Raw genomic sequence first — 56534 nt, forward strand, 5'->3', positions numbered from 1 at the left:
TCACCGGTGGCAAGGACTTGATTGGCGAACGCATGGCGGCGCGAGAACACGAGTTCATGCCGAGCTCCCTGTTGATCAGCCAGCTGGCTACGCTTGAAGAACCAGGCAGCGATGAGCATGTGCTCCTCGGGGATATTGCACACACTCCAGAGCAAATCGTCAATGATCTGCTCCAGCAGCTCCAACTCCAGCACTAGACCCGAAGCGCTAATAACCTCCATTGATCAAGGAAGACAATGACATCTGAGCTCGAAATGAACTGGACGCTGGGAACCGCCGGCCTCCTTGGAGTAGCCGTGGCGGCCGTCGCGTTGCTGCTGCTGCTCATTATCCGATTCCGCGTCCACGCCTTCGTGGCGCTGGTGCTGACCAGCCTACTTACGGCCGTTGCCGCCGGTATTCCGGCAGGTTCGATCATCTCCACGATGACCAGCGGTTTCGGAAGCACCTTGGCCAGCGTGGCTCTCCTCGTGGGTCTGGGTGCAATGCTCGGACGGATGCTCGAAACCAGCGGTGGCGCCGAGGTGCTGACGAATTGGCTGATCGATAAATTCGGCGAGGACCGTGCGCCGCTGGCGCTCTCCGTCGCCTCGCTGCTGTTCGGCTTCCCGATCTTCTTCGACGCGGGCCTCGTGGTCATGCTGCCGATCATCTTCACCGTGGCTCGCCGCCTCGGCGGATCGCTGCTGTTCTACGGTATTCCCGCCGCGGCCGCATTCTCTGCCATGCACATCTTCGTACCCCCGCACCCGGGTCCGGTGGCAGCCTCCGGCCTGCTGGGCGCCAACGTGGGTCTTGTGCTGATCATGGGTCTGATTGTTGCGATTCCCGCCTGGTACATTGCCGGGCACCTGTTCGCCAAGTTCGTCGGCCGCAAGTTCGACATCCCGGTTCCCGATATCTTGGGTGCCGCGTTGGGCAACGGCCAGGACAAGAACCACTTCAAATCCTCCCCATCGGTCGGAACCGTTTTCAGCTTGCTGCTGCTCCCGCTGGGCTTGATCTTCCTGAACACCGGGCTGAACATGCTCGGTTCCGCAGGCGTGGTTGATCCGGAAGCAACCTGGGTTCAATGGTTGCGGCTCCTGGGTGAAACTCCAGTCGCGCTGATCATCACCGTCTTGCTCGGGATGTACCTGCTGGGTTTCCGCAAGGGCAAGGACAAGACCCTGATCGAGACGATCGTCGATTCGGCGCTCGGCCCGGTATGCTCAATCATCTTGATCACCGGTGCCGGTGGCATGTTCGGTGGCGTCCTGCGCGCCAGCGGAATCGGCGACGCCATTGCGTCCTCGCTGGAGAATGTCGGACTGCCGCTGATCGTTGCGGCCTTCCTGATTGCCGCCGTCGTCCGCGTGGCGCAGGGCTCGGCAACCGTTGCCTTGACCACCGCGGCTGCTATCGTCCAGCCCGCGGTGCTGGCCGACGCCTCGCTCAGCGCGCTGCAGGTAGTGTTGATGGTCCTTGCGCTGGCGGCCGGCTCGGTCATTGCCAGCCACGTCAACGACTCGGGCTTCTGGCTGATCTCCCGCTTCTTCCAAATGGACGTTCCCACCACCTTGCGGGTGTGGACCGTGAGCCAGACCCTGATCTCGCTCGTCGGTTTCGCCGTGGTCATGGTGCTCTATGCGATTGCCAGCATGTTCGCCTAGCCTCTTGGATATGTGGCGACAGCTTGCCTCCCGGAATCTGTGGATTCCGGGAGGCAAGCTGTTTAAGAATGCCGGGTAGTAGGTCGCCTGTCATCGGGCAGCTAAGTCCACCGCAGCCGTTACTTGCCGACTTTCGAGTACAGGGCGCGCACCGCGGCCCGTACTCCGGTGCTCAAGGTCGGTTCGAGCACCGGTGCGAAAAACGGTGAGTGGTTCGCCGGTGGGGTTCCGGCGGCCAGAGTTTTGGCGTCGTTTCCACCGAAATACCAGAACACGCTTGGCACGCCGATCGCCGAGCCAAGGGCTCCGAAATCCTCGCTTCCCATCACCGCTTGGCCCGGCAGGACCCGCTCCGCGCCGAATTCGGCACGGAATGCTTCGGTGAGCCTCGCGGTTTCCGCCGGATCGTTGTAAAGCGGCGGGAAGTGCGAGATGTCCTCGATCAGTGGTTCCGGGGCACCGGAGGCGCCGGCTTCCATGGTGATTATGCGCCGGATCGAGCCAAGGACCGTCTCGCGGACCTTCGGGTCGAAGGTGCGCACGTTGAGGGTGAAGATCGCCCGGTCCGGAATCACGTTTTCCTTCAGCCCCGCATGGAATGACCCGACGGTCACCACTGCGGCGGACTGCGGGGCCACCTGCCGCGAGACAATGGTCTGCAAGCGCATCACCATCGCCGCGCCGAGCACGATGGGGTCGATGGAATGCTCGGGCATCGAACCGTGCGAACCCTGGCCAAACACGGTGACCCGGAAGGAATCGGCGGTGGTCATCGCGGCGCCCTCCATGATGGTAATCGTTCCGGCCAGCCCGTTCATCACATGCTGCCCGTAGATCACCTCGGGCTTTGGGGCCTTGTCCCACAGGCCGTCGTCCACCATGGCCTTGGCTCCGGCGGCCGTTTCCTCACCGGGCTGCAGAATGAAAACGATGCTACCGGCCCAATGCTCCGTTCCCTGCGCGTAAAGCTCGGCGGTCTTGAGCGCGGTGGCCATGTGGGTGTCGTGCCCGCAGGCATGCATCACCGGAACTTCGGTTCCGTCCTCCAAAACCCCGCTGGCCCGGCTGGCATAATCCAAACCGGTGTCCTCCAGGACGGGCAGCCCATCGGTGTCAGCGCGCAGCCCGATCACCGGCCCGGCCCCATTGCGCAGCACCCCCACCACCCCGGTGCCCCCGCAGCGGAACACCTCAAGACCAAGCGCCTCCAAACGCGCCGCGAGATACGCGGCGGTCTGCTGTTCCTGCATTGAAAGTTCGGGGCTGCCATGCAAATGCTTGTAGGTGTCGAGCAGATCGGCCGCCATGGCCTCGGTCATTTTCAGTGGCTGCGGGATGTTGCTCATCGGAGTTCCTGGTCCTTTGACAAGTAGGTGCGGCGGAACCACGCAGAACCGCCGCAGTGAATCGGCTCGTTGCTAATACACCGGACCCTCCGGCGGCACCTCGCCCTCGGAGTCTTCCGTGGACGGCAGGCTCTTGCGGTCGCGTAGCACCCAGGCCAGCACGGCCGTGGAGATCACGGCGATCGCGGTGGAGAACAGCGCCATCTTGGGGGAGAGCGGCGACAGCACGAAGACCACGATCAGCGAGACCACCAACGCGATCACCGCGGCGCGCGGGGACTTCTGGCTGACGATTGCCTGGATGAGAACCGCACCCATCACCGTGGGCAGGATGTAGACCTGGACGGTGTTCACGATATCGGCGGGAATCACGCTGACCAGCCAGGTGCCGAGCAGCCCGACGAAAATGAACAATGAGGTCAGGTGAACCGCGGCCGCACCACAGATGGCAGCGACCGAGGACAGCTCACCCTTGCGGGTTCCGGGCCTCACCCCGATGGTCGACTGGGCGATCATGGCCGCGGGAAGCAGCTTATTGGAGATGTTGCCAATCATGAACGCCTGGTACATGGACGAGGCGCCGAGGATCGGGTAATAGGTCAGCGGTTCAACGACCCAGATCACGCCAAAAACCGCCGCTAGGGCGGCGAAGGCGGCGAGGACACCGGCGAGTTCAATATCGAGCCCGGAGAAGAAGACCAGATAGGTCGGGGCCGCGAGAGAGAAAAAGAGGCCAATGATCATGGTAATCCGGCCCCAGCGCGAGGTGGTCTTGTCGAAGGTTCCGAGCGCCTCGTGGATTTCGGTGGAATTGCTCATGATGTGCTCCTTGAATCCAGTGTGGGCTAGGCACGCGTAGCGAGGTGCGTGATGGCCAATGACAAGATGATGGTGATGCCCAGTGCCCATTCTTTGATCCAGGGCCGGTCCACGCGTTTGGCGAGGAGCATCAGCAGGGTCATGATCACCGCCGAGGAACCGAAGGCGACCACATGGATCCAGGATTTGGGAAGCTCGCCGATGCCGAGCACCATAAAGGCGGCGACCATCGCGGCCCCCGGAACGATCATCATGATGGCGGGGTTGACCTTGCGCAGCGCCGAATCACCGCGTTTGAGCAGCGGGGTGAGCACCAGCGTGGCGATCATCCACATGGCACCGCCAAGGCTCATGGCCGCAAGCGCCAGGCCGAAGACCGCTTGGGTATAGGTGGGGCCACCGAGTTCGGCGCCGGTGGAATTCACCGCGATGGCCGCGGCCGCGGTTTCATAGGATACCGATCCGATCAGACCAATGCGGACCAGCACGGCCGGGGTTCCGAAGACCGTGAGCAAGGCGACCGCCACCATGACTACTGCCAGCGACGGGCCCAAAGCGGAGATGGCGCCTGCATTAAAGCTTCTCTTGATCTCCGCCTGGCTCATTCCTATATGAGGCGCCGCGATTTTGGCGGCCTTCATGTAGATGATGCTCTGGAGCACGATGACCAAGAAAACGCCGACGGCGCAGGCCCAAAGCACCGGCGAATTGGCTACTGCGAGAATATCGGTGGAATTGTTGTCCACCACGGCTGGGAAGTGCATCAGCGGTCTACCCTTCAGCGCATGGTTCACGGCGGAAAGCGAGCGCCGTGTTGAACCAGTTTCATGCCCGATGCACAACTCAGGCACTTCTCGTCGGGGAACCGTTATGCCCGGTAACTGCGCCCCAAGGTTTCCGTACGCGGCGGGGCTCGGGGGTGAATGAGGCTGGCCGAAGTGAGCCCCACCGGTGTCCGAGCGTGCTCCGGGATTCACCGGCCACGAGTGTTCGGAAGACTATGCAATTGTTCGTGGCCTGTCGCCGCGTGCCACTAACCATACTTGACTTACGTCACATCGAAAACAGTTTTTTCGGGTGTTCTGCCACAGCTCGCAAGCGCAGAATAAATCTCTGACCAGCGATTAAAGGTGTCGGGCTCACTCGGGGGCGGGTCGTGGTCCGTGGTCGCGCGGCGCTATTTTTTCGTATTCGGATCGACGAATACGCGCGGTGCGCCGTCCCACAGGCTGCAGATTTCGTTGTGCGTGCGGCGCATAATGCTTTCCATATTGCGCCTTGCGCCGAGCGCATCCACATGGGAGATGCTTTCGGCAACCGACTGGTGCCAGGCCAGGGCCTCCTCATGCGGGCGTTCGGGCATCAGGCCCAGTTCGGTGCGTCCGCGCAGGATCGCGGCAATGGGGGTGGCCAGATTCGCGAACATTTCATTGCCCGAGGCGGCGAGCACCAGGCAATGAAAGCGAATATCCAGTTCGAGGAAGCGACGCAAATCGCCCTGGCGTCCGTAATGATTCATCTGGGCCGAGATCAGCAGAAGCTCTTTGCGCATCGCTTCGGGGGCAAACTCTGCGGCTAATTCTGCGGCCATCGGCTCCACCGAGATGCGCAGTTCGGTCAGCGAGCGCAGCTGGGCGCCGCGTTGCTCGCTCGCCAGGCGCCAGCGGATGACCTGAGTGTCGTAAGGATTCCACTCTTCGGGCCCCAGAACCCTGATGCCTACGCGTTTGGTGCTGGTGACTAGGCCGCACTGCGCTAGAACGCGCACCGCTTCACGGATCACGGAACGGGAAACCTGGAGCTTTGCCTCCAGCTCGGCGGCCAGGATGATCGATCCGCGCGGGATCTGCCCGTTGACGATTCGGGAGCCGAGGTGCTCAACCACATGAGCGTGCAGACTAGTTGCCATGGCGTCAGTTTAGCCAATATCTGCTGGTCAAGATGCGCTGGCACAGCCGAGGCGAAAAATAAATATGCTTTAAAAAGCGTTCAGGTCTGGGAATCGATGGGTGCGCACGCGTAGAATAGAACCCGTCACATGGCCGTGATGGAGGCCGTGAGTTCCCGGTTTCCAAAAAACGGTACAACTCCCCGGTAACTGATGGAGACTTATTTTTATGCCTGCACAGATTGGTGTCACAGGTCTGGCCGTGATGGGCGCGAACCTCGCCCGCAACTTCGCCCGCAACGGATACACTGTCGCCCTGCACAACCGCTCGGTCGCCAAGACCGATGCCCTGCTAGAGGCGCACGGCGATGAAGGTGACTTCATCCGCACCGAATCGCTCAAAGAGCTGGTCGCGAATCTCGAGACCCCGCGCCGCGTGCTGATCATGGTGAAGGCCGGCGGTCCGGTTGATTCGGTCATCGATCAGCTGGTGCCCTTGCTCGAAGAAGGCGACATCGTCATCGACGCCGGCAACTCGCACTACACCGACACCCGCCGCCGCGAAGCGGCACTGACCGAAAAGGGTCTGCACTTCGTTGGCGTTGGCGTCTCCGGTGGCGAAGAGGGTGCACTGCTCGGCCCATCGATCATGCCAGGCGGGTCGGCCCAGTCCTACAAGGCTCTGGGCCCGATGCTCGAGAAGATTGCGGCCAAGGCCGACGATGGCGCTCCATGCTGCGCATGGATCTCCACCGACGGTGCCGGCCACTTCGTGAAGATGGTGCACAACGGCATCGAGTATGCCGACATGCAGGTCATCGGCGAAGCCTACGACCTGATGCGCAATGCCGCTGGCATCGAGCCGGCGAAGCAGGCAGAGATCTTCGCCGACTGGAACAAGGGCGAGCTCTCCAGCTTCCTGATCGAGATCACCGCGGAGGTCCTCGGCCACACCGACGCTGCCACCGGCAAGCCACTGGTCGATGTCATCCAAGACTCAGCAGGCCAGAAGGGCACCGGTCGCTGGACCGTGCAGTCCGGCCTGGATATGGGGTCGCCGGTTTCGGCCATCGCCGAATCGGTCTTCGCTCGGTCATTGTCCTCGCAGCGCGAGATCCGCGCGGTGGGCCAGAAAGTCCTGGCGGCCAACACCACCGAGGTCACCCTGCCGGAGAACTTCATCGAGGATGTGCGCCAGGCGCTGTTCGCCTCGAAGCTGGTCTCCTACGCGCAGGGCCTGGACATGCTCACCTCGGCTGCCGATGAGTACAACTGGGAACTGAAGATGGACGAGATCGCCGGGCTCTGGCGCGAAGGCTGCATCATCCGTGCCGCCCTGCTCAAGGACATCACCGCCGCCTACTCGGCAGATGAGAAGCCGGTCAACCTGCTCTTCGCTCCGGCCTTCGCCGAGGCAATCGCCAAGGCCGTGCCGGCTTGGCGCCGCGTGGTCTCGGTTGCAGTGCAGCTGGGTATCCCAGCGCCGCTGTTCTCCTCCTCGCTTGCCTACTACGATGGCCTGCGCCGCGACCGTTTGCCGGCAGCGCTGACCCAGGGGCTGCGCGACTACTTCGGCGCGCACACCTACCGACGCGTCGACAAGGAAGGCACCTTCCACACGCAGTGGAGCGGTGACCGCACCGAGGTCGAGGCAGTGGACACCCACTAGTCTTCACGCATCACGAGCACACCCGCAGATTCTTCTTAGAATCTGCGGGTGTGCTCGTTTAATCGGAGGTCAGTCGGCGAGCAGCAGTTCTGCCGTGGCCAGCAGCCGCACGGCCTCCTGGGGCGCTATGCGCACCAGGGCGAAAGATGCGACCACAAGGCCGGTGATCGCGGTGCTCAGCATGCCCGCGCGCTCCGCACTCGCCTCGGGCAGCGCGCTGGCCACGCCACGGAGTATCGCGGCCTGCAACTCGGCGCGGTATTCGCCGATGATGCGCGAAATCTTCGAGTCCTGGGCCAAAGGTGCGCTGGCGGTATTGATCAACAGGCAGCCATGCGCGGCGGGCAGGGATTCTGGGCGGGCAAAAACGGCGGCGAGCCCCTGCAGGTAGTCGGTGAGCGCCGAGGCCGGAACCTGGTCTGCGAGCAGCGGGAGCAGCCGAGGCCGCACGATTTCTTCGAGGTAGCTGACGACAGCCGCATCGAACAGGCCACGCTTGGAACCGAAGGAATTGTAGATACTCGAGCGGCTGAGTCCCGTGGCGGCTTCGAGCTCGGGCACCGAGGTAGCCTCGAAGCCCTTCGACCAGAAAACCGAGCGAGCATTTTCGATGACTTCCGCGCGGTCGAAAGCTAGTGTTCTTGCCATCACATACCTTTCCACTTTCGGTAACGACCATTCCAGTATATATTGAAATGGTCATTACAAAATAACTTGGGCCACTAAGCCCGTAGGGAGCCCTCCATCATGGTTATTACCGGACTCGTGCTTGGCGCGTTGGCAGCAATCATTCACGTCTACATCTTCTTGATGGAATCCGTGTGGTGGACCACCCCGCGAGCGCGCGCAATTTTTGGAACCAGCGAGGCGGAAGCGAAGGCCACCAAGGAACTGGCCTTCAATCAAGGCTTCTACAACCTGTTCCTCGGAATCGCGGTTTTGCTCGGTGTGGTGCTTTTCCTCATGGGCCAGCCGGTGATCGCAGCCACCTTGGTGCTCACCGGTGCCGGTTCCATGGTGCTTGCCGCCACGGTACTGCTGACCTCCAGCCCGGACAAGGCCTCCGCGGCGCTGAAGCAGGGAGTGCTGCCGCTCCTCGCGGTGATCTTCATGATCCTCGGTCTGGCCCTCTAGGTTATTTCCGTACCCGACAACCACCCCCAGAAAGGTACTCATCAGGATGAGCGAATTTACCAGTACGCAGATCCAGCTAGCTAGCCGTCCCACCGGCTGGCCAACTGCCGAAAACTTCAACGTCACCACCAGCGCCTTCGGGCCGCTGCGTGCCGGCCAGGTGCGAGTACGCAACGAATTCCTATCCGTTGACCCATATATGCGCGGACGAATGAGCAATGCGCGTTCCTACGTTGCGCCCTACGGGATTGGCGAACGGATCACGGGAGGCGCGATCGGCCGCGTCGTCGAGTCCGCAGCCGAAGAGCTGCCGGTCGGAACGGTGGTGCTCCACCAGCACGGCTGGTCCGATACCGTCCAGGAAGAAGCCTCCAGCTTCAGCCAGGTTCCCGAGATTCCGGGCATGCCCCTGTCATTGCGCCTGCATATCCTTGGGATGACCGGGTTGACCGCCTATGTTGGCCTGACCGAGATTGCCTCGTTGAAGGCCGGGGAGACGGTCTTCATTTCCGGCGCCGCAGGTGCCGTGGGTACCGCGGCCGGACAGATCGCCAAGCTGCTCGGAGCCAAGCGGGTCATCGGTTCTGCCGGCAGCGCCGAGAAGGTCGAATTGCTCACCAGCAAGTACGGCTACGACGCGGCGTTCAACTACAAGGACGGCGATGTGCGCGGCCAGCTGGCCGCCGCCGCTCCCGAGGGAATCGACGTGTTCTTCGACAACGTCGGAGGCGAGCATCTCGAAGCGGCGCTAGCTTCCTTCAACGACGGTGGACGCGCCGCACTGTGCGGGGCGATCTCCGGATACAACACCACCGAAAAAGCCGCCGGCCCGGACAATATGGCCAACCTGATCACCCGCGGGCTCAAGCTGCAGGGCTTCACCCTCTCCAGCTACCTGCACCTGTCCGGAGAATTCGGGCAGCAAATGGGGGATTGGTTCGCCGCGGGCAAGATCGCCTACGACGAGACCATCGTCGACGGCATCGAGCACACCGTGGATGCGTTCCTGGACATGATGCGCGGCGCCAACACCGGCAAGATGCTGGTGCGGATCTAGCCGCCAGCACCATGAAGTGAGTGCCACTGGGCTCTGCAATGACTTTGCAGAGCCCAGTTGCGCTCCTGCTGTCTCCCGTCGCTGCCAGAGTGCATTGAGAATTTTGCCGACCAAGACCATGCGTGATTCGGTGAGCCAATCCGCGGGCCTGGGGATTCAACCATGCTTGGCGAGGCGAAATTCGCAGGCTTCGGAACTTGGCCGGTCACCGCTCGCCCCGATCGGTGCAAATTGCGGGCGTGCATAAAAACTCGATTCCCGCAGGCCACCTTGCGGTTCCCGGTGCGCATCGCAACGGCGGCCGCGGAAAGCCGAGAAAGTATCTGGCTCCTACCCCTAGGAGAGCGCCGGAGTGAAGCGTAGAGTAGAAATAGACCGACCGGTCTAATTTGATGCAGTATTTCTTCAAGGGAGAAGAATCATGCGTGTGGCAAGGGGCGATGTCGAAGTCAGGATGGAAATTCCCGGCGCGGTAATCCGTCAGCGCAAGGGATTCGGCGACGGGAGCGGATTCGAGTCCATCAGCGGTGAATACTTCACCCTCGCCGCGGGCGTGGACACCACCGCGTTGTTCGAGGGACTGGAAGGCGATCTGTGCCAATGCCCGCATTGGGGCTACGTGCTGCAAGGCCGGATCACCACCACAGATTCCCTGGGCGCTCAGGAAACGGTCGCCGCCCATGATCTCTTCTACTGGCCGTCGGGCCACAACGTGCGCGTCGATGCAGATGCCCAAATCGTCATGTTCAGTCCGGAGCAGCCGCACAGCGAGGTTATCGACCATATGATCAAGAAAGTCGGTGGCTAACCCCTCGTGGACGCACCGTCTGGTCAAATGCACCATCCGACCAAGCAGCTCCTGCTCGATGCGGGGATGCCGATGCTGCTGAAGCAGGGCTACAACGATCTTGGTATCCAGGCATTGCTCGCGGCCACCGGCACCCCGAAGGGCTCCTTCTACCATCATTTCCGGGACAAGGAAGATTTTGCGCTCCAAGTCATCGGGCAGTACATGCGCGGGGTGCACGACGGTCTCGATACATGCCTGACCGATGAGCATCTTGCTCCGCTGGACCGGGTGCGGGCATTCTTCGAGCTGACCCAGCAGAGCTACCGCGAGGAGGGCTATCTGGGCTGTCTCCTGGGAGGCCTGGGCCAGGAACTCTCTGGGGTCAGCGAGGTGTTCCGGCGCAAGATCGATGGGTGCCTGACCCAGATTGCCGAACGCATCGCGGCCTGCCTCCAGCTGGCTATCGAACGCGGCGAGGTTGCGGCCGGGGCCGACCCCCGAATCATGGCGACCCTCTTGGTGGATTGCTGGGAAGGCGCCGCGCTTCGCAGCCGGCTTCGGGGGAATGCCCAGCCGCTGAACGAAATGCTGGACTTCTACTTCACCTCGGCCGTCGGCCGCGGTACGCCGAATCCCTGAAATGAACAGCGCCTGAGCACCGTGCTCCAAGCCTCGCCGGTCTGATGGGCCCTGGCGGATCATGATCCGCATTTAATCGACCTGGCCAGCCACAAGAAGTGCCCACCGGGTTAGGATCGGATCATGTATGGATTGGATTCGACCTCCGGGCCGGTCGCGGGACTGCTGCTGCTCGCCCCGCTGCTCACCGTCCTGGTCGCCGCGGCGGGTGCTTTTGTGGCGCTCAGGGCCCTGCGCTTCCGGACTAAAATCAAAAGCGCCGAGCAATGGTGGGTGCGCGTGGAAAACGCCGTCAACCATTGCCTGGCCGACAGCACGGTTGAGCAGAATTTGGGCACCACCATGCTCGCGCACCTCCAGGGCCAGGGCGAGATGCCCGAGGGCCTGGACGAGGAGCAGCGCCGCGAATGGGAACGGCTGAGCAAATTGCGCTGGAAGGTGCAGCCCGAGGATCTGGCGATGATCCACGACATGGTCAAGGATCTGGCGCTGAGCAAGTCGCGGCGCTTTAGCTCGATGGGAATACGCTTGAATCCGGAGCTGCGCCCCGAGCACGAGACCATGATGCGCCAAGCGCAGCTGGCGCTCCGGATCGACCAGAAGCTGGGGCGCGACAGCGACCCGGAGATCTTGAAGATCTTCACCAGCGAATAGCTAGGGCCGAAGGCTCAGCTGCCGGGCATGGAATGCGAAATGCCGGCTGGGGTAGGCGTAGATCTCGGATAGCGTCATCGATCGGGAGAACAACGGGTCCCAGCGCTCCGGGAAATCCGCCCGCCGCAAGAGCGCGGCGGGGCTCACCCGATCCAGCTTCCGCTCCAGGGCATTGATGGTCAGCCACAGCCGGCGCTCCATGCGCCGGTGGTTGAACACCAGCGCCGCCGCGCAGGAGCCGGCGTAGTTGACGGGATGAAACAGCGGGGTTGTGGCGTTCAGCAGCCGGGAGAATCCGGACTGCACCCCGGCCGGGCAGCGCACCAGGACGTGGACCAGCGGGATCAGCGCGCGGACTACCATGTAGCCGAAGACCATGTGGAAGAGCAGCTGCTCATTGCTCCAGCCGGTGCCGATGCTGCTCCGGCGCAGGTCGGCCCGGCTGGCGGTGCGCAGCAGGCGGTGCAGACTTTGCGCATCCTGCCGGTAGCCCCTAACGATCCGGGACTTATTCTCCTCCATCGCAGTGCACCTCACGCAGAGAACTCGAACCGGCGGGCAACCCACCGAACTTCATTGTAGGCCCGTGCGGATTCGCTCAGCGAAGCATGCGCAACTCGATCATTTGCGGCAGCCCTGGATCTGTTTTTTCGGCCCCATCGAAGGCGAATCCGTTGCGCCGATAAAACGCCGTGGCCCGTGGATTGCCCCGGGCCACCCAGAGCACCGCCGGCTCGTCTCCCAGCACCGCGTCCAAGAGCCCCTGCCCGATGCCGCTTCCATGGCATTGGGCCAGCAAGTACAGGCTGTACAGCTGCAGCCGGTCTTCGCCATCCAGTCCCGGCCCGGCGAGCGCGAAACCCACCAGTTCTCCTTGCGACTCGGCCACGACCCGGCGCAGTGCCGGGTTCTGGTCGGCGACCAGACGCCCCCAGAGGGTGCGCCGTGACTCCAGCTGCTCCGGGGTGAAGTAATCGGCCGGCAGCTGGTTGGCGTAGCTTTGCTTCCAGCAGCGGGTATGCAGCTGGGCAAGGGCCTCGACATCGGCCGGTTCGGGGGCGCGCAGGGTGAAGTCCATGGGCTAGCCGGCGGTGTATTCGGCCAGGTGCTGGCCGGTGAGCGTGCCGGAGCCGGCCAGCTGCGCCGGGGTCCCTTCGAAGACGATGCTGCCGCCGTCGTGGCCGGCGCCCGGGCCCAGGTCGATCACCCAGTCCGCGTGGGCGACCACGGCCAGGTGGTGTTCGATCACGATCACCGTGTTGCCTTCGTCCACCATTTCATCAAGTAATCCCAGCAGCCGGTCCACGTCCGCCATGTGCAGGCCGGTGGTGGGTTCGTCCAGGATGTAGGTTCCCTGCCCCTTGCCCAGGTTGATCGCCAGCTTCAGGCGCTGGCGTTCGCCGCCGGAGAGGGTGTTCAGCGGTTGGCCGAGCTTGACGTAGCCCAGGCCCACCTGGTTCAGCCGTTCGAGCATCGCCTTGGCCTTGGGGACCTTGAGCTGTTCGAACGCTTGTTCGATGCTCAGGTTGAGCACCTCGGCGATGTTCAGCCCGTCCAAGCGGTATTCGAGGACCTTCGCGGTGTAGCGCTTGCCTTCGCAGACCTCGCAGCGCAGTTGCACTCCGGCCATGGTGGCCAGATCGGTGTAGGTGAAGCCCACCCCGTTGCAGTTCGGGCAGGCCCCTTCCGAATTGGCGCTGAACAGCGCCGGCTTGACGGAATTGGCCTTGGCGAAGGCCGCGCGGATCGGATCCAGGATCGAGGTGTAGGTTGCCGGGTTGCTGCGCCGGGAGCCGCGAATGGCGGACTGGTCCACCACCGCGACGTCCTCGCGCTTGGAGATGGTGCTGTGGATGAGCGTGGACTTTCCGGAGCCGGCCACCCCGGTGATCGCGCACAGCACGCCGCGCGGGATGTCCACGTCGATATTCTTCAGGTTGTGCGTGCTGGCCGCGCGGATCTGCAGCGGATCCTGGCCGCTGCGCACATTTTGCTTCATTGGCACCCGGGCGGAGAAGTGCCTGCCGGTCACCGTGTCGCTGGCCAGCAGGCCTGCCAGGTTGCCCGCGTAGCTGATGTTGCCGCCGTGCAGCCCGGCGCCGGGGCCGAGGTCGATCACATGGTCGGCGATCTTGATGACCTCGGGCTTGTGCTCGACGACCAGCACCGTATTGCCCTTGTCGCGCAGGTCGCGCAGCAGGTGGTTCATGCGCTGGATATCGTGCGGGTGCAAGCCCACCGTGGGTTCGTCGAAGACGTAGGTGACATCGGAAAGCGCGCTGCCCAGATGGCGGATCATCTTCACGCGCTGCGACTCGCCTCCGGAGAGGGTGCCGGCCGGGCGGTCCAGTGAGATGTAGCCCAAGCCGATCTGGATCATGGAGGCGAGAATCGCGCGCAGATTGGCCAGCAGCGGAGCGGCGTCCTCGATCACCAGCTTCACGAGCTCCGCATGCAGGTTGGTAACCTGCATGGCGGTCATCTGGGCGATGCCCAGGCCCGCAATCTTCGAGGCGCGCGCCTTCTCGCTCAATCGCGAACCGTTGCAGGCCGCGCAGGGTGCGGTGGTGGAAATCCGCTCGATCCAATCCCGGATATGCGCCTGCTTGATCTCCCGGCCGGAGTGGATGTAATTGGACTTGATCCGGGTGATCAGCCCGGAGTAGCTCATATTCGCCCCGTTGAGCTTGACCTTGCCCGGCTCCGCGTAGAGCATCCGCTCCAGCATGTCCTTGGGCATGTCCTTGAGCTTCACCTGCAGGTCCGGCTCGGTGCCCGCGGTCAACGTCTGCCAGAGCCAGGAATCCGGGGCGAAGTTCGGGGCCGTGATGGCTCCCTCGGCCAGCGTTTTATCCCAGTCGAGCAGTTCGTCCAGGTCGATGCTCGCCTCCGTGCCAAATCCCTCGCAGGTCGCGCAGGCCCCCTCGCCAAGGTTGAACGAGTACGCTCCGGCCCCACCGGCGCTCGGCGTGGAATAGCGCGAGTAGAGCACGCGCAGCAGCGAGTACGCGTCGGTGGCGGTGCCCACGGTGGAGCGCGAGTTCGCCCCCATGCGCTCTTGATCCACCACGATCGCCGCCGACAGGTTTTCCAGCACCTCGACATCGGGCCGCGGCATCGAGGGCATGAAGGACTGAACGAAGGAGGTGTAGGTTTCGTTGATCAGCCGCTGCGACTCCGCGGCAATGGTGCCGAAGACCAGCGAAGACTTGCCCGAGCCGGAGACTCCGGTAAAAGCGGTGATGCGGCGCTTGGGGATGTCCGCATCCACCCCCTGCAGATTGTTCTCCCGTGCTTGGCGGACGCGGATCAGGTCGTGGGTATCTGCAGGATGCTGGGTCATGAGCTAAATCCTACCCAGTTCCCGCAGCAGCTCCCTGGCCCGGGTGCGCAGTTCCTCGCTCAGATTGTGCAACGGGGCCGGCAGGGCGGAGTCCGAGACCATGCCGAGTTCCCGGGCCAGTCCCGCGATGGCGCGGGCGCTGCCGCCGCAGGCGGTGTAGAACTCCCACAGGCTGGCAAGCTGCCCCGATTCGGCGAGCGCACGCTCATGGTCTGACTCGCTGGCCGGCTTGGAGATCCGCAGCGCCAGCTCCGGCAGGGCTCCGGCGAGCACGCTGTACCACCCGTCGCACCCGGCGGCCAGGCCCGCGGCGGCGACGGCATCTCCCGAAATCCCCAGCGTGACGTCCGCCGGGATCACCGAACGGATGGCTGCGACGTGCTCGCGTGCCGCTTGCGGGTTAGCCGGCAGCGGCGGGATCTTGATCGACGCGACATTTGGCAGGGCGCCAATGCGCGCGTAGAGCTCCAGGCTGAAGCTGAAGTGGGTGGTGCCCGGGTTGTCATAGAGGATTACCGGCAGGGTGCTCGCCGCGCAGACCGCGGCAAACAGGGCGAACACCTCATCTTCGGTCAGCGGCTGATAACTGACCGGCGCCAGGAGCAGTCCTTGGGCCCCGGCCAGCTCGGCCGAACGCACATTCGCCAAGACCTGCGAGGTGCGCAGCGCACCGACGCCCACGTACACCGGCGTTCCGTTGGCGGCAGGCACCGCCAGCTCGGCTGCCCGGGCGCGCTCGCCGGGATCGAGATAGGCGTACATGCCGGTGGAACCGAGCACGGTGATCGAGTCGACGCCGCTGCCAGATAGCCGCTCGATGAGCGCGGTGAAGCGTGGCTCGTCGAGGCTGTCCTCGACCAGGGGAGTGAGCGGGAAGGCGCTGAGCCCGGAAAACATATCGAGGTGCTCCAAGTCATGGGCGGATAGGATGGTGTCTCTCATTAAAGCCGGGGGTAGCGCCGTGGCAGAATATGACGCGGTGCAGGTAACCTGGTGTCCCTCCACGGGCTGGAGCGCTAGCGTTTAACCGTTGTTCGGAGACGGAACGCTGCGTGGATTCGCCAAAGCGCGGGATTCTCTGGACAAAAGGCGAGAGTTGGCGGCATTGAGCCACGTCTCATCCATATGACCTGGCTCATGGTTTCTAAGAACCGAGTGCAGGCCATAACATGGTGGATGCATGTCGTGCGCCACAAAACCCGTGGTCTCGACGCCCCTCAGCTCGTCACACATCATTCGTCACCATGAAAGAAGCACATGAACCTGTTGAAAAAGATCCCACTGCTTGGGTGGATCCTTGTTGCTATCGTCCTGGGTATTCTGCTTGGGCCGGTGATGCCGGTGTGGCTGGGCAGCGCTTTCCTCACCTACAACTCGATCTTCTCGGGATTCCTGAGCTTCATCGTGCCGCTGATCATCTTGGGCCTGGTGATGCCCGCGATCGCCGAGCTGGGCAAGGGTGCCGGTAAGTGGCTCGGCGTGACGGCGCTGATCGCTTACTCCTCCACCGTTCTGGCCGGCCTGCTCGCCTACTTCGTGGGCCGCTGGCTGTTCACCGCCTCGCTCAGCGGCGGCGGCGTGGAAACCCTCGGCGAGGACTCCGGGTCCGGGTTCGAGGCCTACATCTCGCTGGTGACATCCGCCGGCGACGGGGCCACCGAGATCGTTTTGGAACCAGTCATCGGTGTGATGAGCGCGTTGATCCTCGCGTTCGTGATCGGCATCGGCCTGACCGCATTCCGCAGCACCGTGCTCTTCCGCGGTGCCGTCGAATTCCGCACCATCATCGAGATGGTAATCCGCCGCATTATCGTCCCGGCACTGCCGCTGTTCATCTTCGGAATCTTCCTTGACCTCTCGGCCAGCGGCTCGGCCGTGACCGTGGTGACCAAGTTCCTGCTCGTGGCCGTGGTCTCCTTCGCGCTGACCCTTGTGGTGCTGCTGGTCCAGTACACGGTGGCCGGTTCGATGACCGGGCAGAACCCGCTGAAGGCGCTGTGGAATATGCGTGACGCATACTTCACCGCCCTGGGTACCTCCTCTTCGGCGGCCACCATTCCGGTGACCCTCGCCTCGGCGAAGAAGAACGGCGTCTCCGATTCGGTGGCAGGCTTTGTGGTGCCACTGGGTGCAACCATCCACCTCTCCGGCTCGATGGTCAAAATCACCTGCTTCTCCCTGGCCGTGCTGCTGCTCACCGGCGGCAATGTCTCCTTCGGCGCATTCCTGCCATTCATCCTGATGCTCGGTGTCATGATGATCGCCGCTCCTGGCGTTCCCGGCGGTGCCATCGCGGCTGCCGCTGGCCTGCTGGCGCAGATGCTCGGCTTCGGCGAGGTCGAGGTTGGCCTGATGTTCGCCGCCTACATCGCGCTGGACAGCTTCGGCACCGCCACCAACGTGACCGGCGACGGCGCCATCGCGTTGATCATGCACAAGCTCACCCGCGGCAAGCTCGGCGCGCAGGCACAGGATCCTGCCGATGAGCAGGTCGAGGTCATCGCGGGCAGCGGCAAAGAGTCGCACACCTTGGCCGAGTAGCTTTTCGCTGCACCAAAAAGCACCTGGGACCAACGCGTATGCGTTGGTCCCAGGTGCTTTAAGCGTTCAACGGTTGTGCTTGTCGCGGTGGGGCCGCAGAAGTTAAAGGAACGTCGCTACGGGCTGGGGATGAGGACATTGTCGTCAATCCTGATCCATCCTTCGGATTCCAGCGCCCGCGTGTCAGAGTCATCCCTGACGAGGGAAGCCGCCCTGTTGCTGGGTGGAGCCGACGCGGTCACTATCACGTCGGTTGCTCCCAGCGAACCACAGCCGGAAAACCAATGGGGATCTGCGTCTGGGGGAACAACGATGATGCATCCGATCGAGGAATCAGCTGACCTCGCAGCGAAATAGCGTACCTGTTCGTGGGTAGTCAGGAGCCTTGAACTTTCCCGGTCAATGGTGTCTCCCAAATCAATCGCTGCGGGAAGTGCATCCTCGGAAGCGAATTGTTCCTCCAGTGCCTGAAGTCCGCTATGCCCGGAGCACGCGGTGAGGGCCAGTACCCCACCGATGCCAATGACTGCTGCAGAAATCGTACGCATACGCATTCTCGAACCTTCCGGGTGGACGTTAACGAAAGGCTACCTCAGTAAAAGGATTCAGGTCCCGCGGCTAACATTCGTTGCTCAGCTTTCATACGCAGATTGGGCAAGCAGGGCGGTAGGTTTGGAGCATGACACCGATTCGCAGAGCCGTGTACGGAATTTCGGTAGGTACGCTCGCAGCATTTTTGACTGGATGCACAGTTGACAGCCTGATCTGGGGAAACGATGGGGCCGAGGTGATTCGAACGACCGAGCAGCTTGTGAGCGATTTGGCATCGGGCGAAACATCAGGCACTGTCTGCGAGGATTCCGTTGCGGATCTCGGTGCGCCCAGCGATTGGTCGGGGCTTTCCGCTGGCGAGCCGGAGGAGTTCTTCGCGGGGCATTGGGTTGATCAAGTGGCGCTCGACCCTCAGTGGAGCATCAATCTAGAGGGTCTTCCCGAAGGAGCAGTGCCCGGCACCGACTATCCGGGAGACGTCTTTTATCGCGAAACCGACGATGGGTTATGCGTGATCGACGTGTCTTGGTCGACGCTAATTTCCGTAAACTGAGCAGCTGAGCAGCTAGGCAGCTGCGCGGAAGCTCGTCTACCCTCCGGTGTCCCGGCCACTGAAGGTGGTTGGTCTCAAATGCCGCTTCGGCTGCCTGCTAGCGAAACGCCTTCAGGGGCCAGATCGGGCAGTCCACTGGTTGCCATAACTTGCCGGCGCTTGTTCGAAAAGCAGGTTAAATGCCGGTGGCCCGGTGCCTTGGCACAGCAATTGCTATGCCAAGGCACCGGGCCACCGCAGGGGTCTCAGCGGGGGACTAGATCCACATCGCCGGGTCGATATACTCCGCCGGATCCACCGCGGGCTTATGCTCGTCTGGCTTGCGCGGTCGGTTCTGCGCCGGAATTCCGGTGACGATCGAACCTGCCGGTGCGTCCTTGACCACCACCGCGTTCGCGCCAACGGCCGAGTCGGCGCCGATGGTGATCGGGCCCAGGATCTTGGCGCCGGCACCGATGACCACGCGGTCTTCGATGGTCGGGTGGCGTTTGGTCTTGGCCAGCGACCGGCCGCCTAGGGTCACTCCGTGATAAAGCATCACGTCGTCGCCGATCTCGGCGGTTTCGCCGATGACGATTCCCATGCCGTGGTCGATGAAGAAGCGCCGCCCAATCGTGGCACCGGGGTGGATCTCGATGCCGGTGATTGCACGGTTCGCCTGCGAGAGCAGCCTGGCCGGCCAGCGTAGCGAGGGGTTCTGCCACATCTTATGCGCCAGCCGGTGGATCCAGATGGCATGCAATCCTGAATACACGAAGAAGTTCTCGGTATCGCTGCGTGCTGCCGGGTCATGGGAGCGGGCGTTGGCGAGGTCTTCACGTAACCGGGAGAAAAAACTCATATAAACAACCTTAGTGCGTGCTGCATGCTGAGGTGCCGCTGAATTGGGCACATGACAAATCGGCGCAAACCGCACCGCGGACCTATTAAGATCCAACGACGGGTCACGCCGATTTATTCGCGAAGAAAGAAACTATTTCTTAGCCGCGGATGTCATCGAAGAGCAGGGTGGAGATGTAGCGCTCGCCAAAGTCGGGGATCACGGTGACGATCTGCTTGCCGGCGTTCTCTTCGCGGGCCGCGATCTGCAGGGCGCCCCAGACGGCGGCACCGGCGGAAATGCCGCCGAGGATGCCTTCCTTAACGCCCAGGTCACGTGCCACCGAGACCGAATCCTCGATCGAGGCGTCGAGCACCTCGTCATACAGGTCGGTGTCGAGCACCTCGGGGATGAAGTTCGCGCCCAGACCCTGGATCTTGTGCGGGCCTGGCTTGCCGCCGTTGAGGATTGGTGAATCCTTTGGCTCGACCGCAACGATCTTGAGGTTGGGGTTCTTTTCCTTCAGGTAGCGGCCCGCACCAGTGATGGTGCCACCGGTACCGATGCCGGCCACGAGCACATCGATCTTGCCATCGGTATCTGCCCAGATCTCCGGGCCGGTGGTGTCCGCGTGCACCTGTGGGTTCGCGGTGTTCGCGAACTGCTGGGCCCAGATGGCGTTCTCCGAGGTGGCCACGATTTCCTTGGCCTTTTCTACCGCACCGCGCATGCCGTCGGCACCCGGGGTCAGCACGATCTCGGCACCGTAGGCGCGCAGCATCACGCGACGCTCGGTGGACATGGTCTCCGGCATGGTCAGGATGACCTTGTAGCCGCGGGCCGCGCCAACCATGGCCAGTGCGATGCCGGTGTTGCCGCTGGTGCCTTCAACGATGGTGCCGCCTGGCTTCAAGTCGCCAGACTTTTCGGCGGCATCGACGATGGCTACGCCGATGCGGTCCTTGACCGAGTTGGCTGGATTGTAGAACTCCAGCTTCACCGCGACGCTGCCTGGCAGCCCTTCACCTAAGCGGTTGAGCTTCACCAGGGGGGTGTTTCCGATGATCTCGGTGACATTGTTGTAGATCTTGCCCATGTATACGCAATCCTTACGTGACTCGATGCAGGCCGCTGATGCCCGGCGAGGGTGGTTGGAGAACGCCGTGAATACGGCGTTTCGTCCTTAAAGTTTCACTGCTAACCCTAATCGGCTCGCTCGCCGCTTAGCTCTCGTTAAGCCATTGGGCGTAATATTTCCTGACTTTTGCGAGCTTCGGGTCAATAATGACTCGGCAATACCCGACTTCTTGGTTCTCCGAGTAGTAATCTTGGTGCACTTGCTCGGCTGGGTAGAAATCTTTCGACTCCTCGATAGTCGTCACGATCGGGTCCGGGTAGAGTGCCGCGTACTTTTGCATGCTCGCCTCGAAGACCTCGCGCTGGCTTTCATCCAACGGGAACATCGCCGAACGATACTGCGTGCCCACGTCATAGCCTTGGCGGTTGAGCGTCGTCGGGTCGTGCACGGTGAAGAACATGTCCAGGATGACTTCGGCGGGAACCACCTGTGCATCAAAGATGACCGCAACCACCTCGGCGTGGCCGGAGGTGCCGGAACACACCTGCCGGTAATCCGGATTGCTGGTATGTCCGCCCTGGTACCCGGAGAGCACCGCGTGCACGCCACGGGTGCGCTGGTACACGGCGTCGAGGCACCAAAAGCAGCCTCCGGCAAGGACAAAGGTCGTCAGTTCGGTGTCCGCCACGGTCATTCGGGCGGAGAAACGATGGGGCGTGTCTAATCTGAGAATACTCACAGAGTCCATAACGTCGCGGCGTTGCATTATGTTCCTGAGCGGGCTGCACCGCGTAGGGTGGAAGCATGCAGAGCAAGGCTAATACCCCGCAGGATCCGGAGCAGAAGAACCCTGCTTCCCCGTCCGCCAACCTATCTTCCGTGAGCGATGAAGCGGCAGAGAACGTCGAGGCCGACGCGAGAACCGGTGCCACGACCCTGGGCGAAGTGCTTGAGGCCGCGGAAGAGCTGTGGCCGCAGTCGCTGGCCGAAGATTGGGATGCCGTAGGCCTGGTCACCGGCCGCACCACCGCCAAGGTGAAGAAGATCGTCCTGGCGGTGGACCCGACCTTGGAAGTCATCAACGATGCGATTGCACGCGACGCCGATCTGCTGATCACCCACCACCCGCTGTTATTGCGCGGAGTGACCCAGGTGGCGGGCACCAGCTTCAAGGGCGAGGCAATTCACCGGCTGATCGAAACAGGCACCGCCTTGTTGACCGCCCACACCAACGCCGACAATGCGATCGGTGGCGTGAATGACGCCCTCGCCGACGCCTTCGGCCTCACAGACTGCGTGCCGCTGGTCGAAACCAAGGACGGCCTGCCCGAAGAGGGGCTGGGACGAGTTGGCTACCTCGACAAGCCAATGAAGCTCGTGGACTTCGCCGAACGCGTGTATACCGTGCTGCCAGCGGTAGCCGGTGGCGTCCGCGTCGCCGGGGAGCGTCTGGGCATCGTCCGCAAGGTCGCCCTGTGCGGCGGGGCCGGAGATTCCCTCTTCGACGCGGTGCGCGCGCACAAGGCCGATGTCTACGTCACCGCGGATTTGCGCCACCACCCGGCCAGCGAAGCCCGTGAATCTGCCGATGGGGGACACCCTTTCCTCATCGATGTGTCGCATTTTGCCTCCGAATGGGTCTGGCTTTCGGCCGGGGCCCGGGCGCTGCAGAACGTCTTGCAGGATCTGGGCCATGAGGTGGAGATCGAGGTGTCGCAGATAAACTCCGACCCTTGGGACTTCGTGCTCACCCCGTAGCGATGCTGCATCATCTCGAACTCTGGGTGGCCGACCTGCGTGCCAGCACCAGCTCATTGGGCTGGCTGTTGCTGCGCCTGGGATTCGACGTCGAGTCCACGTGGGCCAGCGGCGTCAGCTATCGACAGCAGGACTTCTACATCGTGCTCGAATCCGGGCCGGACGTGATCGATGCGCCGCATCAACGGTGCGCCCCGGGAATGAACCATCTCGCGTTCCATGCCGGAAGCCGCGCGCAGGTCGATGAGCTGACCGCCGAGGCGCTCGAGCACGGCTTCTCCCTGCTGTTCCCCGCGGAGCATCCGCACGCCGGGGGAGCCGAGCACTACGCCGCGTACCTGGCGGACGCCGCCGGTTTCGAGATCGAGCTGGTAGCCCAAAGGGATTAAACAGTTTTGGTCGGTAACCCCTGAAAGGTTACCGACCAAAACTATTTCCTGGCGGTCAATTGCCTAGGTTGCGAGCTCTTCGTGCAAGCTGGCTTTCCTACTTGCAGCTCAATGCATCGTAGGAAACTTCCTTGGCGACTTCAGCTGTACCGTGGGTTGCTTTCACGGTGACGCTGCCAGCCTCCAAAGGTGCTTTTCCTGCGTTGAGCGGAGCCGAAGCGGACTTGCCCGGTCCCACATTATTCATCTTCTTGTTTCCGAATTCGCTGGAAACCTGCAGGGTAATCGGCGAATCCTCATTGTTCGTCGCGTTGACGTTAAGCATCGTGTTCTTGCCGATGCATCGGCTCGAAACGCTCAGCTCCACATCGATCGCTTCCTCAACCACGGGAACCTCGACGCCAGCCTCGGTAACCCACTTGGTTCCGGAATCGTTTTTGGTCACGGTGAAGCTGTCATAGACCTCTCCGATGGCCAGATCGGTGGTGGACGATGCGGTCTTTTCAGCCAAATAGGACTTGTAGGTCAAAGTATCCTCGGCGACATCGATCACCTGATAGGTAGTGAAGTCCTCGCCGCGCTTCACCTGCGTGGCATTGTTCTGCGTCCAGACGTTGTCGTTCTCGTCGGCCAAATCGTAGTGCTTAGCGCCAGAGTTCGACACGATGTACACCGGACCATCGGTGACACCAGCGAAATCGGTGACGTTGTCATTGTTGTAGCCACGTGAGTAAACGTGGTCGTGGCCCATCTGGACGAGATCGATGTTGTGCTTCTGGAAGACGGGAACCCATTCCTCTCGAAGCACCGGTTCATTGCGGCCCGCCGAAGCCGAATAGACCGGCTGGTGGAAGGTGACAACATTCCACTTGGATTTGCTCTTTTCCAGGATGTGATCCATCCACGCGGCTTGGAACTGCACCCAGAGGGTGGAGATTTTACTGGCCGGGCAGTCGTCCCCGGAGCAGGCGGGCAGGCTATCCGGAGTGAGGAAGCCCGCGTCGCGAGTAGCGTTTACGGTGATGAACCGCACGCCTTGATAATCGGTGAAGTACACGGTTTCTTCGGCGAAAGTGGTCCAGTGCTCAAAGAGTGCGCGGTACTGCGCGGCGGCGGCCGTATCGCCGCTGGTGAGCTTGGCAAGCTCGCCAGCGGTTTCCACCGACGGGTTGTTCCGTGGGTATTCAAAGTTGGCTTTCCAGGCGGAGAGTTTGTTATCCCCGGAGTATTCGTGGTTGCCCGGTGCCGCCATCACGTTGGCTGTGGCGGCGGACTGCTCCATGCCCTTGAACCAGTTGTCCCATTCGTTCTCATTGCTGCCGGTGTTGATGAGATCACCGGCGTGAACCGATCCGACGGCGTCGGGGGCGGTCTCCTGGGCTTGAGCGACGACCTTTGGCCACGTGGTGTCGAGGCCGATCTGCGCATCACCGTAGTAAATATATTGGAAATCGGTGACCGCGGTGTCTGCCGTGGTGAAGGAGTTCCATTCGCTGGTGTTGGAGCCGTTGGCCACACGGTAGGAGTAGCTCGTTCCAGGTTTGAGATCCTTGAGCTCGGCTGAGAAGTGCGGCAGCGGATTACCGTTAACCGGGTCGATGAATTCTGCAGCTACGGTGAGCACGTCTTCGCCTGAGGTCTCGCGGAATTCGACAGTTCCGGTCGCGGCGCCGGCGCTGCCGGCCATCCAAGAAACGTACTGGGACCTAGCCGGGGTCTCCGTTGGCGTCAGGATGACCCGCGAGATCGGGTCGATATCCTCCGTGACGTTAAGGCTCAGCTCGGGAACGTCCAGATAGATGTCGGAGCTGCCAGCGCGGTCATTATGCAGACTAATCACGACCGTGTTGACCCCGTCAACAAGTACATCTGCTGGAACTTCGAAGCTGCTCGATACGGGATTACCGTTGCTGGCACCGGCGTATTCTTGATTGCTTTCGCCGGTGAGCCGGTCATCGAGGAATCCTGCCACCTTGGTGCCGTTGATCCACATGACCAAGGCGTCATCGTAAACTACCTCGCCGGTGACGGTCAGGAAATCATCCGCGCCGCCTTCAGGCAATTCGAACTGGGTTCGGAAGAAATATGCCGGGGTAGCGGTGCCGGTTTGTCCGCCGAGGTAATGGTTCAGCAGTGTCTTCGGAGTGTAGGGGCCGACGGCACCCAAAGAACCATGCTTTGCGCCAAAACTGCCCGTCGCGCTTTTCCAGGTGCTATCGTCGAAATCGGTTGCAGTCCAGACATCCAGATTCGGCTGTCCTGCGGCAGGATCGGTGCCATCGTCGAGATATTTCCATTGAGTGCTTTCGGCCGAAACTACCACCGAATATTCCGATTCCGCAGCTGAATCGATGGGTGCTGCTTGCGCTGGGACGAGTGTGCTTCCCAGCAGAGCTATCACTGCTGCGGCCACCGAGCCGCGGCGTAGCCACGGTGTGGCATTCATCATTGGAGACATGTCTACCTTCAGGCTGTGAGCGTGTGGTCCGGCAGAGAATTTCGCCGATGGACCCAGCTAACGCCAAGATAATGTCTCGAAAGAGAACAGCAGGTGAACCTGTGATTCCTAGAATCGAGGCAGGGTGTCGAAACCTCCCCCTGCCAACGATGGTGCTATGCGCGTGGCGATGACCAACTGTGGTCCAAATGCAGCACCAGAGGAGGGCGACCTGTCGCCAGGACGTGTTCTGCGAATGCGGATTTCCAGCGTCTCTGCTTCGAATCCTCGGCAGCCGTTCAGCAGAGGCAATGATTCGGCGGGACATATCGCCCATCCGTGCCCCTAGCGGCGATGGCGATCAAACGGAACGGCTATTTTGCGGTGGTGAACTGGTGATCCGCGGAAAGCAGGATGTTCAGCGCGAGGCCCTTTTTGTCTTCGACCAGGCTCGCTTCCCATTTGGTCTTGGCCAGGGCGAGCAGTTCCTCCGGGTTCTGCGGGGCAACGGGCTGCTCCACCAAGAAGCGCGCGACCTCGCCACGGGTGTGCTTGGCGAAATGCGAAACCACCTTCGGGACGCCATTGCGCAGCTGGAACACATTCACCGCAACGCAATTGCCATTGCTCGGTTTGTACGCGGCGGCGTAGGTGCTGGAGCGTGCATCCACGATCAGCTGCCCGGCGGCGACCTCGTCAAGCACCGGCGTCAGCCGCTTCTTCCACCAGCTGGCCAGCTTGCCCAGCGGTTCGAGCTTCGCCGACATGGACAACCGGTAGGGCGGGATCCGGTCCGCAAAGCGTACGGCACCCCAGAGGGCGGATACCACGATGATCGATTCGTCGGCGCGCCGCTGCGAGGATTCATCCAGCGAAGCATAATTCAAGGCTTCGAAGAGCACACCCGAGTAGATCTCGTGCGCCCGGGCGGAAGGTTCGGTATGCAGATTAATATTGCGGGCTACCTGTTTGGCCAGCGACGCTCCCACGCCAAGAACTTCCATGGCATCTTCGCGAGCCGACACTTCCGCGAGAGCCGACAGGACCTGACCGCGTTCGGCGACGAGCTCCGGGAAGGAGAGGTCTTCGATTTCAAACACAGCGCCTTCGGCGTGGGCGGTCTTACCTTCGGAAGGCGGCAACAGAATAAGCACGCCTTCCAGCTTATCGGAGATCAACCTCCGTTTCTTTCAGCGGCGCCGGCGCCGGGCGAATCCGGGGCATGTACCAAACGGGCACCGCTGGCTACGCTGGGACCACAAGCCTGCAAGCAGCCACCACAGTGAGGAAAGAGCATGTCCGAATCTCCGGAAACCGCAATGCCTGCTAGCGCCGAGCGGGACTATGACTTGATCGTGCTCGGCGCCGGACCGGCCGGCGAGAACGTCGCCGACTACGCAACCAAACGCGGATTGCGCGTGGCCATCGTCGAAGCCGAACTGGTCGGCGGAGAATGCTCCTATTGGGCGTGCATGCCGTCCAAGGCCCTGCTGCGCAGTGGACACGCGCTGCGTGCGGCACGCCGGCTGCCCGGGGCCCGCGAGGCGATCACCGGCGGCCTCGATGCCGAAGCGGTCCTCGCCCGACGCGATTCTTTCACCAGCAATTGGAGCGACGCGGGTCAGGTCGACTGGCTGGCTTCGGCGGGGATCGAGCTGATCCGCGGCCACGGTTCTCTGGCCGCCCCCGGCCTCGTGCAGGTCGGGGACCGGCAGTACTCGGCTAGTGCCGTCGCCCTGGCCACCGGATCCGTCCCGGTGCTGCCCGCTATACCCGGGTTGGCCGAAGCCAATCCGTGGGGCACCCGGGAAGCGACGGCAACGGCGCAGGTGCCGCCGCGTTTGATCATCATCGGCGGAGGCGTGGCGGGCACCGAGCTTGCCTTCGCCTTCTCCAGCCTCGGCTCCGAGGTCACGATGCTCTCCCGCGGGGCCTTATTGAGCCGCGAAGAGCCCTTCGCCGGTGAGCTGGTCTCGGCGGCCCTGAGCGGCGAAGGCGTGCAGGTGCGCTTCGGCGACACGCCGGTGCGCGTGGCGCGAGACGGGCAAGGAATCGTGAGCGTCCACTTGGAAGACGGCACCCAGCTTCGGGCCGAGGAGCTGCTGGTATCAACCGGCAGGCGGCCGAACACGAAAGGCCTAGGCTTGGAAGCGCTGGGCCTGGACCCGCACGGTGCGTTGAGCGTCGATGACACGATGCGCGTGGCCGGCACCGATTGGCTGTACGCCGTGGGCGACGTAAATTCGCGTTCGCTGCTGACCCATCAAGGGAAATACCAGGCGCGGGCCGCGGCCGAGGCGATCGCCGCGCGGCTGGAGGGCGCACCGGTTTCGGGCGAACCCTGGGCGAAGCATGCCGCGACGGCCGATCATGCGGCGGTGCCGCGCGTGGTTTTCAGCGACCCGGAAGTTGCGGCCGTCGGGCTGACCGAACACGAGGCGCGCGGCAAGGGGCTGGATATCCGGGTGGTCGAGCTGGATCTGGGCGCCGTGGCGGGAGCCAGCCTGCACGCGGACGCCTCCGCGGGGCGGGCGAATCTGGTCGTCGAGCAGACGCGCCAGGTGGTCATCGGTGCGACCTTTGTCGGGCAGGATGTCTCCGAGCTGCTGCATGCGGCAACGATCGCGATCATCGGTGAGGTGAGCATGAACCGGTTATGGCATGCGGTCCCGGCCTACCCGACCGTGAGCGAAATCTGGCTGCGGCTGCTGGAGGAGTACCACTATCCGGCCATCACTGTGGCCAGCGGCTCATAACCGATGTCGGCGCGCGCAAACTCGCGGGGCTAGAATGGTTAACGAATGGGATGACTAGGCGATCGCGTGCCGTGCAAACGGCCCGAGGAACGTCCGGGCTCCACAGAACAGGGTGGTGGGTAACGCCCACTCGGGGCAACCCGCAGGCTAGTGCCACAGAAAATAGACCGCCAGGCTTCCTGGTAAGGGTGAAACGGTGGTGTAAGAGACCACCAGCGTCCCGGGTGACCGGGACGGCTTGGTAAACCCCACTCGGAGCAAGGTCAGACAGACTGCGTTATGAGGGCTGTTCGCCCCATGCAGTCGGGTGGACCGCTAGAGGCTGTCGGCAACGGCAGTCGTAGATAGATGATCGTCACCGCGCAAGCGGACAGAACCCGGCGTATCGGTCATCCCATTCACCATCCGCTCACCTCGGGTGAGATGATTCACAGGCGTCCAGCCCCGCAACCGGGGCGCACCGTCTAGAATGGATACGTACTTGCGGGGATGATCCTGTTACCCCGCGCCACCGCAAAAGCAATGGTGCTTCTCACGGTGCCAACCGACTTTATGGATCTGTAAGTCGGCTGAATTGGAAGGATTTTCTGTGACCCAGCAGTCTGTCGTTGCCCAGGAAGAATGGAGCGGGCGCGAAGAGCTCGCCGAGGCCATGATTCCGCTGATCGGACGTCTTTACCGCAAGAACAATGTGGTGACCTCCATCTACGGGCGCAAGTTGATCAACCAGTCCGCAATTGACATCATCAAGGCCCACCGCGTCGTGCGCCGGATCGATGGCAAGGAACTGGCCTTGACGACCACCATGCCCCTCCTTGAAGCAATTGAGACCTTGAACCTCGGTTCGGTTTCCGTTGACTTGGGGCGCCTGAACAAGAAGTTCATCGAATCTGGTTCGCAGGACCTGAACGCATTCTTGACCGCAGAGCTCGGCGACAAGGTCGGCCAGGCCGGCGCTTCGGACGTTGAGCCACAGGACGTAGTGCTCTACGGCTTCGGGCGCATCGGCCGCCTGCTGGCCCGCATTCTCATCGAGCGCGGCGGCTACGGCCTGCGCCTGCGGGCCATCGTGGTGCGCAAGGGCTCGGATGATGACATCATCAAGCGCGCCTCGCTGCTGCGCCGCGACTCGGTGCACGGCCGTTTCGACGGTTCGATCACCGTTGACGAAGCCAATAGCACCATCCAGGCCAACGGAACGCTGATCAAGGTCATCTACTCGAACGACCCAACCACCGTTGACTACACCGAGTACGGCATCAACAATGCCATCGTGGTGGACAACACCGGTCGTTGGCGCGACGAGGCTGGCCTGTCCCAGCACCTGCAGGCCAAGGGCGTCGCCCGGGTCCTGCTCACCGCACCGGGCAAGGGCGATCTGAAGAACATCGTGCACGGCATCAACGATTCCTGGATCACCGCCGAAGACAAGATCGTCACCGCCGCTTCGTGCACGACCAACGCGATCACCCCGGTGCTCAAGGCCCTGAACGACAAGTTCGGCGTCATCCACGGGCACGTCGAAACCGTTCACTCGTTCACCAACGACCAGAACCTGATCGACAACTTCCACAAGGGCGAGCGCCGCGGCCGTTCGGCGGCCCTGAACATGGTCATCACCGAGACCGGAGCCGCCAAGGCAGTGGCCAAGGCCCTCCCGGAGCTGGAAGGCAAGCTGACCGGCAACGCCATCCGCGTACCGACCCCGGATGTTTCCATGGCGATCCTGAATCTGAACCTGGAGAACGGGACCACCAAGGAGGAGCTGAACGCTTACCTGCGTGAAGCTTCGCTGACCTCCAGCCTGCACCGCCAGATCGACTACATCGATTCCCCTGAGGTCGTTTCCTCGGACTTCGTCGGCTCACGCCGCGCGGGTATCGTTGATGGTTTGGCCACCATCGTTTCGGACAAGAACGCCATCGTTTACGTGTGGTACGACAACGAATTCGGCTACTCCTGCCAGGTTGTCCGCGTGATTGAATCAATCGCAGGCACCCACCCGGTAGCAGTTCCAGCAGTGCAGGCGCAGGCAGCTAACGCCTAAGCCTCCAGCGCGCAGGGCGAAGCCCCGATCCTTGGATAAGGATCGGGGCTTCGCCCTTTAATGCGGCTGCCGAAGTTGAGTTGCTATTGTTCGGTGCATGCATTCAAGAATCCGGACCGGTGGTCGATCTAACTTCTTACGTGCCGGCGCACTGCTGGCCGCCGCGCAAATCACCTTGTGCGCGTGCAGCTCTAGCGAAGGGGCCAGTTCCCTGAGCCTGACCTCCGGCACCCCCCGTGCGGTGGTTGATGGGCAGAGCGCGGATGCGCAGGGAGCGCCGGCCGGCGAAGGAGAGGGGGAGTTGCTGGTCGGTCCGGGCGGATGCTTTGCGCTCGATGGCGATGACGGTGCACCGGCACTGCTGGTGTTCCCGGAAGCAACCCAGGTGCTCACCGATGGCTGGCCGGGCCTGGCGCTCGCCGACGAACAATATTTGGTGGGCAACGACGTGCTGTTCAGCGGCGGGTACCGCAAGTTGGATTCGGCCGAGCGCGAGGCGGTGTCCGCATGCCAGCCGCAGGGTGAGGCGTTTTTCGTGCAGGCGCCTGCGGAGAAATAACATCAATCGGCTCATTCGAAACTATGTTCTAATGCTGTTTTTCGGTTTAGGGGCGAAGGACTCAGATTGAGTTCTGCTACGCTCAACGCACCAAGACCGGGGGACTGCGACCATGCGACCAGAGCTATTATTGCCCGCAAGGATGGCCAGCCAGCTGCTGCTGGAGCCGGCAGAATCGATTCTAAGCGCCGCTGGGCATATGCTGGCTGTCCAGTCCCAGGATTTCACTGCCGGTCGCTACGCGCTGGCTCAGCGCGCGGGGATCGGCGTGACCAGGGCGCAGGTGGACGAACTGTTCAACTCCGGCAAGCTGGTACGTTCCTGGACCATGCGCGGCACCCTGCACATCTGCTTGCCGCAAGACCTCAAGTGGCTTATGGAAAGCACCAAGGAACGCACTCTGCGCTCGAACGCGCCACGGCTGCGCGAATTGCTAATTGATGCCAACGCCATTGAGCAGGCCGCCGGGGTCGTTGCCAGCTATCTGGCAGATCACGGTCGCGCCAGCCGTGACGCCCTGTTCGCCGAATTGAATTCGCACGGTATGCCCACCGCCGGGCAGCGCGGGATCCACTTGCTGATGGTGCTGGTGCAACACGGGCTGATCTGCCTAGGCCCGATTCCGGCCGATGCAAAGCTGGCCGCCCAGGATTTTGTGCTGCTAGAGCGCTGGGTTACCGAGCATCAAGAGCCGGAGAATCCGCTGCATGAGCTATTGCTGCGCTATCTCGGCTCCCACGGTCCGGCGACCCTGCGCGACGCCGCTTGGTATACGGGCCAAACGCTCACCACCATGCGGCGAACGGCAAGCGAGCTCGGCACGAGCCTTGTGCAGGTAGGCGTCGACGAGCATGGAGATGCTTACTGGGTAGTGACCGGCTCCCGTGCCGAGCAAAGCCTGGAAGCACCAGGCCTCCCCGGCCTTCCACTGCGGCTGCTGGGTGGATTCGATGAGTACTACCTGTCCTATGCCAACAGGAGACCGATTGCTGACGAAGCGATGCAGCGGCAGATCGCTCCCGGAAAGAACGGAATGTTCTTGCCGTTCTGGCTCGAACAAGGGCGAGCAAAAGAGGTCTGGAACGCCAAAGCAGCGCCGGCCGATCCCATCGGTGCGGCGCTGCATCAGCGGTATCTAGAGTTCAGGACCATCCGGCAACCGGCGAAGGATTAGTGTCCGAAAGGGTCTTCGTCGGTCCCAGGTAGCCAGGTAGCACCCGGAACGCCCCAGCCCAGCGCCTTCTTCGCCTTCAGCCAGCGCTTATCCCAGCGTGGCACGAGCTTGTCCACGTACAGGAATCCGTCAAGATGATCGAATTCGTGCTGCATGATGCGGGCGAACCAGCCATCGGCTTCGAAGGAGACCGGCTTGCCGAATTCGTCCACGCCTTCAACCTTGGCGTAATCGGCGCGCTTGAGCGGGAAGTTCAATCCCGGAACAGAAAGGCAGCCTTCGGCTTCTTCGTCCGGATCCGGGTTCGCCTGGGACACCTTTGAGAGGGTCAGTACGGGGTTGATCAGTACGCCGCGTTCCGGCGCGCTGTCCTGATCCGCATAGATGTAGGTGAAGATGCGCAGGCCAACGCCGATCTGAGGTGCTGCCAGGCCAACCCCGTGCGCCGCGTCCATGGTGGCATGCATGTCGGCAACGAGTTGACGAAGCTCGTCATTAAACTCGGTGACTTCAGCGGCGCGCTGATGCAGTACGGGTTCTCCATAAACGGTGATCTGCCGAATGGGCACGTGATCGGTTCCTTTCGAAAGTGCTTAGGGTGCTTATCCAATAGTTTCACGGCTGATCGGAGTTGTGCCACCACGCAGTTTCAGCAAAACTTCTCACCCGTGGCCTTGGCGGGGAGCCCGCCGGGCGCTGCTGCCCTCGTGCCTTAGGGCAGTTCCGCGGGAATTCCACTGATTTACTAGTCAATATCCATAGTTGAGGCACCACGGTGGTACCTGGGCATGCCTCCGCAAGGTGAAATCCAGGTAGCGCACCGGGCGCAGGTGATATGCGCCTCAGCGCGATAGGGAGGTGCTAAGCAGCTGCAGATACAGGTGTGACCGTGAAGCGCCGGAAGCTGAGCAGGTGTTTCGAACAAGGGTTCGAATGTATATTCGAATGCTTTTGGTTCGAGCAAAGCGGTGTGAATGAACGCAGTTAAGCGGGAAAGGCTAGCGCCCCCATGGCGCTAGCCTCCCGCAGAGCTTGTTAGGCGCTCTTGCTGATGCGAGTGTCTAAAAGCTTTGTCCCCAATGAATCGAATTTTGAATCCCCCAAGATTCCTCATGCATAATTCGATCCCCACGCGCACTAGTCTAGGGCGGCAAACCCATGTTGAGCAGTGCAAACCGGACACTAGGTAGTCTTTGGCCCGGATACAGGTATCGTTTTGAAGTCCTCATCGAGGATTTCATCAAAGACCGCCCCCGAATCACTGACCGGAAGCAGCTGGCGACGATCGGTGATGCCTAATTTAGCGTAGGACCGCTGTAGGTGGCCTTCCACCGTACGCGGGGAGAGGAATAGCTCCTCGGCGATTTCTTGATTGCTGCTACCACGCGCGGCCATCACGCAGACTGCGTATTCGCGTTCGGTTAACAGGGAGCGGACGATACGCCCGCGCCCCAGCGAGGGAGTGTTGACTGCTGCCAGCGGGGCAGCCAGTTCCACGCAGAGCCCGAGCAACCGCGTGGCGAGCGCTCGCCGACCAAGATTCCGCGCCCGCGAAGAGGCGCGATGAGCAAATTCCGCCGCATAGAGCGGGCGGCCGGCTGAGGCATGCACTTCGCAAAGCCGCTCAATGCCCTCCTCGCTCAGCGAGTCCAGAACCCCCGCGTATCCGGCAATTGCCCGTGCCAGGGGTCCCTGGACCTGCTCAGCGGCAGCTTGGAGCTGTGCCTCGTCCTCGGAAAGCTCCAGTCGCCATGCGTCATGAAGCAAGCGCATCCTCAGCAGCTTGCGGCCGAACTTGTCCGCATGGGCCAAGCACCGCTGCAGATGCTCCAGCGCGGCCTGCCGGCCTTCGAGCTCAAGGATCACCGGCAGTAGGTAGCGTTGGGCCAGCGGGCGCATGATCTGCCCAGCCACGTCGGGGGCCGAACGAGCCATATCGTAGTGGAGACGAGCCCTGGGGATATCTCCAATCATTACCGCGGCCGCCGCCGCGAATGAGGAGGTAAACCCGGCAACCAGATAGGGATCGGACACCGAAATGAGGGCGAGCGCCTGCTCAAAAGACCCAAGGGCCTCAACGGCCAGTCCCTGTTCCAAGAACTCAATGCCGATGCCGGTCGAATAATTTGACGGGTTCAAGGCCAGAGTCGTGAAATCAATGTCGCCCAATATTGAAGCCAGCGCCTCACCGCCGCCGCCCAAGGCCGACATCAATGCCGGTAGTGCAAAAACTATCTCCGACTGCACCGCCGGGGTGGCGCTTTTCCAGAAGCCGTCCGCGACCACGTCCAAAACTTCTTCGAGCGCGTCAACCGGTCTGCCGGCATAGCAATCTTCGATAATCGCATGAGCTAGGCAAGCGGTGCGCAGTTCGGGCGAGATCCTCTCATCACGCGCATATTCACGAAGCTTGGAGGAGTCCACAATTTGCTGCGCCCGGGCGCGGAGGATCAATCCGAACGCGCGGCTCTCGACCGGATCCTGCGGTCCCGATTCAATGATTTCCAGAGCTAGGTCAGGACGCGCCAGACCGGAAAAAGCAATCCTGGCTGCCACGCCTCGTACCTCGGCACTGCCGGTCCGGAGCAGGGGCTTGAGTACCGCTAGGGCGGCCTCTGACTTCGCTAGTTCATACAGGGCATCTGCCCGAAGCACCAAGAGCTTCTCCAGCATCCGCTTGTCCGTGAAGGATTCGTGCCTCACGGAATCCGTCAATGCGACCACCTGCGCGAAACGGCGCGCATCGGCCGACCCCACAACGTCTTCGAACAACTCGGACGCCGGAACCTCGATCCCCAGCTGCACGCGGTGAGTGGTGAATCGTGCGCGCGCTTGCGAAGTCAACACCTCGCGGGGAAAAGCGCTGTCGGCGCGCTGCAGATAACCGCGAAGCTTCGTTGGGGACAAGGTGCTCAAGACGCTTTGCGCGGATAGCCCCGCACTCAGCTCAACCGCTAGGTCGCGCTCGCCGGTAGCCTCATCCAGGGAAAGCACAATGAGTTTGGCCAGCCGGGAGTCCAATAGGTTCGATAGCAAGTCGCCGAATAAACGCTGTGCCAGCGGATAAGGCAGCCTTCCGGTGACCGACAGCAGTTCTACGGCCTCGCGGATTTCTTCTGGCTGGTCTTTGAGTCGCGACGAAATGAGGTCGGTAATTCGCGAACCTTGGGGATTCCATTGCCGGTCGAGGGTCCAGTAGCAGCCCTTCAGCGTCAGCGCTCGCGCAGTTCGCGCATCAAGGGTGAGCTCGCGCAGATGCAGCGCGTTGCCGCCGGAAAACTCTAGCAGCATCTCAACGGTGGCGGAATTGACCTGGCCGCCGAGCACATGCTTGAGAATGGCTTCGGTGTCTTCGAAGGTCAGTGCGGAGAGCCCGATGCGCTTTGAATGAGAATCGGAGCGGAGGCCCCGCAGCGGCTGTGGCAGTTCATGGACGGCAGTGGTTGCCATGACCAATTGGATGCTTCGGGTCACCGACAGATGGGCCAGTACCGCTGCGCTTTGTTCATCGGCGAATTCGGCTTGATCCAGAAGAATGCACAGTTTTTCATTCGTGGTGTATTGAACCAGCGAAGAGATCATTTCACCCGGTGTAGAACCGGCGTTCTTCAACGGCAGCTGCGCGCAGAGAGTTGTTAGCAGTGCGAAAGGAACAAGCTCAAGAGCCTTCGCCGCGGTGAGCCAATACAACTTCTCCTCGGTACCCAAGAGGATTTGACGGGCAAGCGTCGTACGCCCGGTTCCCTGCTGGCCAACCACAAATATCGCGGCTCCTTGCACTGTTGCCGAGCGGGCTTCCCGAAAACTGCTTTGGAGCGAGGGAAGCACCGTCGGTAGTGCGCTGCGGAGACCAGCCATAGGCACCAGTGTGTACTTCGCTCCGTGGCCGGTCAAGTAGCGAAGTTCCTAATACAGGTAGAGATCGCGCTGTACAGCAGGCGCTTGACTGGAATACTCTACGCATGCGTTGCTCGCATCAATTTACTATTGCAGTGGACCAGGGCTAATTCCAGTGGATATTAAACTTTGCGTGTGGAATTATGGGGAAATTTGCAAGCGGTGCCGCGAGCGGCGTGCAGCAGTTTAAAAAGAAAAACAAAATCGGCCTGATCCGTAACTTTCGTTTTGGATCAGACCGATAATCAGGGGTGAGTAACGGGGCTTGAACCCGCGACCTTCTGGACCACAACCAGACGCTCTACCAACTGAGCTATACCCACCATGTTTACTTAGCTACTAGTCGGAACGTCAGAGACGCTCGAACTGATTTCAAGCAACGAGAAATACTATACACGCATCCGGTCCGAAAATTACAATCGGAGGATAGTTTGAGCGGGGGAGTCCAGCGATTACGAAAAATCGGCCTGATCCGTAACTTTCGTTTTGGATCAGACCGATAATCTGGGGTGAGTAACGGGGCTTGAACCCGCGACCTTCTGGACCACAACCAGACGCTCTACCAACTGAGCTATACCCACCATAATTGCTTCGTTACTAGTCAGTTCGCTTTTGCGTCCCGACTTCGTATCTGGCAACGAGAAATACTATACACGCACCCGGGGGGTGAGTGCCAACTCGAAAGGGCCCTATTGTGCTGTGTTGTGCATCACCCGCTTTTTAGGGCCCTGACTAGTCGTTACTTTTCGGCTGCCGGGGAGAGTTGTGAAGCGATCTTGCGCGCTTGATCGGTGCTCGGCCCCGGTGCGGGGACCATGATCGCAGCCCGGTAATAGCGCAGTTCATCGATCGAGTCCTGAATGTCACCCAGTGCGCGATGGTTGCCGGTTTTGGCCGGAGCTGCGTAATGAGCCTTGGTGTACCAACGCCTGCTCAGTTCCTTCAAGGTGGATACATCAATGATTCGGTAATGCAGGTGCTCGATAATTTCTGGCATATCGCGTGCCAAGAAGTTCTTATCGGTCCCGACCGAGTTACCGCCCAATAAAGCCTTGTTGGGTTCTGGAACATGCTTACGGATGTAGTCCATGACCAGGCGTTGGGCTTGATCCATCTGCATTCCGCCATCGAGCTCTTCCAGGAGTCCGGAGACCTGATGCATATTGCGCACGAAGTCATCCATCTGGGCCAGGGCGGCATCCGCTGGCTTGATCACCACCTGGATGCCCTCATCGGCGATATTCAGTTCCGAATCGGTGATCAGCACAGCTACTTCGATCAACGCATCGTTGGCCAGGTCCAAGCCGGTCATCTCGCAGTCGATCCATACAATTTTTTCTGAGTTACTAGACACGTGACCAATCTACCCGTTGTGCGCGGTGTGGGGGAGCGCACGGGGCGAAAGCTTGGTGGATGCTGGTGTCACACCTGAACCCCGGTCTTGCTCAATGCTAAAATCATCTGAGATTTCCGGACGTTGAATTATGGGCTCTCCAATGATTTCCCGGACTTGGCGTCGATTTTTTTAAACGAACTTTTTGTCCGATCCAGCACGAGGTGTCATGGTGTCCGCTAGCAAACCAGAAGTGCTGGAATCCCAGCCGTACCCTGGTGTCAATAAGACGTTGCTCAGCGGCATCGTCGGTTCGTCCATGATCCTCTTCGGGTCCTTCGGAACGGGCTGGCTTGCCAGCGTTTCACCGCTTAACCGTGATCCGTTCTTCATCATGGTCCGCACCGAAGCCACCGGTGTGACCATCAGCGTGATCTTGCTGGCGCTCGGTTGCTGGCTGCTGTTTCGAGCCTGGTGGCGGTTGGGGCAGAAGCTCAAGGGCTGGGACGCGGGTTCGCTGAAGATCGTGCGCCGCGCGGTCTGGCTGTGGAGCATTCCGATGCTCATCGCGTTGCCGATTATGAGTCGCGACGTCTTCGCATATATTGGCCAAGGCAGACTCGTCGACGCGGGGCAGGACCCCTACGTCGACGGCATCTCCAGCTTGAACAATTGGTTCCAGCTGGGAGCCGACACGATGTGGGCACAGGACGGCACTCCCTACGGCCCGCTCTTTCTGACCATTGAATACATCGTGGTCAACATCGTGGGTGGATCCACCGATGCGGCAGTTCTCGCCTTCCGCGGGATTGCGCTCATCGGCGTACTGCTCTGCCTGCGCTACGTTCCCAAACTGGCCGAATTGCATTCCGTCTCGGGTGCCAAGGCGGCCTGGATGACGGTGGCCAATCCGTTGTTCCTGGTGAACTTTGTGGCCAGCGCGCACAACGATGCGCTGATGACCGGACTGTCGGTCTGGGCCGTCTACCTCGCCTGCAAGCGCCACGGATTCTGGGCCATCGTGGTGCTCGCCGCCTCCATCGGCGTCAAGCCAATCACCCTGGTGCTGCTGCCATTTATCGGCTTGCTCTGGGCCGGGCCGATGGCCAGCTGGCCCCGGCGTATTTTGTACTGGGCCTACTCCGGATCGATTTTCCTGGCGCTCATGACGCTCGTTGGTTGGATGAACGGCTATTGGTTCGGCTGGCTCGACGTGCTGCTGAACTACAAGGGCGTCGGTGTGTCCATCATCGCGCCACTGGGCATGCTCACCGTCGGACTTTCTGGCATCTTCAATTCCTTCGGCCTGGAATCGGGCTGGGTGCTTCCGGTGGTGAAGACCGGTGGCCAGCTGCTCGCCGTGGGTCTGGCCATCATGCTGATGTTCCGTGGCAAATACTCGCATCTGGTCCAGCGCATGGGCATCGCCTATGCGGGGATCGTCGTGCTATCCCCGGTGATCCAACCGTGGTATCTGCTGTGGTTGCTGCCGTTCTTCGCCGTCACGGGACTGCGTGACGACTGGCAGATGCTCTGGCTGCATCTGACCACGATCTTCTTCTTGGCTTATCAGGCCGCGGACCAGATTTTCGTCTGGCAGTTCCTGCAAGAGAGCCTGGTGCCCCGAGTTCAGCTGATCTCTTGGAGCATTTCGATTATCTGCGCCTTGTACCTGGTCTTCCTTGATCCGAAGACTAAAACGATCTGCCCCGAATTGCTTAGCTCCACCAACTGGCTGAAAAAGAAAAAGAAAGCCTAGTGAGCGTGCAAGTGCGAAATTATGAGCGGCATGCCACGCCGCTGAGAACCCTGGGGTGGCAGGGATTCGCCGCCTCGGCGTTGATCACCGTGGCTTCGTGGGGGATCGGCTGGTTTCCCCGCAGCCAGCTCTCCCCGCTGGCACGCAGCGGCTTCTTTATCGAATTCCGCACCGAAGTTTGGGGCGTGATTAGCTGCATTATCCTGATGGCGCTGGGGCTGGCGTGGCTGACTCGATCTTGGATCTTGGCTCGGCCGCTAGTCGAAACCGCAGATACGATCCACCCAAAGCAGTTGGGCAAGTTGATCGCCATGTGGTCCGCGCCGCTGATGTTCAGCTTTCCCATCCTCAGCCGTGATGTCTATTCATATTTGGCCCAAGGGCGGATGCTGCACGCGGACAAATCGCCCTACCATGAGGGTATTTCTGCACTTCCTGGCTGGTTCGATGGCGGATCCGATGGGCTCTGGGCTCAGTCGCCCTCGCCATATGGGCCCTTTTTCCTGGTCTTATCGCGCATCATCTACTTCGTCTCCAACGGCGTGCCGGAGATCGGTGTGGGTTTGCTGCGCGTCGTCGCGCTGCTCGGGGTCATTGGCTGTTTCCATTTCACCGCGAAACTCGCCCAAAAAATGGGGCAGAACCCGAACTGGTCCAACTGGGCCATCGTGGGCAACCCACTGTTTTTGCTGACCATGATCGGTGGCGCGCACAACGATGCGTTGATGATCGCCGGAGTGTTCAGCGCCTTCGCCCTGGCCTATGACCGCCGCGCCATCGCGTCGACCTTTGCGCTGGCCATCGCGGTTTCCGTCAAACCAATCGTGCTGCTGGTCCTGCCCTTCATCGGGTTGATCCTGCTCGGTCAGAACCACCGGCTGCGTGCGCGCTGCGTCGTCTGGCTGAAGGTTTCCTGCTATTGCCTCGCCTGGCTTTCGGTGATCGGCGCGGTGACCAACCTCTGGTTCGGCTGGCTTCCGGCGATGTTCACCGCCGGCGACGCGGCATTCCCCTACGCCCCGGTGGGACTGATCGGCTGGTCCTTCGGCAATCTCGTAGGGCTCCTCGGTGGACCGGTAGCGCTGACTCAGTCGATCGTGGTGACACTCTTTCAGGCCTTCTCCCTGCTGATCGTCGCCCGGCTCGCCTTGGCGAAGGATATTTCTCGGCCCGTCCGCCTGGCCGCCTGGGCGCTGTCCGCGGTGGTTTTGCTCGCCCCGATCATCCAGCCCTGGTACATCTTGTGGATGATCGCCCTTTTCGCGATCTCGCACCGAGTCTCGTGGTCTTCGGAGAAGCTCATGATCTACCTGTCCAGCTTGATCCTGCTGGTGGTATTCGTCGACCAGCTATCCATCGAACAGTGGCATATCGTCTGGCTGATGCGGGTCCTGGCGGCGGTGATCGCGGTGGGACTGATCGCCGGGCTTTTCCGATTCGATCCGAAGACGCGCACCGTGCTCAGCGGAAACACCGGTCCTGCCACCATCCCGGAATCTCCCACCGGGCGTTAACGAAGCTCACACCTGGCATCCCAGCTTCTTGGTATCTTTCTCCGCTTAGATAGAAATATGCAAACGATGTTCTGGCCCGCAACGATAGCCATGCTCGGCGCTGCTCTGTTCCTTGGCGCCGCCGGTATCTTCCTGCTCGCAATCCAGTACCACCGCCACGGTCGCTTATCGTGGCGGCGCACGCTGACCACCGGCGCCGCGGTGATTTATGGTTTTGGATTATTCAGCTACACGATGCTTCCGCTGCCCGAAACACGTACCGCATTCTGCCGGCCCGGGGTGGCCATCCCGCAACTAAATCCATTGAACTTTCTCAACGACTTCGCGCTGTCCTACGAACTGGGCATGCGTCACTTTTTGACGAGTTTCACGCTGTGGCAGGTCTTATTCAATGTGATCTTGTTCATGCCCTTAGGTATTCTGGCGGTTCGCTGGCTGCGCGGCAACATCTTCCTCGGCACGCTCATCGGACTCACCGCGAGCCTAGCAATCGAGCTGACCCAGTACACCGGCATCTGGGGACTCTACACCTGCGCCTACCGCGTGGCGGACGTGGACGATGTGCTGACCAACACCCTCGGCGCCCTGATCGGTTCGATCGTGGCATACCTGCCCATCTTCAGCTGGCTGACCGGACCCCGCGAATCGAGCGCTGCGAATGCCGCGCCGCGCGAGGTCACCCGGCTGCGCCGTTTTATGGCCAACGCCTTCGATATAGCTTTTGTGCTGGCGCTGGTCATGCTCACCACCTTTGTCCTGGAAATCGCCGAAAAACTGGGCGCACCGCAGGCCTCCTACAACCTGACCGAGCGGTGGATTCCTTCCATCTCCGTGCTGCTGGTCTTCCTGCTCCCCACCCTCGCGCCGGGACGCGCAAGCCTGGGTCAGCGTTGCGCCTGGATCCGTATCGCCGGAAAGCAGCGGCGCGAAGCCTCCGCGTGGCAAGCCTTGCTGCGCAGCCTTTTGGGGCTCGGCGGAATTTCCTTCGCCTTCCAAATCGCCGACAGCATCTGGGCGGTCAGCCCCTGGGCCTGGCTGAGTTTGCTGGTCCTGGGCTACGTGGTGCTCAGCTCGCTCTTCTTGCTCTTTGATCGTTCCGGCCAGGGTTTGGCCGGGCGGATCACCGGCACCAGATTTGTCGATCGCCGAATGCGCTAAGCGCGCACCGCACAACGCCCAGCCGATGAGGCTAAAATAGTTCCGGAGCCGGTGCCCGATACCGCTGGTAACTACATTCGCTTTGTTGACGTTCCTATTCATTTCTCGAAAGTAAGGTCTGCCCCGCAGCATGGATAACAAGCCAGAAATTCCGCGCGAGCCTCACCGCGCCGTCCTAGGAACCGCCGTGGGTGCCACGGTCTTGATCGCGATCGGTGCATTCGTCCTATCTTTTGCGGCCCTGACCGACCTCGCCGAACGCTCCGGCATCGACTCAAGCCTGGCCTGGATCTGGCCAATTATCATCGACGGTATGATCGTGGCCGCTACGGTTGCGATCGTGGCGCTGAACGGGTTCAACCGCAAGGCAATGATTTACCCGTGGTCGCTGCTGTTCTTCGGCGCCATCGTGTCCACGGCGGCCAACTCCACCCACGCGATCCTTACCGTGGACTCGATAGTCAACGGCGTGCCACCGCTGGTCTCGGCGCTTGTCGCGGCCATGCCGCCAATCGTGCTGCTGGCCATCACCCACCTGACCGTACACATGTACCAGAAGAAGTCCGAAGCCTCGAAGCTTCGCGCCGAATACGAATACGATGAAGATGCGGCCAACGCCGAGAAGTACGGCGTCGCCTACGATGACGGTTACAACGCCGCGCTGACCGACTCGCAGCAGGCCGAAGCCGAACGCGTAGCCCAGCTGGAGCAGGATCACCAGGATGCCATCGCCAGGGCCCGTGCCGAGGCGATTGCCCAGTCGCGTGCCGAAAAGGTCACCCCGCTGAAGCAGGCTCCGGCGGCCAGCGCACCAGCCACCGCGGCCAAGCCGAAGAACGATGACAAGGCGCCATTGTACGAGGATATGGCCAAACGGCTTTCGCGTCCGCAGGCCTGAGGCTTCCACCCGTTTAGCAGCATACGAAGGACTTATTGCATTTCACCGCACTAGGAGGCAAGACTATGGATCAATCGACCAGCAGCACCGAACCGGCACAGTTCAGCGACCAGATCGACGAGGCAGTTACTCGTTTCGAAGCGGTCGGTGCCGAGCTCGACGAGGTGCTCAGCGCGATGAAAACCAAGATCCGTTCGTTGTTCCACGGCAGTGAAGTCCAACCCTTGTTCGTGACCGGAAGGGTGAAGACTCCGGAGTCCTTCCGGTCCAAGGCCTCGCGCCAGCTGCAGGAAACCCCGGAAACAAACCCGGTGCTCGAATTCCCCAACCCGTTGCGCGAAATCCACGACATGGTGGGGCTGCGCATCATCGTGATGCTGCCCCACGAAATCCAGCAGGTCGCTACGCTGATCAAGGCCCACCGCGAGGACTTCGATTGCCGTAGCGACCGGGAGAAGGACATCGGTTCGGTGGAATCCGGAACCTACGGCTACTCCTCACGCCACCTGCTGCTCAAAACCCGCAATGAACCGAGTGTTTCCAAATTCCAGGAGGCCCTGGGCAAGCCGGTGGTTCCCAGCGGCAACTTCGTCTTCGAGGTGCAAATCCGCACGGTGCTCCAGCACGCCTGGAGCGAGATGGAGCACGATATTCGCTTTAAGCATCCCGGCGAGGCGGCCTGGAACCCGCAGATCGACCGGCATTTCACCGCGACCTCCGCGATGCTCGAAACCGTGGAGAACTACTTCACCGACATCGACGATCTCTACCACCGGATGAATGGCTATCACGACCGGCAGGGGCTGGGCGCCGAGAAGCTCTCGGGGGAGAAGATCGGTGAAATCTGGCAGACCCTGCTGCCCCATGTGGACCGCAAACGCGATGACGACTGGTCCTGGGCTGCCGAACTGCTCGGCGCGCACGGCATCGACGCGACCTGGCAGCTGGCCGAGCTCCTGGACGCGAACGTGGTCACCGAGGTCCGCGCGGCGCTGGACCACCGGTATTCTCCGGGGCCGGACCGGCTGCTCGACGACGTGCTGCTGTGGCGCTTCGGCAAGGAGCATATCGAAAAGACCAGCGGCTCGGATCTGCGCCGCGAGGCGTCGCTGCGCCGCCGGCTGATTCAGATGAAGGACTTCCGCTCCACGCAGCGCGGCTAAGCCACCTGCCTCCGCCCGCCACCAAGACCCGGTGGCGGGCGGCGGCTTTTTGCTTCCGATGTCGATTCGCACACAGTAAGGCATAACCCAGCTGGGCGACCGGTAGGATAGTAAAGTTGCCCTTGATAGGGCCAATAGATTTTCCTTACCCCGTTTCGAAAGGGCCACACCATATGATTTCCGTAGCCAACCTTGAGCTACGCGTCGGCGCCCGCTTGCTGATGGACGAAGTAAACTTCCGGATTGACAAGGGCGACAAGATCGGACTGGTGGGTCGTAACGGTGCCGGTAAGACCACCATGACCAAGGTTCTGGCCGGGGAAACCCAGCCAACCGGCGGCGACGTGTCAAACAAGGGCTCCATCGGCTACCTGCCGCAGGACCCGAAGACTCCGGACATGGAGCAGCTCGCGCGCGACCGCATCCTGGCGGCCCGCGGGCTGGATATCGTGCTGAACAAGCTGGCCAAGAACCGCGAGGAGATGGCCAGCGAAGACGCCAGCATCTCCGCCAAGGCCATGCGCCGCTACGACCGACTGGAAGCCGAGTTCATGGCCGCCGGCGGTTATGCCGCAGAATCCGAAGCCGCCGCGATCTGTTCGAATCTGGATCTGCCAGAACGCATCCTGGACCAGCCGTTGAGCACGCTCTCCGGTGGTCAGCGCCGCCGTGTGGAGCTTGCCCGCATCCTCTACTCGGACGCCGAAACGCTGCTGCTTGACGAGCCGACCAACCACTTGGACGCCGACTCCATCACCTGGCTGCGCGACTTCATCAAGAATTATGCCGGCGGCGTGCTGATGATCAGCCACGATACCGGCCTGCTGGACGCCACCGTGAACAAGGTGCTCTTCCTGGACGCCAACCGCGCCACGGTGGATGTCTACAACATGAATTGGAAGCGCTACCAGGTCCAGCGCGAAACCGACGAGCGCGCCCGCAAGCGCGAGCGCGGCAACATCGAGAAGAAGGCCTCGGTCTTGACGGCGCAGGCCAACAAGATGAAGGCCCGTGCCTCCGGTGCCTCCGCCGCCCAGTCGATGCTCAAGCGTGTGGACCGCATGCTCTCGGGACTCGAGGATGTGCGTGCCAACGATCGTGTCGCGGCGCTGCGCTTCCCGGATCCTGCCCCTTGCGGCAAGACCCCGCTGATGGCCGAGGGCCTGTCGAAGGCCTATGGTTCGCTGGAAATCTTCACCGACGTGTCCTTGGCAATCGACCGCGGTTCCAAGGTAGTCATCCTGGGCCTGAACGGTGCCGGTAAGACCACCTTGCTGCGCATGCTGGCCGGTGTCTCCGAACCGGACACCGGTGAGATCGTTCCGGGCCACGGCCTGAAGATCGGCTACTTCGCCCAGGAGCACGACACCCTGGATACCGAAGCCACCGTGCTGGAGAACATGCGCCGCAACGCGCCCGATCACCTCAACGATGCAGACGTGCGTTCGATCCTCGGCTCGTTCATGTTCGTCGGCGATGATGTGTCCAAGTCCGCCGGGGTGCTCTCCGGCGGCGAGAAGACCCGTCTGGCCCTGGCGACCATCGTGGCTTCCAGCGCGAATGTGCTCTTGCTCGATGAGCCGACTAACAACCTCGACCCCGCCTCGCGCGGAGAGGTGCTTGGCGCGCTGTCCACCTTCCCGGGTGCCGTGGTCATGGTCAGCCACGATGAGGGCGCGGTGTCGGCCCTGAAGCCTGAACGCGTGGTCATCTTGCCCGATGGCGACGAAGACCTGTTCAACGACGGCTACCTGGAATTGGTCTCACTGACCTAAATCAGCGACTGCACATTCATCGCGGGCCGGCACACTTGCACAGTGTGCCGGCCCTTGGTGTTATATCCAGCCGTGAGGTTAAGTCTGCACTGTCTGCCGTCGGCTCGTGAAAATTCGTCCAAAGACGGGGATATTAGAAAATCCGGAGGCGGTGCACGCTTCCGGGAACTTGAGCACCTGGCTAAAACTATCGGAATTAACAGGTTCTGGCTCGAAGTAGCCGGTTGAAGTGCTGATCCATATCCACTTTCCAAGGAGAAAGTTCCTGCTATCTTGGAAGTATGGATAGTTCACCTGCTGACGATGGTCTTGATGGGTGGCCGCACCCCGACCCGAAGACTGCCGCTCGAATGCTGGAGGAGGCCAAACGGGTAGATGCTCGCACACAGGAACTAGTGGCCCAGAACCTCCAGTCCGCCCGTAGCAAATGGAAACCGGCGGTGTTCTTTACATATATAGCAACTTTTCTGTTGGTATTTACCGGACCTCTAGGGCATCTTGGCATTTCGGATGCATACGCCGGGCGGCTATGTGCGACATTGCTAATCCTGCCCATGCTTATGTACACGTTATTGATTCAGGGTGCTAATCATCGGGAATCGGCCTCAGCAGTTATTGTGTTGAAAGGTCGCAAGTTGGTTAGTGTCTTATTCGCCGTCCTTTTATTTGCGGCATTGCCGACTGCAAGTATGTTGGGAATCGCCATACCGTGGTGGATGTGTCTTGTAACCGCAGCGCTCATAGTCTTACCGATGGCTGCGAGCACGTTGGCCGGGCGCCGGCGCACCGGGAACCAGGTGCAGCAGAGTCGCAGAGCATGGAATCTCGCGCCGCTGAACCTCCGTACTCGGCTTGGCACTCTCGCAGCGGCCCTCTACTTAGGAATCGCGATTTTCTCGCTCTATTTTTCCTGGTTCGCTCTCGCCCAGTTCGTAATGAGCATGTTAATGTTGGCGCTGGTCATTTTAGGTGCCTCCAGCAGAGGATTGGTCAAACTCGGTGCCCACTGGAGAGATCAAGAGTGGTTCGCTTTCGGATTGTCGTTTTTCTTGTACCAGTTGTCCATGCTGGTCGCTATACGCACGACATGGGACTCTCCTGTAGTTGGAGTCGTAAGCGCGATCGTTGTTGCGCTTCCCATGGCTCTCGGCGCGTTACTTAGCAAGCAACGATCATGAGCGGCGGAGAGAATGAGAAACAGCATCCACGACACCAACTGGATGATGCTTTGCTCACACCAGTTCGGTTTTCGCTCATGGCCGCGGTGCGAGAAGACGCAGAATTCGATTTTGCAACATTGCGGGACATGATTGAAACAGAAGATTCAACCCTTAGCAAAGCGATCAGCTACCTGCAAAAAACTGGCTATGTTGTGCCGCGAAAAGGGTATGTCGCAAATAAACCACGTACTTGGGTGCGTGCGACTCCGGCAGGAACTGCCGCATTTAGGCGTCATCTCGCAGCGCTTCAAGAAATTGCAGCTGGGCACGGCGAAGATCTGAGCTAATTCAGCAGCAGTGGATCGTCCGTTATAAAATTGTTCGGTTCCAGCAGGTTCACAATCTAACTCGTCTGGCGTGCCGCACTCTCGGAATCGCATACAGTTTTCACCAATTGTAAGAACGTCAGTTGATCAGATGCGACCATCACGGTAGCTGATTCGTTGTTCAGAATCTCTAGCCACTGGATTTGGAGTAGCTTCACAATTTTGAACCTGTTCTGATGGTTACCCAATCGCCCCAACCGCAAATTAATGCAGGGGGGTATAGATTGGTCTCACCGCAGTACGGTTCAATCCGCTCAAGATAGGACAGCGCAAGCTGCCGGAACGACTGGTTCCGCACACAGCGCTCCGCGCCTTCCTGCGATTCAACAGATTCAACTGACTTGAACCGGCCGCCGAACCAACGTTTTGTAAATTATCGGTAGCCTGACGCAATCCCGGGCAAAATTTTCCAAGATATTCCGGGTCGCTAAATCACTGGCGAAATGGCTAGGGCACCGAGATATCTCGTTGGAGCTCGGATACCAGCCTGCGATGTGGAGACGATCCCTGGACGCAAGCAGCAACCCGGGGGGCTGATCCAAGATGCCGACGCACCTCGCTTGGGGGCAGATTCTCAGCTGAAACAACTGACCCTAACCGAGTTCCGGTTAGGGTCTGAAGTTTTGCTGTACTCAGCGCGATTCGCTGGAGGAGCCGGCGTCGCGCGGTTCATCGAGCATCGCGTCCTCGTAGGCCTCGTCGGTCAGCGAACCGTCGCGCCTGAACTTCTTCTCCTGCTTTGCGCGCAGCTTGCGCACCCGGTGCACCGGTTCGTCGAAGCCCAGTGCCTTCGCCTCGGCCAGCTCGGCGGCGTCTTCGGCGTTGATCTTTCGCTGTTGCTTCACCGCATACCAGAAGCCGACGAAGGCAAGCACGCCGAAGGCGTACCACTGGTAGGAGTAGGACAGGTGCGGGCCTTCATCGGTGTCTGGCTTGTCCAGCGCAAGCGGCGTCGTGGCCGGCGCCGGATCTTCCGCGTACATGATGCCGTAGGCGCCTTCGGCGATTGGGTAGCCAAGATCCGCGGCATAGCCCGGCAGGAAGATGGAGGCTAGCTGGCCCTCGGGGGCACCACGATCCAGTTCGACTTCGGTTGGCTTCAGCCGAGCCTCCAGCGTGACGGTGCCCGTTGGGGGAGCCGGGACCTCATCGGGGCGACCGTTTTCGGAGTTGCCGATGGGCAGGTAGCCGCGGTCGATAATGACCGTGGCGCCGCTTCCGGTGCGGAAAGGCACCAGCACCTCATAGCCCGGACGGGCCGCCTTGATGCGGTTGCGCACGATACGTGTGTCCTCGGCGAGGTACCGGCCGGTGAGCTTCACCGTCATCCAGGTATCTTCTTCGGGCAGCGCGTCGAACTTCGCCAGGGCCGCATTCCCGGAGACCGGTTCGGCATCGTAGTTGTTGTTCACGTGGGTGATCGCGGTGAGCACCTCGGCGCGGCGATCAGCCTGCCACTTGCCGAGGCCCGTGCAGGCGGCGGCGAAGATCACGACGAGCAGCAACCAGCCCACCCAGCGGGTGCTGGCCAAAAAACGGTACATTTACTGATTGGCTCCTTCGCCCATTGGCAGAGTTTCCTTATAGAGCAAGCGTTCCTTGAGGTAGGTCTCCAGCCATTCGCGATGCTCCTGGCAGGCCAACCAGATCTTGCGTCGTTCCGGGGTGTGGATTTTGGGGTTATTCCACAAAAGCTGATATTCGGCCGGCAGGCGGCATCCCTTGCGGGAGCACTGCACCGGGGCCGGGGCGGAATTTGCGCCACCAAGCGAACCCAACAGATCCATCTACGCCTCCTTCGGAGTCTCGGTTGGCGGGGCCGGCTCGACGAGTGTGCCGTCGATGATGACCACTTCTGGTTCCTCGACCCCGGTGGCCTGGACCTTGTTTTCAAGCTGTTCCGGTTCGGTGCCCGTGAAGAACTCCGCCGGCGGCTCACGCTTGGTCAGATCTGCACCGCCGTTCGCAATGACCACCGCGATATAAGGAAGAACGATCGCCCCGGCCAGCATGACCCAGCGAATCCAGCCCTCAAAAAAGAAAGCCAGAATGAAGCACACCATGCGCACGGTCATGGATATCGTGTATTTGCGTACACGCAGATCGCGCTCGGAGCTATGGGACTCGTGCGCTTCGGTAATGCGATGAACCGGCTGGTCCTTGGGACCGGGGTTCGAGTGCTGGTGTGACATGGCTTTCGAACTTCGCTCAACGGGGTTATTTCTGCCCCTATTCTCTCACTTGAGCCTGTGAGAACCGAATTTCTACATGCCGTCGAAGCGGTAATACTGCGGGGTAGCTAATAGGATTGTTCTCAGAGTAGCTACTGACCTAAGCAAAGTGCCTGATCCTTCGCCCGCAAACGGACGGTGTGCAGGAGAAGCATGGATGGAGAAATACATTGAGCACGGATACCACCAACGGCCGCAGCGTACTGGTCACCGGCGGAAACCGCGGAATCGGCCTAGCCATTGCGCGTTCCTTTGAAGCCAACGGCGACAAGGTAGCGATCACCTACCGCAGCGGAGAGGTGCCTGCCGGGCTGCTGGGCGTGAAGGCGGACGTCACCGACGCGGAGTCGATCGACGCGGCCTTCAAAGAGGTCGAAGCGGCTCACGGCCCGGTCGAGGTGCTCGTCGCAAACGCCGGTGTTACCAAAGACACCCTCCTGTTGCGCATGAGCGAAGACGACTTCACCTCGGTGATCGATACGAACCTGACCGGCGCCTTCCGTGTGATCAAACGCGCAACCAAGGGCATGCTGCGCCTGAAGCGTGGGCGCATAGTGCTCATCTCCTCGGTGGTGGGGCTCTACGGCTCGCCGGGCCAGATCAACTACGCCGCGTCCAAGGCCGGACTGGTGGGTATCGCCCGTTCGCTGACCCGCGAGCTGGGTTCGCGCAATATCACCGCCAACGTGGTCGCCCCGGGCTTCATCAATACCGAAATGACCGCCGTGCTTCCGGAAGAAACCCAGAAGTCATACCTGCAGTCCATCCCGGCCAACCGCTTCGCCGAACCCGAAGAGGTAGCCAACGTGGTCCGCTGGGTTGCCAGCGACGAAGCGGCCTACATCTCCGGTGCCGTGATCCCGGTCGATGGCGGCCTGGGCATGGGCCACTAGAACTACCCCCAATCTTCAATCATCCTAAGGAGTAAGAAAAGTTGAGCGAATACAAGGGTGCAATTGTCACCGGTTCATCCCGCGGCATCGGCGCTGTCACCGCACAGATCCTCGCCGAACAGGGTGTCGGCGTGGTGATCAACTACCGCGCCAAGGCGCCACGAGCCAACAAGATCGTGAGCACCATCGAGGAAAAAGGCGGCAAGGCTGTCGCCGTCGGCTCTGACCTCACCACCGTCGAAGGCCCGCAGGCCCTGGTTGACGCAGCGGTCGAAAACTTCGGTTCCCTCGACGTGCTGGTGCTGAACGCCTCCGGCGGCATGGAAACCTCCATGGGGGAGAACTACGCGCTGCGCTTGAACCGTGACGCGCAGGTCGCAATGCTCGAGGCGGCCCTGCCAAAGCTGAGCGAGGGCGGCCGCGTGGTCTTCGTGACCAGCCACCAGGCGCACTTCATCAAGCAGGTCTCCACCATGGATGCCTACGACCAAGTCGCGCAGTCCAAGCGTGCGGGTGAAGACGCCTTGCGCGAGTTCATCCCGAGGCTGGCCGAGAAGAATATCGACTTCGTTGTCGTCTCCGGCGACATGATCGAGGGCACCATCACCGCGACCCTGCTCAACCGCGTAGAACCAGGCGCCATCGAGGCCCGCCGCGAGGCCGCCGGCAAGCTGTACTCCGTCGAGGAATTCGGCGCCGAGGTTGCCAAGATGGTCTTCGCCGAGGTGGAAACCGGTCACACCGAGTACGTTGGCGGCGCCGAGGACTTCCTGAAGCAGGCAGGCCAGTAACTACCTGCTGATCAGCTGATCAACTCCAAAGCCTGTTGCCCGCCCCCATAGTTGGGGGCGGGCAACAGGCTTTTTAAGCATCCTATCGAGGGGGCATGCCGTCGTGGCTGGCCAGCGAAGAATCCGCTGAGGTTAGCATGTCCACTGATAGGGGGTGGTTGCGGAGACCTTCAGCAGACCATAGCGTTCGAGGATGGGACGGGAGTACTCGGTAGAGTCGCTATGGATCAGCGTTTTGCCCAACTTCAGCGCGGAGCGGGCCCGGGCAGCCGTCAGCGCACGGTAGATCCCTCTTCCGCGCCATTGCTCAAGGGTTCCGCCGCCCCAGATGCCTGCAAATTGCGTTCCGGGAACGGGTTCAAGCCTTCCGGCACTGACGATCTGCCCATTGGCTTCGGCAACCCAGAGTTCCATCCCGTCATCGGTGGCCAGGCGCTGCAACACCGCCTCGGCGTGATGCTCCGACACCGGATCGCCGAAGGCCTCATCCTGCATCGCACACATCGCGCGCACTTCTGTCTCGGTTGAAACTTGGCGCAGCCGAACGCCCGCCGGCAACTCGACGTCCACCGCGAGATCCGCTGCCGGCCCAATCATGATGGACTCGGATTCTTCGGCAACGAATCCATGGGCTAGCAACTCGTCGTGCAGTCCGGGTGCATGATCGTGGCCGCGCGTCTTCCACTCAACCCGGGTGATCTCGGGCGCTAGTTCGTAGTGGGTCAATGCCTCGCCAACTAGGCTGGAAAGATCAATCCCGCTGGCCCGGTCAACGTGCGGGTAGGTGATGAACCCTCGGCCCTTCGCGAAGCTCACCAGGCGCAGTGGACCGAGCCGTGCCACGTTGAGCGCGCTCGGCGTTTCTGCATCGGTGCGAAGCTGCTCGTCGTATAAACCAAGAAATTCTGCGGCCAATGCTGTGCCCATGGTTGGTTCCCGCCTGCCGGATGGATCAAAAGGGCGCCTCCTGAATAATCAGAAGGCGCCCTGGGAAGTTGTGCGGTTACGGCTTCTCGCCGCAGACCACCTTGTGCCATGGCTGGTAGGTCCAGCTCTTGACATCCGGTGGCAGGGTTTTCGAACCGTCAACCGTCGTGCGATTGCGCGTGATGTCGATGGTGAAGCCCTTCTGCCCGCCGCTTTCGGAAACACATTCCTTGGCGGTGTTGTACTTGATCTCCGGGTTCGTCTGGTTGTACTTGCCCGAGCTCTTCTGCGAGACCTTCCAATAATCGGTGCTCCACAGCCGAGTGTGCACCCGGTCCCCGGATACCCAGGCCTGGATCATCACACCATAGGGGGAGTTGTTCTTCCAGATCATGTCGACCGAGCCTTCCCACAGGGTGGCTTCGCGCCCCGCCGGGTAGCGTTCGAACCAGCGGGAGTGCGGCTTGTGGGTGACGTCGTCGTAGCCGGCAAGGAAGCCGACGTTGTACAACTGGGTGGAGATCTGCGACAGGCCTCCGCCAACCGCTTCACTGGAGAAGCCGTCGACCACCACGCCGGAACCGAAGTAGCCGTTGGCCACGGTGATTGGGCCCAGGGCCTTGAGCAGCGAGAAGTTCTCCCCGGGCTCGATCACGGTTCCGTTGATGCGTGCCGAGCCCGCACGCAGGTTCTTGGTGCGGACCGTGTCATTGGTCGGGTAGGGGGTCGAGAATTCGACGATCTCTTCCTTGATGCCCAGCTTCTTGGCGTCTTCGGTGGTGAAATCGGCTTCCGAAGCGCTCAGCACCACCTTTGCGGTGCGCTCCTTGGTTTCGGTCGCGGCCAGTACCTTGGCGCCCAGGCCCTTGGTCTCGAGCGCGACGCCGGTCACCGATTCCTTGATGGTGGGCTTGCCATTTGCCAGCGTGATGCGCGCGTTCTTGGCCGTGCTGCTCAACTCGGAATTCTTGGTCGCCGCGGCAAAGAGCTTCTTGTCGTCCAGGGTGATGGCCGGGGCGCCGTCCTTCGGCGTGTAGCTGGCCGCGGCGGCGATCGAAGCGGTCGAAATATCGACCTTCTTTTCATCCGAGGTCAGGGTGACCTTGTCCGCGAGCAAGGACTTCACCTGGTCGTCATAGAAGGACTGCAAGGCATCGGGGGAAATCTCCGGCTTGGTGACCTCGCTGGGCAGCTCAATCCCGGCTGCGCCGATGCGCCATTCTTCGCTCAGCAAGCTGGCGGCCTCATCTTGCTTCAACACGACGCCAACAACGGGCGCGACGAGCGTTGCCTTGCCCTCGGCGAAGGTGATATCTCCCTCGGCGACCTCGGCGTTTGCCTTCTTGGCCAGCGCCTGAAGTTCGGTGTTGAGCTTGTCGTTGGCTACGTCGATGCTCGCGGTGGCGGTGTATTTTCCGGTTAAGCGATCGAGCAGATCGGCCGGGTTTGCTTCGTATCCGGTCAGGTCGGCGACCGTGTCATCGATGTTGAGCGTCAGCCCCGCCTTGGCCGGATCAATTTTGTAGCTCTGGGCATTTACCAGGACCTCGAAGGGCTCAGCCGCCAAGGGCGCCACGGATTCACTCAGGGCAGCTCGTGCTTCGTCCTGGCTCATCGAACCGATGTTCACCCCGGCGATGCTCGTATTAGCCGGGATCTGGGCGCTCACGAAGGCTGCACCGCCGAAATAGAGCGCCGCCGCAGCCACCACGCACGAACCGGTAATGATCCAGGGCTTGGCCTTGCTCTTGGCCTTGCCCTTGGAACCGTTGCGAGCGGAGGGTGAGGATGAACTGTCCGGGGAGGGAGTCTGCACTTGTCTGTTAGCTCTTTCGAAAAGCGATTGGGGTCGGGCACGGTACGTGAATTATTACTTCCAAGTACAGCAATGCACCAAAAGAAATACTAACGGGTGGAGCAACCGACACGCGGTGTTGTGTGAGCAATCGCCTGAATTGTTATCGAGTTGTTGGATTTCAGGCCGCCAGGTCATCCAATACTAGGTCGGCGATCACATCCAGGCGGCCAAAATCGATGCGCGCGCCCGCTTGCTCCCGCAGCGCCGGCTTCGCGTTGAAGGCCACCCCCAGCCCTGCGGCGTTGACCATGTCCAAATCGTTGGCACCGTCCCCGGCGGCGATGGTTGCCTCCATGCCGATGCCGTGTTCGGCCGCCCAGGCGCGCAGCATCTTTTCCTTCATGGCGCGATCCACGATCTGGCCATGCACGGTGCCGTCGAGCAGGCCCGCGGTGATGCCCAGGGTATTTGCCAGCGCGTGGTCCAGCTTGAGCTTTGCCGCCAAGGGGTCCAGGATCTGTTGGAATCCGCCGGAGACCACGCCGACCAGGTGCCCGGCTGCATGGAAGCGCTGCACCAGTTCGCGTGCGCCGTCGGAGTAGACCACGCGCGCAATGACTTCGCTCAAGACGGTTTCCGGCAGGTCTTTGAGTGTGGCCACACGCTGAACCAGCGATTGGGCGAAGTCCAATTCCCCGCGCATCGCAGCTTCGGTGACCGCGGCGACCTCCTCCTCGCGCCCGGCATGGGCCGCAAGCAATTCGATGACTTCCTGCTTGATCAGGGTTGAATCGACATCCATCAGCAGCAGCATGCGCGGCGCATCGGTCAGCGCGGAATCCACCACGGTCACGCAGGCGTCCGCAGCCGCAAGCGCACCGGTTGCGACGTAGGCGTCAAAGGCCTCTTGCGCCGCGATTCGCAATGCGGTCGAATCAGCATTCTCGATGCGCACCCTTGCCACCATGCGCTCGGCTGAATGCTGCACGACAAAGGCGGCGTCGGCGGGAAGGGACATTGCCTGGCCCAAATGGTCGATGAGCGAATCGAAAGTTTCGCGGGGTAGTGCCGGGCGGGAGACGAGGGTCAAAGTTGAAGCCATGAAACTATTTTCGTCTCTGGAGCCAAGTACGACCAAACATGACGGTCGGTTCCTTTCCGCTGGCGGTAGAGCCAATGCACTTGTAAACGTTGGCTCAATGAGTTTCGGATGGCCAATGTGCCGGCAGACCTGATGGAAGCGAGAAACTGCGCGGTGCCGGGTTCGCTTCTCGCCGCGCACTCAGCGGGAAGCCTGCCGGTGATCCGCTTCCTTGACAAGCGGGGTACCCGCCACGGCTGGACTGCTATTCGGCGCTCGGCCGGTCCACCACGGGCGCGTGGAGTCTTATTCCACATCAACCACGGTGTTTTCAATTAGTGAATCAGAGAACGAAAGTCTAGGCTTAAAAACCATGAGCGAAGTGCTAACTTTCAACGATGTCAGCGTGATGCGCGGGGGTAAAAACCTGCTCAAAGACGTGTCCTGGGAAGTCACAGAAGGCCAGCGGTGGATCGTGCTGGGCCCCAACGGCGCCGGCAAGTCGACCCTGATGAACATTGCAGCCACCCGTCTGCACCCCACCCGCGGCACCGCGGGCATTTTGGGCGAAACCCTGGGCAAGGTCGACGTCTTCGAATTGCGGCCGTTGATCGGTTTGAGCTCGGCACTGGTCGCCAACGCCATTCCTGGCAACGAGACCGCGCTGAACGTGGTTCTCACCGCCGCCTACGGGATGACCGGGCGCTGGCGCGAGAAGTACGAACGTCTCGACGAGCGCCGTGCCTTCTCCATGCTCCACCAGTGGGGCATGTCCACCTTCATGAACCAGCCATTTGGCAAGCTGTCCGAAGGCGAGCGCAAGCGCGTACTCATCGCCCGTGCGCTGATGACCGACCCGGAACTGCTGATTCTCGACGAACCAGCCGCAGGCCTGGATCTCGCCGGGCGCGAAGAACTGGTGACCAAGCTCACCGAGCTGGCCGCCGATGAAGACTCGCCGGCCCTGGTGCTGGTGACCCACCACCTCGAGGAAATACCGCCAGGCTTCACCCACATCTTGATGCTCAAGGACGGCGAAGTGGTTGCCTCGGGCGAAATCGCCTCCACCCTGACCGAGGAAAACCTCAAGGCAACCTACGGGATGGAGCTGAGCATGCGCGAAGACGCCGGCCGCTACTCCGCCGTCGCGCGCCGCCAAGGCTAAGGACGCGCTGAACTGTGATCGAATTTTGGCGTGAAGCGTTAATCCTGCTCGGCGGCCTGTGGGCGGGAACCATCAACACGGTGGTGGGGTCGGGCACGCTGGTGACCTTCCCCATCCTGGTCGCATTGGGAATCACCCCGGTCAACGCGGTGGTCTCCAACGCCATGGGCCTGATCGCCGGCGGCTTCTCCGGCGCCTGGGGCTACCGCCGCGAAGCGGCCAGCGTGAAGAAGACCCTGCTGAAACTGGTGCCGGTCTCCCTGATCGGCGGACTGATCGGTTCGCTGCTGCTGCTGAACCTGCCCGAATCGGTGTTCGGTGTGGTCGCCCCGGTGCTGCTGCTCTGCGCCTTGGTGCTGGTCATCTACCAGCCGAAGCTCGCCGCCTGGGCCAAAACCCGGCAAGCACAGCGCGGCGGAAGCGACCCGGACGACGCGGACCGCGCGAAGATCCCGCTGATCCTCTACGTGCTGGTCTTTGTCATCGGCGTCTACGGCGGATACTTCACCGCCGCCCAGGGCGTGCTGCTCATGGCGGTCTTCGGAGTCTTCCTGCAGGCTTCCCTGCAGCAGTCCAACGCCATCAAGGTGATCCTTTCGCTGCTCGTGAACCTCGTCGCCGCCGGGATTTACCTGCTGATCGCACCGGAACGCATCCACTGGCTGATCGTCCTGCTGATCGCCGTCGGCTCGCTGATCGGCGGGTTCATCGGCGCGAAGGTGGGACGCAAGCTCTCCCCGGGATGGCTGCGCCTGGTCATCGTCATCCTCGGCGTCGTCGCCTTGGCGAATATGCTCTACAAGCTGGTAGCCGGTGCCTGAGATCACCAACCCCGAACGCATCCTGCGGGTCGAAGATCTGCATGAGGATGCGCGTTTGGACGAATACCTGCGCCTCTCCGAAGCCCACCTGCGCATGCGCACCGACGTGGAAAACGGCCTGTACATCGC

At 61.4% G+C, this 56534-nt stretch carries 53 protein-coding genes, 2 tRNA genes and 1 other RNA gene (2 of these 56 cut by a window edge); 30 read left to right on the forward strand and 26 right to left on the reverse strand.

Annotated features, from left to right (window positions below; all coding sequences use genetic code 11):
- Positions 1 to 197, forward strand: the 3' portion of a protein-coding gene (locus ACT3UA_RS07730; protein WP_217990385.1) for a gluconokinase. It extends 319 nt beyond the left edge of the window; the window shows 197 of its 516 coding nt (coding positions 320-516); its start codon lies beyond the left edge, outside the window; it ends in the stop codon at positions 195 to 197.
- Positions 198 to 236: 39 nt separating this feature from the next.
- Positions 237 to 1652 (forward strand): GntP family permease, encoded by a 1416-nt coding sequence (locus tag ACT3UA_RS07735; RefSeq protein ID WP_444615877.1) that lies wholly within the window; start codon positions 237 to 239, stop codon positions 1650 to 1652.
- A 119-nt stretch (positions 1653 to 1771) separates the two neighbouring features.
- Here ACT3UA_RS07735 and ACT3UA_RS07740 read toward each other — a convergent pair whose 3' ends face one another.
- From ACT3UA_RS07740 to ACT3UA_RS07755, 4 genes are all read right to left on the reverse strand, one after another.
- The gene (locus ACT3UA_RS07740) at positions 1772 to 2998 is read right to left on the reverse strand and encodes an amidohydrolase (protein WP_444615879.1); all 1227 of its coding nucleotides are present in this window, start codon (positions 2996 to 2998) and stop codon (positions 1772 to 1774) included.
- A 72-nt stretch (positions 2999 to 3070) separates the two neighbouring features.
- A complete protein-coding gene (locus ACT3UA_RS07745; protein ID WP_096286980.1) occupies positions 3071 to 3817 on the reverse strand; it encodes a hypothetical protein in 747 nt (248 codons plus the stop codon).
- A gap of 26 nt (positions 3818 to 3843) precedes the next feature.
- Positions 3844 to 4581: a DUF5058 family protein gene (locus tag ACT3UA_RS07750; protein WP_444615881.1), complete on the reverse strand. Its 738-nt coding sequence runs from the start codon at positions 4579 to 4581 to the stop codon at positions 3844 to 3846.
- A gap of 413 nt (positions 4582 to 4994) precedes the next feature.
- Complete coding sequence (locus ACT3UA_RS07755; RefSeq protein ID WP_096286976.1) at positions 4995 to 5726, reverse strand: FadR/GntR family transcriptional regulator; 732 nt, start codon at positions 5724 to 5726, stop codon at positions 4995 to 4997.
- Between the two features lie 208 nt (positions 5727 to 5934).
- Here ACT3UA_RS07755 and gndA point away from each other — a divergent pair, with 208 nt between their 5' ends.
- Entirely contained in the window at positions 5935 to 7374 is a 1440-nt protein-coding gene (gene gndA, locus ACT3UA_RS07760; RefSeq protein ID WP_096286974.1) for an NADP-dependent phosphogluconate dehydrogenase, read from the forward strand.
- Positions 7375 to 7443: 69 nt separating this feature from the next.
- On the opposite strand, the gene ACT3UA_RS07765 is transcribed toward gndA, so the two are convergent.
- Positions 7444 to 8022 carry a TetR/AcrR family transcriptional regulator gene (locus ACT3UA_RS07765; RefSeq protein ID WP_096286972.1) on the reverse strand — a complete coding sequence of 193 codons (579 nt, stop codon included), beginning with the start codon at positions 8020 to 8022 and terminating at the stop codon, positions 7444 to 7446.
- A gap of 99 nt (positions 8023 to 8121) precedes the next feature.
- Here ACT3UA_RS07765 and ACT3UA_RS07770 point away from each other — a divergent pair, with 99 nt between their 5' ends.
- The 5 genes from ACT3UA_RS07770 to ACT3UA_RS07790 all read left to right on the forward strand — a co-directional run bounded on the left by ACT3UA_RS07770 (position 8122) and on the right by ACT3UA_RS07790 (position 11648).
- Positions 8122 to 8508: a DUF1304 domain-containing protein gene (locus tag ACT3UA_RS07770; protein ID WP_444615884.1), complete on the forward strand. Its 387-nt coding sequence runs from the start codon at positions 8122 to 8124 to the stop codon at positions 8506 to 8508.
- A gap of 46 nt (positions 8509 to 8554) precedes the next feature.
- A complete protein-coding gene (locus tag ACT3UA_RS07775; protein WP_444615886.1) occupies positions 8555 to 9565 on the forward strand; it encodes an NADP-dependent oxidoreductase in 1011 nt (336 codons plus the stop codon).
- Positions 9566 to 9986: 421 nt separating this feature from the next.
- Positions 9987 to 10373 (forward strand): hypothetical protein, encoded by a 387-nt coding sequence (locus ACT3UA_RS07780; protein WP_096286966.1) that lies wholly within the window; start codon positions 9987 to 9989, stop codon positions 10371 to 10373.
- Positions 10374 to 10400: 27 nt separating this feature from the next.
- Positions 10401 to 10994: a TetR family transcriptional regulator C-terminal domain-containing protein gene (locus tag ACT3UA_RS07785; RefSeq protein WP_444615888.1), complete on the forward strand. Its 594-nt coding sequence runs from the start codon at positions 10401 to 10403 to the stop codon at positions 10992 to 10994.
- Between the two features lie 123 nt (positions 10995 to 11117).
- Entirely contained in the window at positions 11118 to 11648 is a 531-nt protein-coding gene (locus ACT3UA_RS07790) for a hypothetical protein (RefSeq protein ID WP_096286964.1), read from the forward strand.
- Here ACT3UA_RS07790 and ACT3UA_RS07795 read toward each other — a convergent pair whose 3' ends face one another.
- From ACT3UA_RS07795 to ACT3UA_RS07810, 4 genes are all read right to left on the reverse strand, one after another.
- Positions 11649 to 12170, reverse strand: coding sequence for a DinB family protein (locus tag ACT3UA_RS07795; protein WP_444615890.1), 522 nt, complete (start codon positions 12168 to 12170; stop codon positions 11649 to 11651). It abuts the gene before it with no gap.
- 76 nt (positions 12171 to 12246) lie between these two features.
- The gene (locus tag ACT3UA_RS07800; RefSeq protein WP_096286960.1) at positions 12247 to 12726 is read right to left on the reverse strand and encodes a GNAT family N-acetyltransferase; all 480 of its coding nucleotides are present in this window, start codon (positions 12724 to 12726) and stop codon (positions 12247 to 12249) included.
- 3 nt (positions 12727 to 12729) lie between these two features.
- On the reverse strand, positions 12730 to 14991 hold the full coding sequence (locus tag ACT3UA_RS07805; protein ID WP_096286958.1) for an ATP-binding cassette domain-containing protein: 2262 nt from the start codon (positions 14989 to 14991) through the stop codon (positions 12730 to 12732).
- A 3-nt stretch (positions 14992 to 14994) separates the two neighbouring features.
- Positions 14995 to 15933: a dihydrodipicolinate synthase family protein gene (locus tag ACT3UA_RS07810; protein WP_255248456.1), complete on the reverse strand. Its 939-nt coding sequence runs from the start codon at positions 15931 to 15933 to the stop codon at positions 14995 to 14997.
- A 315-nt stretch (positions 15934 to 16248) separates the two neighbouring features.
- Between ACT3UA_RS07810 and ACT3UA_RS07815 the strand changes: the two genes are divergently transcribed.
- The gene (locus ACT3UA_RS07815) at positions 16249 to 17532 is read left to right on the forward strand and encodes a dicarboxylate/amino acid:cation symporter (protein ID WP_096286954.1); all 1284 of its coding nucleotides are present in this window, start codon (positions 16249 to 16251) and stop codon (positions 17530 to 17532) included.
- A 116-nt stretch (positions 17533 to 17648) separates the two neighbouring features.
- Here the strand turns inward: ACT3UA_RS07815 and ACT3UA_RS07820 are convergent, their stop codons facing one another.
- A complete protein-coding gene (locus tag ACT3UA_RS07820; protein WP_146112391.1) occupies positions 17649 to 18080 on the reverse strand; it encodes a hypothetical protein in 432 nt (143 codons plus the stop codon).
- Positions 18081 to 18211: 131 nt separating this feature from the next.
- Between ACT3UA_RS07820 and ACT3UA_RS07825 the strand changes: the two genes are divergently transcribed.
- Positions 18212 to 18637 carry a hypothetical protein gene (locus tag ACT3UA_RS07825; RefSeq protein WP_105552054.1) on the forward strand — a complete coding sequence of 142 codons (426 nt, stop codon included), beginning with the start codon at positions 18212 to 18214 and terminating at the stop codon, positions 18635 to 18637.
- Between the two features lie 256 nt (positions 18638 to 18893).
- Here the strand turns inward: ACT3UA_RS07825 and epsC are convergent, their stop codons facing one another.
- The 3 genes from epsC to msrA form a co-directional block, all read right to left on the reverse strand.
- The gene (gene epsC / locus ACT3UA_RS07830) at positions 18894 to 19478 is read right to left on the reverse strand and encodes a serine O-acetyltransferase EpsC (protein WP_096288809.1); all 585 of its coding nucleotides are present in this window, start codon (positions 19476 to 19478) and stop codon (positions 18894 to 18896) included.
- Between the two features lie 139 nt (positions 19479 to 19617).
- Positions 19618 to 20553: a cysteine synthase A gene (gene cysK, locus ACT3UA_RS07835; RefSeq protein ID WP_096288807.1), complete on the reverse strand. Its 936-nt coding sequence runs from the start codon at positions 20551 to 20553 to the stop codon at positions 19618 to 19620.
- Between the two features lie 127 nt (positions 20554 to 20680).
- Entirely contained in the window at positions 20681 to 21208 is a 528-nt protein-coding gene (gene msrA / locus ACT3UA_RS07840; RefSeq protein WP_096288819.1) for a peptide-methionine (S)-S-oxide reductase MsrA, read from the reverse strand.
- A gap of 131 nt (positions 21209 to 21339) precedes the next feature.
- Between msrA and ACT3UA_RS07845 the strand changes: the two genes are divergently transcribed.
- Positions 21340 to 22293 (forward strand): Nif3-like dinuclear metal center hexameric protein, encoded by a 954-nt coding sequence (locus ACT3UA_RS07845; RefSeq protein WP_105552055.1) that lies wholly within the window; start codon positions 21340 to 21342, stop codon positions 22291 to 22293.
- Positions 22269 to 22682, forward strand: a complete 414-nt coding sequence (locus tag ACT3UA_RS07850) for a VOC family protein (RefSeq protein ID WP_255248531.1) — start codon at positions 22269 to 22271, stop codon at positions 22680 to 22682. Before ACT3UA_RS07845 ends, ACT3UA_RS07850 begins: the two co-directional genes overlap by 25 nt.
- Positions 22683 to 22779: 97 nt before the next feature.
- On the opposite strand, the gene ACT3UA_RS07855 is transcribed toward ACT3UA_RS07850, so the two are convergent.
- Together ACT3UA_RS07855 and ACT3UA_RS07860 are read right to left on the reverse strand one after the other, a co-directional pair.
- The gene (locus ACT3UA_RS07855) at positions 22780 to 25140 is read right to left on the reverse strand and encodes a fibronectin type III domain-containing protein (RefSeq protein ID WP_444615896.1); all 2361 of its coding nucleotides are present in this window, start codon (positions 25138 to 25140) and stop codon (positions 22780 to 22782) included.
- A 353-nt stretch (positions 25141 to 25493) separates the two neighbouring features.
- Positions 25494 to 26273 carry a YaaA family protein gene (locus tag ACT3UA_RS07860; RefSeq protein WP_444615923.1) on the reverse strand — a complete coding sequence of 260 codons (780 nt, stop codon included), beginning with the start codon at positions 26271 to 26273 and terminating at the stop codon, positions 25494 to 25496.
- A gap of 141 nt (positions 26274 to 26414) precedes the next feature.
- On the opposite strand from ACT3UA_RS07860, the gene ACT3UA_RS07865 reads away from it, so the two are divergent.
- The 5 genes from ACT3UA_RS07865 (at position 26415) to ACT3UA_RS07885 (ending at position 31655) form a co-directional block, all read left to right on the forward strand.
- The gene (locus ACT3UA_RS07865) at positions 26415 to 27875 is read left to right on the forward strand and encodes a dihydrolipoyl dehydrogenase family protein (protein ID WP_258133863.1); all 1461 of its coding nucleotides are present in this window, start codon (positions 26415 to 26417) and stop codon (positions 27873 to 27875) included.
- Between the two features lie 46 nt (positions 27876 to 27921).
- Positions 27922 to 28276, forward strand: an RNA gene (rnpB, locus tag ACT3UA_RS07870) — RNase P RNA component class A.
- Positions 28277 to 28464: 188 nt separating this feature from the next.
- Positions 28465 to 29922, forward strand: coding sequence for a glyceraldehyde-3-phosphate dehydrogenase (locus ACT3UA_RS07875; protein WP_096288801.1), 1458 nt, complete (start codon positions 28465 to 28467; stop codon positions 29920 to 29922).
- A 97-nt stretch (positions 29923 to 30019) separates the two neighbouring features.
- Complete coding sequence (locus tag ACT3UA_RS07880) at positions 30020 to 30481, forward strand: hypothetical protein (protein ID WP_096288799.1); 462 nt, start codon at positions 30020 to 30022, stop codon at positions 30479 to 30481.
- 112 nt (positions 30482 to 30593) lie between these two features.
- Entirely contained in the window at positions 30594 to 31655 is a 1062-nt protein-coding gene (locus tag ACT3UA_RS07885) for a winged helix DNA-binding domain-containing protein (RefSeq protein ID WP_096288797.1), read from the forward strand.
- Here ACT3UA_RS07885 and def read toward each other — a convergent pair.
- The 5 genes from def to orn all read right to left on the reverse strand — a co-directional run bounded on the left by def (position 31652) and on the right by orn (position 36906).
- Positions 31652 to 32224: a peptide deformylase gene (gene def, locus ACT3UA_RS07890; protein WP_096288795.1), complete on the reverse strand. Its 573-nt coding sequence runs from the start codon at positions 32222 to 32224 to the stop codon at positions 31652 to 31654. The genes ACT3UA_RS07885 and def overlap by 4 nt on opposite strands.
- Positions 32225 to 32837: 613 nt before the next feature.
- Positions 32838 to 35414 carry a response regulator transcription factor gene (locus ACT3UA_RS07895; protein ID WP_444615900.1) on the reverse strand — a complete coding sequence of 859 codons (2577 nt, stop codon included), beginning with the start codon at positions 35412 to 35414 and terminating at the stop codon, positions 32838 to 32840.
- Between the two features lie 388 nt (positions 35415 to 35802).
- A tRNA-His gene (locus tag ACT3UA_RS07900) sits at positions 35803 to 35875 on the reverse strand.
- 182 nt (positions 35876 to 36057) lie between these two features.
- A tRNA-His gene (locus ACT3UA_RS07905) sits at positions 36058 to 36133 on the reverse strand.
- Between the two features lie 158 nt (positions 36134 to 36291).
- Positions 36292 to 36906, reverse strand: a complete 615-nt coding sequence (orn, locus tag ACT3UA_RS07910; protein WP_096288791.1) for an oligoribonuclease — start codon at positions 36904 to 36906, stop codon at positions 36292 to 36294.
- A gap of 208 nt (positions 36907 to 37114) precedes the next feature.
- On the opposite strand from orn, the gene mptB (ACT3UA_RS07915) reads away from it, so the two are divergent.
- The 8 genes from mptB (ACT3UA_RS07915) to ACT3UA_RS07950 all read left to right on the forward strand — a co-directional run bounded on the left by mptB (ACT3UA_RS07915) (position 37115) and on the right by ACT3UA_RS07950 (position 46659).
- Entirely contained in the window at positions 37115 to 38644 is a 1530-nt protein-coding gene (gene mptB / locus ACT3UA_RS07915; RefSeq protein ID WP_255248528.1) for a polyprenol phosphomannose-dependent alpha 1,6 mannosyltransferase MptB, read from the forward strand.
- Positions 38644 to 40158, forward strand: a complete 1515-nt coding sequence (gene mptB / locus ACT3UA_RS07920; protein ID WP_096288789.1) for a polyprenol phosphomannose-dependent alpha 1,6 mannosyltransferase MptB — start codon at positions 38644 to 38646, stop codon at positions 40156 to 40158. Before mptB (ACT3UA_RS07915) ends, mptB (ACT3UA_RS07920) begins: the two co-directional genes overlap by 1 nt.
- Before the next feature lie 66 nt (positions 40159 to 40224).
- Positions 40225 to 41316 (forward strand): VanZ family protein, encoded by a 1092-nt coding sequence (locus ACT3UA_RS07925; protein ID WP_176484295.1) that lies wholly within the window; start codon positions 40225 to 40227, stop codon positions 41314 to 41316.
- 130 nt (positions 41317 to 41446) lie between these two features.
- Positions 41447 to 42214, forward strand: coding sequence for a DUF2637 domain-containing protein (locus tag ACT3UA_RS07930; RefSeq protein WP_096288785.1), 768 nt, complete (start codon positions 41447 to 41449; stop codon positions 42212 to 42214).
- Between the two features lie 65 nt (positions 42215 to 42279).
- The gene (locus ACT3UA_RS07935) at positions 42280 to 43377 is read left to right on the forward strand and encodes a GTP pyrophosphokinase (RefSeq protein WP_096288783.1); all 1098 of its coding nucleotides are present in this window, start codon (positions 42280 to 42282) and stop codon (positions 43375 to 43377) included.
- Positions 43378 to 43550: 173 nt separating this feature from the next.
- Positions 43551 to 45152, forward strand: coding sequence for an ABC-F family ATP-binding cassette domain-containing protein (locus ACT3UA_RS07940; RefSeq protein WP_096288781.1), 1602 nt, complete (start codon positions 43551 to 43553; stop codon positions 45150 to 45152).
- A gap of 395 nt (positions 45153 to 45547) precedes the next feature.
- A complete protein-coding gene (locus ACT3UA_RS07945; RefSeq protein ID WP_141393608.1) occupies positions 45548 to 46330 on the forward strand; it encodes a hypothetical protein in 783 nt (260 codons plus the stop codon).
- On the forward strand, positions 46327 to 46659 hold the full coding sequence (locus ACT3UA_RS07950; RefSeq protein WP_096288777.1) for a transcriptional regulator: 333 nt from the start codon (positions 46327 to 46329) through the stop codon (positions 46657 to 46659). The genes ACT3UA_RS07945 and ACT3UA_RS07950 overlap by 4 nt, the downstream gene beginning before the upstream one ends.
- A gap of 671 nt (positions 46660 to 47330) precedes the next feature.
- Here the strand turns inward: ACT3UA_RS07950 and ACT3UA_RS07955 are convergent.
- From ACT3UA_RS07955 to ACT3UA_RS07965, 3 genes are read right to left on the reverse strand one after another with little or no spacing between them, the layout of a single operon-like run.
- Positions 47331 to 48242 (reverse strand): SURF1 family cytochrome oxidase biogenesis protein, encoded by a 912-nt coding sequence (locus ACT3UA_RS07955; RefSeq protein ID WP_096288775.1) that lies wholly within the window; start codon positions 48240 to 48242, stop codon positions 47331 to 47333.
- On the reverse strand, positions 48243 to 48485 hold the full coding sequence (locus ACT3UA_RS07960) for an acetone carboxylase (RefSeq protein ID WP_096288773.1): 243 nt from the start codon (positions 48483 to 48485) through the stop codon (positions 48243 to 48245).
- Positions 48486 to 48890, reverse strand: coding sequence for a DUF3099 domain-containing protein (locus ACT3UA_RS07965; protein WP_444615905.1), 405 nt, complete (start codon positions 48888 to 48890; stop codon positions 48486 to 48488). It abuts the gene before it with no gap.
- 209 nt (positions 48891 to 49099) lie between these two features.
- On the opposite strand from ACT3UA_RS07965, the gene ACT3UA_RS07970 reads away from it, so the two are divergent.
- Together ACT3UA_RS07970 and ACT3UA_RS07975 are read left to right on the forward strand one after the other, a co-directional pair.
- Entirely contained in the window at positions 49100 to 49822 is a 723-nt protein-coding gene (locus tag ACT3UA_RS07970) for a beta-ketoacyl-ACP reductase (RefSeq protein ID WP_096288768.1), read from the forward strand.
- Between the two features lie 41 nt (positions 49823 to 49863).
- Entirely contained in the window at positions 49864 to 50613 is a 750-nt protein-coding gene (locus ACT3UA_RS07975; protein WP_096288766.1) for an SDR family oxidoreductase, read from the forward strand.
- Between the two features lie 132 nt (positions 50614 to 50745).
- Here ACT3UA_RS07975 and ACT3UA_RS07980 read toward each other — a convergent pair whose 3' ends face one another.
- The 3 genes from ACT3UA_RS07980 to serB all read right to left on the reverse strand — a co-directional run bounded on the left by ACT3UA_RS07980 (position 50746) and on the right by serB (position 54440).
- A complete protein-coding gene (locus ACT3UA_RS07980; protein ID WP_096284293.1) occupies positions 50746 to 51540 on the reverse strand; it encodes a GNAT family N-acetyltransferase in 795 nt (264 codons plus the stop codon).
- 76 nt (positions 51541 to 51616) lie between these two features.
- Positions 51617 to 53356, reverse strand: coding sequence for a VanW family protein (locus tag ACT3UA_RS07985; protein ID WP_096284295.1), 1740 nt, complete (start codon positions 53354 to 53356; stop codon positions 51617 to 51619).
- A 160-nt stretch (positions 53357 to 53516) separates the two neighbouring features.
- Positions 53517 to 54440 (reverse strand): phosphoserine phosphatase SerB, encoded by a 924-nt coding sequence (gene serB / locus ACT3UA_RS07990; protein ID WP_444615908.1) that lies wholly within the window; start codon positions 54438 to 54440, stop codon positions 53517 to 53519.
- A gap of 352 nt (positions 54441 to 54792) precedes the next feature.
- Here serB and ACT3UA_RS07995 point away from each other — a divergent pair, with 352 nt between their 5' ends.
- The 3 genes in view from ACT3UA_RS07995 to ACT3UA_RS08005 are tightly spaced (at most 14 nt apart) and all read left to right on the forward strand, a layout consistent with a single transcriptional unit that may run on beyond the window.
- Positions 54793 to 55584, forward strand: a complete 792-nt coding sequence (locus ACT3UA_RS07995) for an ABC transporter ATP-binding protein (RefSeq protein WP_444615910.1) — start codon at positions 54793 to 54795, stop codon at positions 55582 to 55584.
- A gap of 14 nt (positions 55585 to 55598) precedes the next feature.
- The gene (locus tag ACT3UA_RS08000) at positions 55599 to 56405 is read left to right on the forward strand and encodes a sulfite exporter TauE/SafE family protein (RefSeq protein ID WP_096284302.1); all 807 of its coding nucleotides are present in this window, start codon (positions 55599 to 55601) and stop codon (positions 56403 to 56405) included.
- Positions 56398 to 56534: the start of a TrmH family RNA methyltransferase gene (locus tag ACT3UA_RS08005; RefSeq protein WP_258133437.1), read on the forward strand. It continues 703 nt past the right edge of the window; 137 of the gene's 840 nt are visible here — the first part of the coding sequence; its start codon is at positions 56398 to 56400; the stop codon falls past the right edge of the window. Before ACT3UA_RS08000 ends, ACT3UA_RS08005 begins: the two co-directional genes overlap by 8 nt.

The organism is Glutamicibacter sp. 363 (genome assembly GCF_052379505.1).
In the GTDB taxonomy this organism is placed as follows: domain Bacteria; phylum Actinomycetota; class Actinomycetes; order Actinomycetales; family Micrococcaceae; genus Glutamicibacter.

Coding starts and splice junctions, on each gene's coding strand:
- ACT3UA_RS07735 (WP_444615877.1), top strand. CDS start 237: ATGACATCTGAGCTCGAAATGAACTGGACGCTGGGAACCGCCGGCCTC.
- ACT3UA_RS07740 (WP_444615879.1), bottom strand. CDS start 2,998: ATGAGCAACATCCCGCAGCCACTGAAAATGACCGAGGCCATGGCGGCC.
- ACT3UA_RS07745 (WP_096286980.1), bottom strand. CDS start 3,817: ATGAGCAATTCCACCGAAATCCACGAGGCGCTCGGAACCTTCGACAAG.
- ACT3UA_RS07750 (WP_444615881.1), bottom strand. CDS start 4,581: ATGCACTTCCCAGCCGTGGTGGACAACAATTCCACCGATATTCTCGCA.
- ACT3UA_RS07755 (WP_096286976.1), bottom strand. CDS start 5,726: ATGGCAACTAGTCTGCACGCTCATGTGGTTGAGCACCTCGGCTCCCGA.
- gndA (WP_096286974.1), top strand. CDS start 5,935: ATGCCTGCACAGATTGGTGTCACAGGTCTGGCCGTGATGGGCGCGAAC.
- ACT3UA_RS07765 (WP_096286972.1), bottom strand. CDS start 8,022: ATGGCAAGAACACTAGCTTTCGACCGCGCGGAAGTCATCGAAAATGCT.
- ACT3UA_RS07770 (WP_444615884.1), top strand. CDS start 8,122: ATGGTTATTACCGGACTCGTGCTTGGCGCGTTGGCAGCAATCATTCAC.
- ACT3UA_RS07775 (WP_444615886.1), top strand. CDS start 8,555: ATGAGCGAATTTACCAGTACGCAGATCCAGCTAGCTAGCCGTCCCACC.
- ACT3UA_RS07780 (WP_096286966.1), top strand. CDS start 9,987: ATGCGTGTGGCAAGGGGCGATGTCGAAGTCAGGATGGAAATTCCCGGC.
- ACT3UA_RS07785 (WP_444615888.1), top strand. CDS start 10,401: ATGCACCATCCGACCAAGCAGCTCCTGCTCGATGCGGGGATGCCGATG.
- ACT3UA_RS07790 (WP_096286964.1), top strand. CDS start 11,118: ATGTATGGATTGGATTCGACCTCCGGGCCGGTCGCGGGACTGCTGCTG.
- ACT3UA_RS07795 (WP_444615890.1), bottom strand. CDS start 12,170: ATGGAGGAGAATAAGTCCCGGATCGTTAGGGGCTACCGGCAGGATGCG.
- ACT3UA_RS07800 (WP_096286960.1), bottom strand. CDS start 12,726: ATGGACTTCACCCTGCGCGCCCCCGAACCGGCCGATGTCGAGGCCCTT.
- ACT3UA_RS07805 (WP_096286958.1), bottom strand. CDS start 14,991: ATGACCCAGCATCCTGCAGATACCCACGACCTGATCCGCGTCCGCCAA.
- ACT3UA_RS07810 (WP_255248456.1), bottom strand. CDS start 15,933: ATGAGAGACACCATCCTATCCGCCCATGACTTGGAGCACCTCGATATG.
- ACT3UA_RS07815 (WP_096286954.1), top strand. CDS start 16,249: ATGAACCTGTTGAAAAAGATCCCACTGCTTGGGTGGATCCTTGTTGCT.
- ACT3UA_RS07820 (WP_146112391.1), bottom strand. CDS start 18,080: ATGCGTACGATTTCTGCAGCAGTCATTGGCATCGGTGGGGTACTGGCC.
- ACT3UA_RS07825 (WP_105552054.1), top strand. CDS start 18,212: ATGACACCGATTCGCAGAGCCGTGTACGGAATTTCGGTAGGTACGCTC.
- epsC (WP_096288809.1), bottom strand. CDS start 19,478: ATGAGTTTTTTCTCCCGGTTACGTGAAGACCTCGCCAACGCCCGCTCC.
- cysK (WP_096288807.1), bottom strand. CDS start 20,553: ATGGGCAAGATCTACAACAATGTCACCGAGATCATCGGAAACACCCCC.
- ACT3UA_RS07845 (WP_105552055.1), top strand. CDS start 21,340: ATGCAGAGCAAGGCTAATACCCCGCAGGATCCGGAGCAGAAGAACCCT.
- ACT3UA_RS07855 (WP_444615896.1), bottom strand. CDS start 25,140: ATGTCTCCAATGATGAATGCCACACCGTGGCTACGCCGCGGCTCGGTG.
- ACT3UA_RS07865 (WP_258133863.1), top strand. CDS start 26,415: ATGTCCGAATCTCCGGAAACCGCAATGCCTGCTAGCGCCGAGCGGGAC.
- ACT3UA_RS07880 (WP_096288799.1), top strand. CDS start 30,020: ATGCATTCAAGAATCCGGACCGGTGGTCGATCTAACTTCTTACGTGCC.
- ACT3UA_RS07885 (WP_096288797.1), top strand. CDS start 30,594: ATGCGACCAGAGCTATTATTGCCCGCAAGGATGGCCAGCCAGCTGCTG.
- mptB (WP_255248528.1), top strand. CDS start 37,115: ATGGTGTCCGCTAGCAAACCAGAAGTGCTGGAATCCCAGCCGTACCCT.
- ACT3UA_RS07925 (WP_176484295.1), top strand. CDS start 40,225: ATGTTCTGGCCCGCAACGATAGCCATGCTCGGCGCTGCTCTGTTCCTT.
- ACT3UA_RS07930 (WP_096288785.1), top strand. CDS start 41,447: ATGGATAACAAGCCAGAAATTCCGCGCGAGCCTCACCGCGCCGTCCTA.
- ACT3UA_RS07935 (WP_096288783.1), top strand. CDS start 42,280: ATGGATCAATCGACCAGCAGCACCGAACCGGCACAGTTCAGCGACCAG.
- ACT3UA_RS07940 (WP_096288781.1), top strand. CDS start 43,551: ATGATTTCCGTAGCCAACCTTGAGCTACGCGTCGGCGCCCGCTTGCTG.
- ACT3UA_RS07950 (WP_096288777.1), top strand. CDS start 46,327: ATGAGCGGCGGAGAGAATGAGAAACAGCATCCACGACACCAACTGGAT.
- ACT3UA_RS07955 (WP_096288775.1), bottom strand. CDS start 48,242: ATGTACCGTTTTTTGGCCAGCACCCGCTGGGTGGGCTGGTTGCTGCTC.
- ACT3UA_RS07960 (WP_096288773.1), bottom strand. CDS start 48,485: ATGGATCTGTTGGGTTCGCTTGGTGGCGCAAATTCCGCCCCGGCCCCG.
- ACT3UA_RS07965 (WP_444615905.1), bottom strand. CDS start 48,890: ATGTCACACCAGCACTCGAACCCCGGTCCCAAGGACCAGCCGGTTCAT.
- ACT3UA_RS07980 (WP_096284293.1), bottom strand. CDS start 51,540: ATGGGCACAGCATTGGCCGCAGAATTTCTTGGTTTATACGACGAGCAG.
- serB (WP_444615908.1), bottom strand. CDS start 54,440: ATGGCTTCAACTTTGACCCTCGTCTCCCGCCCGGCACTACCCCGCGAA.
- ACT3UA_RS07995 (WP_444615910.1), top strand. CDS start 54,793: ATGAGCGAAGTGCTAACTTTCAACGATGTCAGCGTGATGCGCGGGGGT.